Origin of the sequence: Lacrimispora sp., from assembly GCF_047605665.1 — a bacterium.
Classification (GTDB): Bacteria; Bacillota; Clostridia; order Lachnospirales; family Lachnospiraceae; genus Lacrimispora.
On sequence record NZ_JASGFH010000002.1, the window covers coordinates 57672 to 115342 of the forward strand.

Consider the following 57671-nt stretch of genomic DNA (forward strand, 5'->3'; position numbering starts at 1 on the left):
TTTTGGATGCGCCGGGAGCGCCTTTAAAGCAGGCTCTCATCGATGCGGGAATCGGTCAGGATGTGCTGGGCGGATATGAAAGCGGTATTTTACAGCCCTATTTTTCCATCATCGCAAAAAATGCGGATAAGGACCAGAAGGGCGAGTTCCTTGCGGTTGTAAAGGGCGTTTTAAGGAAGCTGGCGGATGAGGGAATCAACAAAAAGAGCCTGAAAGCGGGAATGAACTACTATGAATTCCGTTACAGGGAGGCTGATTACGGCTCCGCGCCAAAGGGCCTGATGTACGGGCTTCAGTGCATGGATAGCTGGCTTTACGGCGGCGGCCCCATGATGCATCTGGAATACCAGGAAACCTTTGACTATTTGAAAAAAGTGGTGGATGAAGAGTATTTTGAACAGTTGATCAGGGACTATCTGCTGGATAATCCTTTTGAAGCCGTTATCACCGTCAGCCCGCAGAAGAATCTGACGGCAAAGGTGGAAGAAGAGGTTTCAAAGAAACTGGCAGCTTATAAGAAATCCCTTTCCGAAGAAGAGATCAGGACTTTGGCAGAGCAGACCAGAGCCTTAAAGGAATACCAGGAAATCCCCTCTCCCCAGGAAGACATGGAGAAGATTCCCATGCTCCAGAGGGAAGATATCGGCAGGGAGCCGGAGGAAATCATATGGGAGAAAAAGGAAGCCCAGGGCATTCCCGTTCTCCATCACAATATGTTTACCTCAGGAATCGGATATCTGAAGGTTTTATTTGATATCTCTGCCCTTCCTATGGAAGACCTGCCTTACGCAGGATTTTTAAAGTCCCTGCTTGGCTACGTCAATACGGAGCATTTCACCTACAGTGATTTAACCAGCGAAATCCATTTAAACAGCGGAGGAGTCAGCTTCAGCGTCACTTCTTATCCTGATTTAAGGAATGAGGGCGGGTTTAAAGGCTATTTCCTGGCAAGCGCCAGAGTGCTGTATGACAAGGTGGACTTCGGCTTTTCTATCCTGGCTGAAATCCTGACCAGGTCCATTCTGGATGATGAAAAGCGGGTGGCTGAGGTGATCAGTGAGACCAGGTCCAGAGCCAGAATGAGGCTTGAAGGCTCCAGCCATTCAGCAGCAGTGACCAGAGCGGTTTCCTATTTTTCTCCCAGCTCTCATTTTAACGATATGACCGGAGGAATCGGATATTATGAATTCCTGGAAAAGCTGGAAACAGAGTATCCGGAAAACAAGAAGAAGATCATTTCCAGGCTGAAAGCCGTTATGGAAAAGCTTTTTACCACCAAAAACATGATGGTCAGCTACACGGCTGATGAGGCAGGGTATGAGCTGCTTCCTGGGGCCATAAAGAAGCTGACGGATGAACTTCCCGCAGGGGATGGAAAGCGGTATCCTTTTGAATTTTCACCGGAAAACCGCAATGAAGGCTTCTGCACCGCTTCCCAGGTCAACTATGTGGCCAGATGCGGCAGCTTTACAAAGAGCGGCTATAAGTATACAGGAGCTCTTAAAATCTTAAAAGTGATATTAAGCTACGATTATCTGTGGCTCAATATAAGGGTCAAGGGCGGCGCTTACGGCTGTATGAGCGGTTTTGGACGTTCTGGAGAAGGGTATTTTGCTTCTTACCGCGATCCTAATTTAAAAGAGACCAACCGGGTCTATGATCAGGTGGTGGATTACCTGGAAAGCTTCCAGGTGGAGGACCGGGACATGACCAAATATGTCATCGGTGCCATCAGCGATATGGATGTGCCCTACCCGCCGTCCACAAAGGGCAGCAGGGGCCTTTCCGCTTATTTGTCAGGCGTTGACCGGGATATGATGATCAAAGAGCGGGAAGAGGTGTTAAATGCCTCTCAGGAAGACATCCGGAAGCTGGCTCCACTGGTAAAAGCTGTTCTGAATACAGGAAGCTTCTGCGTGGTGGGCAATGAAGATAAGATAGGAGCAGAAAAGGAACTGTTTGGAGAGACCAAGAATCTGTTCCATTTATAACACGAAGGAGAACCTATATGGAAAACAAATATAAATCGGGCTTTGTTACCCTGATCGGACGCCCAAATGTGGGAAAGTCCACACTGATGAACTGTCTGATCGGCCAGAAGATCGCCATAACCTCTGATAAGCCTCAGACCACCAGAAACCGGATTCAGACTGTGTATACGGATGAAAGGGGGCAGATCATATTCTTAGACACCCCCGGAATCCACAAGGCCAAGAACAAGCTGGGCGAATATATGGTCAGCGTGGCGGAGCACACCTTAAAGGAAGTGGATGTGGTCTTGTGGCTGGTGGAGCCAACCACTTATATCGGAGCAGGGGAGCGGCATATTGCAGAGCAGCTCAGTCTCGTAAAGACGCCGATTATTCTGGTCATCAATAAAATTGACACAGTGAAGAACCAGGATGAGATATTGACCTTTATCGATACGTATAAGGACATCTGCCAGTTTGCAGAAATCGTGCCGGTTTCTGCCTTAAAGGCTAAAAATACAGAGCTGATGCTGGAGCTGATTTATAAGTATCTGCCTGAGGGTCCCCAGTATTACGATGAAGACACAGTAACGGACCAGCCCATGCGCCAGATTTCTGCAGAGCTGATCCGGGAAAAGGCCCTTCGTCTTTTAAATGATGAAATTCCCCATGGAATCGCGGTGACCGTAGAAAAGATGAAAGAACGGGAAAATGGGATCATAGATATAGAAGCAAACATTGTCTGTGAACGGGAATCCCATAAGGGAATCATCATTGGAAAAGGCGGAGCCATGTTAAAGAAGATCGGAACCTCGGCCCGGAGAGAAATTGAGGCTCTGATGGATGCGAAAGTGAACTTACAGCTTTGGGTCAAGGTGCGCAAGGAATGGCGCGACAGCGAGCTGTATATGAAAAATTATGGATATAATAAACACGACATCTAAAAGCGGTGATGGAAATTGAGGGAAGTTGAAAAGCTGACAGGAATGGTCTTAAGAGTCTCCCCGGTGGGGGAAACGGATAAGCGGCTTGTGATTCTCACCAGGGAGAGGGGGAAGATTACCGCCTTTGCCAGAGGTGCCAGAAGGCCCGGAAGCCTTCTCATGGGAGCCAGCCGCCCCTTTGTATTCGGCCAGTTTTCCTTATACGAAGGAAGGGATGCCTACACCCTTAAGTCGGCGGAGATCACCAATTACTTTGAAGAGCTGGCTTTGGACATGGAGGGAACCTGCTACGGTTCCTATTTCCTGGAGCTGGCTGATTATTATGCCAGGGAGAACATGGAGAGCACGGAGTTTTTAAAGCTTCTCTACCAGTCCATGCGGGCTTTATTGAAGCCTGCCTTGAAAAATGAGCTGGTCCAGAGAATTTTTGAACTGAAAGCCATGGTGCTGGGAGGGGAATATACGGAAATGCCTCCCCGCCCTGTCAGCGATTCCGCCAACTACACGTGGGAGTATGTGATTGCCTCCCCTGTGGAGCACCTTTACACCTTCACTCTGACAGAACCGGTGTTAAAGGAATTCGGAAGGTGTGTGGAAATCAATAAAAAACGCTTCGTTGACCGGCAATTCCACTCTCTTGAGATTTTAGAAGCCATGACCGGGAAACTATTGAAATGAAGGTGGGGATTTGATATACTATTCACGGAATCCGCAGGACTTCCTGGCTGTACTGCGGATTATTGAAACGATCATGGAGGGAAATGAATGAAAAAGAAAAAAGCGGTTCTCACAGCCCTCATTGCTGTCGGACTCCTGACCGGATGCCTGGGAAGGGGCGGAAACAGTGTCTTAAACAGCGAAAGCAGCAGAATCTTTGTGACATCGGAAGGGACTCTTCAGACCTCAACCATAGAATCCTACGATGAACAGGATTATTACAATGCAGAAGAGTTGAAACTTTACTTAGAAGAGGCGGCCGCAGCCTACAATGAGGCGGCGAGCCCAGGCGCAGTTACCCTGACTTCCTGTACTCTGGAAAAAGGAAAGGCCCAAATGGTTTTTACCTATGGCTCTGGAAGGGATCTGGTGGGATTTGTCTCGGAATATGAAGACAGGGAAAATCAGGTGGATTCCATTGACGTGACCTCCCTTGGCCTTATTTTAGGGGAGATTCAGTCGGAAGGGGTTGTGTTAGTAAAAGCATCTGACAACAAAGCGGCAGATGAAAAGACCCTGTTAAAAAGAAAAGAAGCCTATGCCATTGTGGTAGAAAGTCCGGCCCCTGTGACCATACAGACCCAGAAAAGGATCTTATTCGTTTCCGATCAGGCAGTTGTAAAGGACAGCCACACGATTGAGACAGCGCAGGGAAAAAATTACATCATATTTAAATAAAGAGAGGTTAAGATCATGGAAAAGACAATGGAAAAGATTGTAGGACTGGCAAAGTCAAGAGGATTTGTATATCCTGGCTCTGAAATTTACGGCGGCCTTGCAAATACCTGGGATTACGGCAATCTGGGTGTGGAATTAAAGAATAACGTAAAAAAAGCATGGTGGCAGAAATTCATTCAGGAGAGTCCTTACAATGTAGGCGTGGACTGCGCTATCCTGATGAATTCCCAGACCTGGGTGGCTTCCGGCCATTTAGGCGGCTTTTCTGATCCTCTGATGGACTGTAAGGCCTGCAAGGAGCGTTTCCGTGCAGATAAGCTGATTGAGGACTATTTATCCGAGAATAAGATAACCATTGAAGGTTCTGTAGACGCCTGGTCCCAGGAAGATATGAAGGCCTTTATTGACGAGAAAAATATATGCTGCCCAAGCTGCAAAAAGCATGACTTTACAGACATCCGCCAGTTCAATCTGATGTTTAAAACCTTCCAGGGCGTTACCGAAGATGCTAAAAACACCGTATACTTAAGACCTGAAACAGCACAGGGTATTTTTGTAAACTTCAAAAACGTTCAGAGAACCTCCCGCAAAAAGATTCCATTTGGAATCGGCCAGATCGGAAAATCCTTCCGTAACGAGATCACTCCTGGAAACTTCACCTTCCGTACCAGAGAATTTGAGCAGATGGAGCTGGAATTCTTCTGCGAGCCTGACACAGATTTGGAATGGTTTGCATTCTGGAAGGAATACTGCATCAACTGGTTGCAGACCCTTGGAATCAAGGCAGAAGAGATGCGCGTCAGAGACCATGATGCAGAGGAGCTTTCCTTCTACAGCAAGGCCACCACTGATATTGAATTCCTTTTCCCATTCGGATGGGGAGAACTTTGGGGAATTGCAGACAGAACCGACTATGACTTAACCCAGCATCAGAACACTTCCGGACAGGATCTGACCTATTTTGACGATGAAAAGAAGGAGCGTTACATTCCTTATGTCATCGAGCCATCTCTGGGAGCAGACCGTGTGACCCTTGCATTCCTCTGCGCTGCATACGACGAAGAGGAGATCGCAGAAGGAGATGTGAGAACTGTTCTTCGTTTCCATCCTGCCATCGCACCGGTCAAAATCGGCGTTTTTCCTCTTTCCAAGAAGCTGAATGAAGGGGCAGAAAAGGTATTCCAGGAGCTTTGCAAATACTACAACTGCGAATTTGACGACAGAGGCAACATCGGAAAGCGTTACAGAAGACAGGATGAGATCGGAACTCCGTTCTGCATCACCTATGACTTTGATTCAGAGGAAGATCATGCTGTTACCGTACGTGACCGTGACACCATGGAGCAGGAGAGAGTTGCGATTGCGGATTTAAGAAAGTATTTTGAAGATAAGTTCCGTTTCTAAAATATAAAAAGCATATGAAAAAGCGGTAAGGACAGAAGATCATTCTGCCTTTACCGCTTTTTTCTGCCTCTATCTCTGTCCCTTATCGTAAGGGATACCCTCGGCCTTTGGAGCCTGGGAGTTTTTGGAGGTGAAGATCAAGACGATCAGTGTGATGATATAGGGCACCATCTTGTAAAAATAGCTTGGAATGCCGATTGCACTTAAGAACGGGATTCCGGAATAGGCCGATGCCACGGCCTTCATCAGTCCGAAGAATAAAGATGCCAGCATGATATTTACCGGCTTCCACTGACCGAAGATCAGAACTGCCAGAGCCAGGAATCCGTATCCGGCCACGTCCGCATTGAAGTTGGTGGAGGTGGGAACCACAAAGACCAGTCCTCCCAGCCCGCCCAAAGCTCCTGAGATCATGACACCGGCATACTGCATGTGGTACACATTGATTCCGGCTGCATCGGCTGCCTGAGGGTGCTCCCCGCAGGCGCGAAGTCTCAACCCGAACCGGGTCTTATAAAGGACCACGGCTGAAATCAGAAAGATGGCAATGCCGATATAGGTGGTGATGTAAGCGTTCTGAAACAGGAGAGGCCCGAAAAACGGAAGTCTTCCCAGCACCGGAACGGAAACAATGCGGAATGTATTGCTGAAAGGCACCTGCTGTACACCCTGAATGACTCTGGCGATAAAAATGGCAAATGCGGGAGCAAACATATTTAAGGCCGTGCCGCTGATGACCTGATTGGACTTCATGTTAATGGAAGCGTAGGCATGGAACAGGGAAAACACCATGCCGGTTCCCATGGAAATCAGCACAGCTATAAGAAGCTGGGCCTGCCCTCTCATGGAAGGGCCTGTAAAGTAAATGAACAGGATTCCCGTAAAGGCGCCCATGGTCATAATGCCCTCCAGAGCGATGTTGACAATGCCGCTTCGTTCAGAGAACATGGCACCCAAGGCCACGATCATAAGAGGAATCATGAAATACATGGTCTGCTGAAAGATGAAGTAAACAACACTCATGACTTGTTTCCTCCTTTCTGTTTTTGAACCCTGGAGATAAAGGTTTTGACCATAAGGGCAAAAGCGCTGAAATAGATGATAACGGCAACGATGATATCGATGATTTCCGTTGAAAATTCAAACAACTGTAAGTAAAAGCCTCCGGCTGTCAAATATGCGATGAAGATTCCGGAAAACAGGATGCCGATAGGATTGCTTAGGCCTAACAGGGCCACGGAAATTCCGGTAAAGCCCTCTGATGCCAGCACATCCTTGACCTCAATGTGCTTTCCGGTTCCTGCCAGATACAAAAGCCCTCCTGCCAGACCTGCAATGGCTCCTGCGATCATCATGGACAGGATAATGCTCTTTTTCTCATTGATTCCTGCGTATTTACTGGCATCCCGGTTAAAACCGACGGCTCTTAACTCATAGCCGAAGGTGGTTTTATTGAGCAGCATCCAGATCACCAGGACAACCAGGATCGCAATGAGGATTCCGCCGTTGACGCTGGAGCCGGGAAATATTTTATCCAGACCCATCTTGGGAATGTTGGCTGTTGCGGCCACGTTGCGGGACTCATTTCGCAGGTTGTTAAACAGGGGCTTATAGCTTTTTACCACCCAGTTTACCAGATACATGCCGATGTAATTCATCATAATGGAGGCGATAACTTCGTTTACATTAAAGTAAGCCTTTAAAAGTCCGGGAACCAGACCCCAGAAAGCCCCCATGACAGCGCTTGCAACGAGAGCTGTGACCCAGTGAGCCGGGCCCAGGGAGGTCCAGAGAATGCCCACATAAACAGCGCCAAAGCCGCCCATAATGAACTGTCCCGGAGTTCCGATGTTAAAAAGCCCTGTCTTAAAGGCAAAGCCTACAGAAAGTCCTGTTAAGATAATGGGAGTGGCGTAGTAAAAAACCTGTCCCACGCCTTTGGCCCCATGGGTAAAGGCCCCTGTTAAAATGGTGATAAATCCGGGAATCGCCTGTCTGGAATTAGAGAGAAACAGGATGATGAGGCCTACGATCAGACCCAGCACAATGGCAAAAACGGAAGAGAGAATGCCTGTATAATCTCTTGTCTGTTTCATGATTGATTCCCTCCTTTCTTAGCTCCTGCCATATAAAGGCCAAGCTCCTGGACTGTAATGGCTTTTGGATCTAAATCTGCCACGATTTCCCCTTCAAACATGACCAGTATCCGGTCGCTTAAATTCATAACCTCGTCAAGCTCCAGAGACACCAGCAAAATGGCGGCTCCCGCATCCCTCTGCTTTACAAGCTGCTTGTGGATGTATTCGATGGCCCCCACGTCTAAGCCTCTGGTGGGCTGGACGGCCAGGAGGATGTCCGGGGCTTTGGAGATTTCCCGTGCCACGATGGCCTTTTGCTGATTGCCTCCCGACATGCTGCGGGTGACGGTGAAGGGACCTTCACTGCTTCTGATGTCATAATCCTGAATCAGTTTTTCTGCGTATTCGTAAATCCGGTCATTCTTTAAAAAACGGCTGCTTTGGAATTCCTTCTCAAAATACTGCTGAAGGACCAGATTATAGGCCAGATTGTAATCCAGCACGAGACCGTGTTTATGGCGGTCCTCCGGGATGTGGGACAGCCCGTGGGTGTTGCGGTAGCGGATGGGCTTTTTCGTCACATCCTCTCCGTTTATGGTGACACTGCCTGCGCTCATATCGGAGATTCCGGTGATGGCATGAACCAGCTCTGTCTGGCCGTTTCCGTCAATTCCGGCGATGCAGACGATCTCTCCCCGCCTCACCTGGAAAGAAGCGTTCTGGACCAGCTTCTTGGTGTGGCCTTCCTTTTTGGCCTCCACAGACAGACCTTTTACCTCCAGAACCACTTCCTTTGGCTCTGAGGGCTTCTTTTCAATGGTTAAGTTGACCTTGCGGCCTACCATCATTTCCGACATTTCCTGAGGCGTGGTCTCTGCCACATCAACGGTTCCTATATATTTCCCGCGGCGCAGGACAGAGCAGCGGTCCGCCACCGCCTTGATTTCATTGAGCTTGTGGGTGATGAACAGAATGGATTTTCCTTCTTTGACAAGGTCTCTCATAATCTGCATCAGCTCCTCGATTTCCTGGGGAGTTAAAACCGCAGTCGGTTCATCGAAAATCATGATTTCATTGTCACGGTAAAGCATTTTTAAAATCTCGGCTCTTTGCTGCATTCCCACAGTGATGTCCGATATGAGGGCATCAGGGTCTACCAGCAGTTTATACTTTTCGCTTAATTCCATCACTTTTTTGCGGGCTTCCTTCATCTGCAAAAATCCCCGCTTTGTAGTTTCCATGCCTAAAACGATGTTCTGGAGAACCGTAAAATTTTCCACCAGCTTAAAGTGCTGGTGAACCATACCAATACCAAGATCATTGGCATCCAAAGGGCCGGTGATCTTTTCTTCTTTGTTTCTGACCTTAATAACCCCTTTTTCCGGTTGGTACAGGCCGAATAAGACGCTCATGAGAGTGGATTTTCCGGCGCCGTTCTCCCCCAGAAGGGCGTGGATTTCCCCTTTTTTCAACTGGAGAGTGATGTCGTCATTGGCGATGATACCGGGAAATTCTTTTGTGATATGAAGCATCTCAATAATATAGTCCATAAAAACCCCCTTACTTTTGCCCGGTTTATAAATGTATCCTGCATTTTTCCTGGCTTTCATGAAAAAAGAGGAGATGCCGTAAGAGACCAGATTTGACTGGTGAATCAAACGGCATCTCCCTCCTGCTTATTTTTCTTATTCTACGAAGTTGATTTTTGTTTTTTCAAGCTTTAAGTCTACCGTAGGGTTGTTATTATCCTGGGAAGGCTGTACAAGCTCAATCTTGCCATCTTTTAACTGTGCATAAATCTTATCATAATCGTCCTGAGTGAAGGTGGTGAATCTGGAAGTTTCCATAGGAAGGCCGATTCCGTTGTTCTTGGCAGAGAAGATGCTGGTCTCGCCGCCTGGGAACTTGCCGTCATAGAAAGCCTTTACTCCGTCGTATACGGAAACAGAAAGCTGTTTCATAGCGGAGGTGATAACGGTTTCGGATTCAAAGCTCTGGTCAACGTCAACGCCGATGAACTTTTTGCCTTTTTCCTCTGCCGCTGCCATAACGGAGTTTCCTACAGCTCCGCCGCAGCCAAAGATCACTTCGGTTCCGTTCTGATACCAGGAAGCTGCCATGGACTGTGCCTCCGGTGTGGCCGCAAATGCGCCTGTGTAATTGTACATGATTTCGATGCCGTCAATGCCCATCTCTTTTGCTGCGAAGTCAGCGCCTTCTGCAAATCCGTATCCGAAACGGATAACAGCCGGAACAGCCATGCCGCCTAAGAAACCAAGCTTTGTGTTTCCGTCTTTAACGGCTGCGTAACCTGCCAGAAAGCCGGGTTCGTCTTCCTGGAAAAGAATCGGCATAACATTGGCTTCTGTTCTCTGCTCAGAGTAATCGCCGCTGTGGGGAACTCCATCTAAAAGAATGAAGTGAATGTCCTTATACTCATCCTGGGCAAGGAATATGGGCTCTTCAAACAAAAATCCGGGGCATACCACTAATTTTGCCCCGCCTTCTACTGCAAGGCCGATGGTCTCTAAGTAGGAGTCTGTGGTGCCTTCCTGAGGCTGGTAATACTTGTAGGAGATGCCTTTCTCCTCCGCATACTTTTTCAAACCTTCCCATGCGCCCTGGTTAAAGGATTTGTCATCGATGGTTCCCAAGTCGGTGACAAGGGCCAGCTCATAGCCGCCTGCGGAATCAGATTTGGCTTCTGTGGACTCTGCTGCTGTAGTTGCTGCCGCAGTGGTTTCCGCTGCAGAAGTTCCTGTGCCTCCGGTTCCGGAGCCTGAAGAACCGCATGCGCTTACGGATGCGGCCATAAGAACTGCCATAGCCAGTGCCAATGCTCTTTTTTTCATAATTTTCGTGTCCTCCTGTTATGAATTGATTATTTGGATACCTTTAATGTACCACAATTTCAAACAATAGACAATCTAAATCTGGTGATATATCACAAAAAATAATATGAAAATTCAGAGCAAATTATAAAAAATAGTCAATGGCTGTTTTTGTCATCAAGAGTGATTTTTGCAAATTTTCTGCACCCCCTTTTATAATAGAAGCTTATGAAAAAAAATAGGGATTATTTTCGCATATACGAACTATAATCGCATATAAGAAAATAACAGAATATGGAAGTGCTTTCAAAATAATTGTAAAGAAAAAAGAGGAGGTTTATACAAATAATTGCAAAAAAGGTCTTTACTAGAATTTGAATTATGCTATAATATTCGCAGGGCTTTTCCTCAGACAGAACGGCGGAAAAGCAGAACAATCAACACATTTTAGGAGGAAATTGACTTATGGCAAAAAAATGGGTTTATCTATTTACTGAGGGCAGTGCAGAAATGAAAAACCTGTTAGGTGGCAAGGGTGCAAATCTGGCAGAAATGACCAATTTAGGTCTCCCGGTTCCCCAGGGCTTTACCATAACCACTGAGGCTTGTACCCAGTATTACGAGGACGGCAAGGTAATTAACGATGAGATCATGGAACAGATCATGGAATATATCACCAAGATGGAGGACATTACCGGAATGAAATTCGGTGATAAGGAAAATCCTCTTCTGGTTTCCGTTCGTTCCGGTTCCAGAGCCTCCATGCCCGGTATGATGGACACCATCTTAAACCTCGGTCTGAATGAAGACGTTGTGGAAGTACTGGCTGCTAAGTCAGGCAACCCCCGTTGGGCCTGGGATTGTTACAGAAGATTTATCCAGATGTTCTCCGATGTCGTTATGGAAGTGGGCAAGAAGTATTTTGAAGAGCTCATTGACAAGATGAAAGAGGAAAAAGGCATTGAACAGGATGTTGATTTAACTGCAGAAGATTTAAAAGAGCTTGCAAACCAGTTCAAGGCTGAATACAAGAAAAAACTGGGCGAAGAGTTCCCAGCCGATCCCAAGGTTCAGTTAATGGAGTCTGTTAAGGCTGTTTTCCGTTCCTGGGACAACCCAAGAGCCAATGTATACCGCCGCGACAACGATATCCCTTACTCCTGGGGAACTGCTGTTAACGTGCAGATGATGGCATTCGGTAACATGGGCGACACTTCCGGTACAGGCGTTGCATTTACCCGTGATCCGGCAACCGGCGAGAAGCACCTTATGGGTGAGTTCCTGATCAATGCTCAGGGCGAGGACGTAGTTGCAGGTATCCGTACACCTCAGAAGATCGAACAGTTAAAAGAAGTTATGCCTGAAGTATATGAGCAGTTCATCGGTGTATGCCATACTCTGGAGAATCACTACAGAGATATGCAGGACATGGAGTTCACCATTCAGGATAAAAAGCTGTACATGCTTCAGACACGTAACGGAAAGAGAACCGCTAAAGCTGCTTTAACCATTGCCTGCGATTTAGTTGACGAAGGCATGATCACAGAAGAAAAAGCAGTTCGTATGATCGATCCGAGAAACTTAGATACACTGCTTCATCCTCAGTTTGATACAGAGGCTTTAAAGAAGACCGAGCCTGTTGGAAAAGCTCTGGCAGCTTCTCCAGGCGCTGCATGCGGCAAGATCGTATTTACTGCTGAAGATGCAAAGGCATGGCATGAAAAAGGCGAGAAGGTAGTTCTGGTTCGTCTTGAGACTTCTCCGGAAGATATCGAGGGAATGAAGGCTGCACAGGGTATCCTGACCGTAAGAGGCGGTATGACCTCTCATGCAGCAGTGGTTGCCCGCGGTATGGGAACATGCTGTGTATCCGGCTGCTCTGAAATCGCTATGGACGAAGAGAACAAGAAGTTCACTTTGGCTGGAAAAGAATATCACGAAGGTGACTGGTTATCCTTAGACGGTTCCACCGGAAAGATTTATGACGGCATTATTCCGACAGTGGATGCTGCTATCGTAGGCGAATTCGGAAGAATCATGGCATGGACTGACAAATACAGAAAACTGAAAGTAAGAACCAATGCGGATACTCCGGAAGATGCAAAGAAAGCAAGAGAACTGGGCGCAGAAGGAATCGGCCTTTGCCGTACCGAGCATATGTTCTTTGAAGGCGACAGAATCGATGCATTCCGCGAGATGATCTGCTCTGATACAGTAGAAGAGAGAGAGGCTGCTCTGGAGAAGATTCTTCCGGTACAGCAGGGAGACTTTGAGAAGCTTTACGAGGCTCTGGAAGGAAATCCTGTTACCATCCGTTTCCTGGATCCGCCTCTGCATGAGTTCGTTCCTACTGAGGAAGAGGACATCAAGAAGCTGGCTGACACACAGGGCAAGACTGTGGAGCAGATCAAGACCATCATTGATTCCTTACATGAATTCAACCCGATGATGGGACACAGAGGATGCCGTCTGGCGGTTACTTACCCAGAGATTGCAAAAATGCAGACAAAGGCAGTGATCCGTGCAGCTATCAACGTGCAGAAAGCACACGCAGACTGGAAGGTTTGCCCGGAAATCATGATCCCTCTGATCAGTGATGATAAGGAATTGAAGTTTGTAAAGAAGATCGTTGTTGAAACCGCTGACGCAGAGATCGCAGCAGCAGGAATTGAATTAAAGTACGAAGTAGGTACTATGATCGAGATTCCGAGAGCTTGTATCACAGCTGACGTGATTGCAAAGGATGCAGAATTCTTCTGCTTCGGAACCAATGACTTGACTCAGATGACTTATGGCTTCTCCCGTGACGATGCCGGCAAGTTCTTAAACGCTTACTATGACACCAAGATCTTTGAGAATGACCCATTTGCAAAACTGGATCAGGTTGGTGTGGGCAAGCTTATGGAAACAGCTATTCAGTTAGGCAAGAGCGTTCGTCCGGACATGCATGTGGGCATCTGCGGCGAGCACGGCGGAGATCCTTCTTCCGTAGAGTTCTGCCACAAGATCGGTCTGGATTATGTGTCCTGTTCTCCATTCCGTGTGCCGATTGCTAAACTGGCAGCAGCACAGGCAGCTTTGAACGAGAAATAATATATCATAAAATAAAAAGAGAGATATCCGATGGAAATGTGTCGGATATCTCTCTTTTTTGTCAAAGATTTTTAAGAGCACAACTCTTTGGCAATGCGGATAAACAACTGATCCGCCTTGGAAAGAAAGCTGTTCTTTAAGGAGGTGATACACCTGTCCCAGCTGGCATCGTATTTCCTGTCAATAGAACAGAATACCGGCTGTTTTTGAACCGTGGACCGGCTGCTGTACTGCCTTGGAATCAAGGTGATGCCAAGCCCTTGTGCTGCCAGAAGCTGCGCTGTTTCAAAGCTTTTTAAAGTCAGAGAAATATTGGGCTGATGAATACCGGCTCTGCCTAAAATGACGTCCGTTACCTGACGGATTCGCTGTTTGCTGTGAAGCATGAGAAGCGGCTCGTCTTTTAATAAAGCGATATCTAAAACCGGAAATTCATATCCGGCTTTTTTTATTGCACACTTTAACAGCGGATGGTCGGGTGACAGCGCAATTACAAACGGGTCCTGGGCGAGAAGCTCATAGTTGAGCTGAGGATGGTGCTGATCTTTTGGTGCATGCATGATGGTGAAATCAAGCCGTCCGTCAAGCAGCCCCTGTTCCAGCTCTGCTGAATTCGCTTCCGTTATGGTGAGATCGATATAAGGGCATATATCCCGGAACCTGGGAAGAATCGATGGCAGTATCAGCGTGCCCAGATAATCCGTAGTGCCCATATGAACCCGTCCCGTTTTTAAGTTATTAATATCGCTGATTTCAATCTCAAAGTCCTCATACATCTTTAGAATCTGTGAGGCCGTATGGTAATAACGCTCGCCGGCAAAGGTGAGGGTTAAACCGCCGGTGGTACGGTTAAATAAGGGGGTACCCAGGTTCTCTTCAATCCGCTGAATGGACTGGCTTAAGGATGGCTGAGAGATAAAAAGCTGCCGGGCAGCCTTTGATATACTTTTCGTGTCTGAAACTGTTTTTACATAAAGTAATTCTCTTCGTGTCATAAAATCCCTTTCTCCTTTGTGACAGGGGTATAGGCATAATCTTATAAGTCTTATTATGATCATAGTATTTGCCTATTACATAATCGTATTATACAATAGCAGCAGGTAAAAATAAAGACTTTTTCGAGGAGGAGTTTTCATGGTTACATTGTATAAAGGCGGCGCTTATCTCGTTAATGGCACGCACATCATTGCGGAAAATGATGCAGCTCAAGTCATGGCGATGACAGGAAAAGAGGTAAACCGGGAAGAGGCAAAGAAGGGAACGATTGCGTACTCGATTCTGGAGGCACACAACACCGCGGATGATATGGAGGCTTTAAAGATTCGCTTTGATGCGATGACCTCTCACGATATCACCTTTGTTGGAATTGTCCAGACGGCTAAGGCTTCCGGAATGGAACGTTTTCCGGTTCCGTATGTCCTGACAAACTGCCACAATTCCCTGTGCGCAGTGGGCGGAACCATTAATGAAGATGATCACGTATTTGGCCTGTCGGCATGTAAGAAATACGGCGGAATTTTCGTTCCTCCCCATATTGCGGTCATCCATCAGTACATGCGGGAAATGATGGCCGGATGCGGCAGGATGATTCTTGGCTCAGACAGCCATACCCGTTACGGCGCTTTAGGAACCATGGCCATTGGTGAAGGCGGAGGAGAATTAGTAAAGCAGCTGCTTTGTGACACCTATGATGTCCGTTATCCGGGCGTGGTTGCGGTATACTTAGACGGAAAACCGGGACCGGGTGTAGGCCCCCAGGATATCGCCCTGGCGGTCATTGGCGCTGTATTCCAGTGCGGTTACGTGAAGAACAAGGTGATGGAATTTGTGGGCCCCGGAATTTCTTCCATGACAACCGATTACAGGAACGGTATTGACGTTATGACCACAGAAACCACCTGCCTGTCCTCCATCTGGAAAACGGATGAGGATACGAGAGAATACCTGGCCCTTCATGGCAGAGCCGGAGATTATAAAGAACTAAGTCCAGCGGATGTGGCGTATTACGACGGTCTTGTATACGTGGATTTAAGTACTATTAAGCCGATGATCGCACTGCCGTTTCATCCCAGCAATGTATATGAGATCGATGAACTAAATGCAAATCTCGGCGATATCTTACGGAGCGTGGAAGTGGAAGCCGCAAAAATTAAGGGTGATTCTGCGGAACCGTTTTTATTGACGGATAAGATTGTAAATGGAGGGCTGAAGGTCACTCAGGGAATCATTGCCGGATGCGCCGGGGGTAATTATACCAATGTAATGGAAGCTGCCCATATGCTGAAAGGTAAGTCCTGCGGCGCAGAAGAGTTCTCCCTTTCAGTGTATCCTTCTTCCCAGCCGGTTTATATTGATCTGGTTAAAAAGGGAGCAATCGCAGATTTGATGGCTGCCGGGGCTGTTTTGAAAACTGCTTTTTGCGGACCCTGTTTTGGAGCCGGAGATACGCCGGCCAATAACGGTTTCAGCATCCGCCATACCACCAGGAACTTCCCAAACCGTGAAGGGTCAAAGCCGGGAGCTGGGCAGATGTCTGCGGTAGCCCTTATGGATGCCCGTTCCATTGCAGCCACTGCAGCTAACGGCGGAATCCTCACATCGGCGGAAGCTTTTGCAGATGAGTATGAAGTCCCGGCTTATGAGTTTGACGATGCCGTGTATAAGAACCGCGTTTACCAGGGATATCAGGCCGGAGATGAGCAGGCTGAGCTGGTTTATGGACCGAATATCAAGGACTGGCCGGAGATGAGTTCTCTGACAGATCATATTCTTCTGAAGGTTTGTTCCAAGATCATGGACCCTGTGACCACCACAGATGAGCTGATTCCTTCCGGTGAAACGTCTTCCTACCGCTCCAACCCGCTGGGGCTTGCAGAGTTTACGCTTTCCCGCAGAGACCCTCAGTACGTTGGAAACAGCAAGGCAGCGGATAAGCTTGAAAAGGCGAGAACCGCAGGAATTTCTCCTGCCGAGGCTGAACCGGAACTTAAGAATATATTTGATAAAATCAGAGCCATTCCCGGAAATGAAGAGATTGAGCCTTTAAAGACAGAGATTGGAAGCGTGATTTATGCTGTAAAACCAGGAGATGGGTCCGCCAGAGAACAGGCAGCCAGTTGCCAGCGGGTGCTGGGCGGCCTTGCCAATATATGTAAGGAATATGCTACCAAGCGCTACCGTTCCAATGTAATAAACTGGGGCATGATTCCGTTCCAGATGGCGCAAGATGCGGTATTTGAAGTGGGCGATTACATCTATGTACCAAAAATCCGGGCCGCTCTTGACGGAGATATGAAAGCGATTAAAGCATACGTAATCGGTGACCAGGTGAAAGAAATCACTCTTTCTATTGCAGATATGACTTGGGAAGAGAAGGAAATCGTTAAAGCAGGCTGCCTGATTAATTACAACCGAAACAGATAACCGTGTTATGCTTCCTCAGGTTGTCAAACCATTTTTAATCCGGAAAGGGGGGAAGGTGAGAATTTCTAAGCAGCGTAAGGGCTGTTCATTATATTATTGTATTTTGAAACAACTGAAAATCCATTTTTATTGGAAACGTTAAAAGGAGGGTTCCTAATGATTACTTTTATGGCTTATTTATTGATTGCCGTCTTCATGACTCTGATCATGACCAAAAAAATGACACCGTTTACCGCCTTACTGGTTATTCCTGCTTTATTTGCAGTGATTGGAAATCTCACCGGCCTCTGGAGCGGTGATATCGGTAAATTTGCGCTGGATGGGTTAAAAACCACCTCAACCACCGCCATCATGCTTCTCTTTGCTGTATTGTTCTTCACACTGATGATCGATGCCGGTCTGTTTGATCCCCTCTCCAATGCAATGATCCGCTTTGCAAAGGGCGATCCCCTTAAGGTCATGCTGGCTACCGTGATTTTATCTGCCGGTGTTTCTTTAAACGGCGACGGAACCACCACCATGATCATCGTGTGTTCCGCATTTGTTCCAATTTACAAAAAGCTGAAAATGAAGCTTCTAGATTTGGCCGTACTCACCATTCTTTCCCACTCCGTCCTTAACCTGCTGCCCTGGGGAGGTCCCACGGCCCGCGTGATCACGGTACTGGATTTGGATGAATCCGCTGTGCTGCGGGGACTGGTTCCCATGATGATCTTTGCCACTGTTTATATGATCATTGTATCCGTCATCATGGGATTGGGAGAGAGGAAACGTCTGGGCGTGGTTAATTTTACAGACGAACAGTTAAAGGAAATGACCACCATCGTGGACCCGGAGCTTCTGGCCATCCGCCGTCCGAAAAACCTCTGGATTAATTTTGTCCTCACCGCTGTAGCCATTGTCATGTTAATTCTGGGCACCCTTCCTTCTGCCATCATCTTTATGGGAGGCACAGCTCTCGGACTGCTGATCAACTATCCAAAGATTGCTGACCAGAGAGCCCGTATCGAGGCAAATGCTCCTGATGGCGCTCAGGTGAGTATGGTTGTCATGTCTGCCGGTGTTTTCATGGGTATTTTGGAAGGAACCGGTATGGGAGCTGCCATTGCCACCAGCATGACCACAATTATCCCGGAAAGCTGGGGAAGGTTCTGGTGCCTGATCATCGCATTTATTTCCGCTCCGGGAACTGTTTTCCTTTCCAATGATGCTTTTTACTTCGGCGTTCTGCCTCTTCTGGCTGAAACCGGAAAGGTGTACGGATTTACCCCTATCCAGATTGGTTTTGCTTCCCTTATGGGGCAGGCATTCCATCTTCTGAGCCCTCTCGTTCCTTTCATCTACGTCCTTCTCCGTCTGACTGATGTGGATATGGGCCAGTGGCAGAGAAAAAGTGCTCTTTGGGCGATTGGAATCTTCGTCATTTACATAGTGGTCGGAGGAATCTTCGGTTTGATGCCCTGGGTTCTGGCTTAAAAACAAAAAGGCTGACACAGCGTATTCCCGCTGTTTCAGCTTTTTTGTTTCCCTTTTCCCGCAGGATAAATTTATTTCAATATACGTGATAGATTGCCCCGAATTATCATACTATGAAGCATAAAGCATGTTCCTGAAAACAGATAAGGGTGCCTGAAAAAGGCTTCCCATGATCTGTTTTATTCAGATGCATGATAAATGTTTGTAAAAGGCAGGTGGGTAAATGGATTTGATATATTATGATTCGACGGGCAGAGTATTGTATGAAAAGACCATATATGAATATCTGACAAACACCTTTCGGGCTTTTGCTGATGCCATCATACCCCGTTCTCCGGAATTGGCACAGCAGTATGGCAGGGTGCAGTATTACGGGGCATTGGACCTGTATACCGGTGAATTCATTATTTTATCTCTTGACAGCCTGGTGATTCCTCTGGCACTGCCGGTGGCGGAAACCTTAAATATGGCTGCGGAACAGTTTCTCTACCGGGATGAGGAGAAGGCAGGAGAGGAACCGTCGGGTTCTGCCGCCTTTTTGAGCCTTTCTCCTATGGAACGGCTTCAAGTCATCAGCATGCTGTTTTATCCGGAGGGCATTGCTTACTTTCCTGCTCTGGAGCAGGCCAGCCAGAAAGAGATATTCCTTGTTATTTCTTCCCTGACCAGATTATCCATGATGGGATACTATTCCGAATGGGCAGGATACGGTTCCACCCGCATGAACCCGCCTAATCAAAGGCGGCTGGAGTATTACCCTGAAAGCTGGGCGCAGGTGGGATATCCGGGGCCTTCTGCGGGCTACCGCCTGGCAGGGGCGTACAGCTACACGTAAGAAGGTTTCATTTGCCTGACGGAAAGGAAAATAAAACGAGGATTGGAGAAAATCATGAGCAACGGATATGATGCAGATGTAATTATCATAGGTGCAGGCGGAGGCGGTGCTGTTGCGGCCAAGGAGCTGGGAGAAAGGGGACTTAAGGTGCTGGTGATGGAGGCCGGTCCCTGGTACGGCAATGAGCAGTGGCCGGAACCCAACCAGGAGCCGGGAGGGACAGGAAGCTCCAGCTATGGAGACCTGGATATTGATTTGTTAAAGAAAAGCTTTACGGACCTGGAAAATGACATGAATGATACCATCACCGGAAAATTCCGCTGGGGCCCTGCAAACAGGGACCGGAGTCCCTGGCAGAGGCTCCACCCGGAGGGAGGCTTTACCTGGCAGAATGCGGGCGTGGGAGGAACCACCCTTTCCTATTTTGCCAATTCCCCGCGGGCGTATCCCAGGGCTTTTGAACGGGATTGGCCTATTTCCTATGAAGAGCTGATTCCCTACTATGAAAAGGTGGAAAGCACTCTGCCCGTTCACCCGGCGACAGGAACCTCTAAGGAAGATTTATTTTATTACGGGTTGAAAAAGATGGGCTGGAATTACACCGATGCCGTGGATTTGACGGAGCCGGGCTACCGCCCTCAGCCCAATGCCATCCTGCGGGTCAACCCCCTTTTAAATGATCCTGATTTCGATTTGAAAAACAACAATTCCGTGGGCTGTACCTTAAGGGGCCACTGCGTAAACGGATGTAAGACAGGGCCCACTGTGGACAGCGTTGCCAAGCGGTCCACTCTGGTGAGCTATATCCCCCTCGCCCTTGCCACGGGAAATGTGGAGGTCAGGCCTAACACGTTTGTGACCCGGATTCATACGGAAGAGAACCGGGAAGAAGGGCTTTATGCGGACCGCATTACATGGAGAAATACCTGGACAGGTGAGATGGGAGAGATGAGGGCCAGGGTCATCGTCATGGCAGGGGGCTCCATAGAAACGCCGAGACTCTGGCTGAATTCCGGCCTGCCGGCAAATGAATGGGTGGGAAGAGGGCTGACCAATCATGCCATTGACTGCGTATCCGGCATCTTTTCTGAAGAAAGCCTGATGGATGCCATAGGAATGTCCGATGTAAAGCCATATGTAGGCCAGACGGCTGCCGCCAGATTCGATTATCCGGGCCTGGGCGCCATTGAACCTTTCGGAATCAGTCCCGGAATTTATTCCACCATAAACTATGGGCTCAGCCAGAAGGGCTATTATTTTCAAAACCATCCCGGTGCAGCAGATCCCTGGGATTTAGAGGGCATGGTGGTGGGAGAGCTTTTAAAAGAATTTATGAGGAATTATCAGAGGACCCTTTGCATCGGCATTTTTACGGATGACGACGTGAATCAGGAAAACGGCATCACTCTGGACCCGGTTTTAAAGGATGAAAACGGATTCCTTCCAATTGTTACATACCGCATGAGCGAGGGAGACAGGGAAAGAAGGGATAGTCTGGCCCGGATTGCGGCCCAGTCCATGAGGCGGGCAGGGGCAAAGATCATCACCCGTGCCAATTGGCCTGCCGATATTTATGCCCATATCATGAGCACCATGCGCATGGGATACGTGACGGATGCCAACTGTGAGACTTATCAGGTAAAACGCCTGTTCATTGCGGACAGCAGTGTTTTGTGCAATGGCTTAGGAGGCCCCAATCCCACTTTGACGGCCCAGGCCCTTGCAGTCAGAACCTCGGAAAAGATCGCGGAAAAATATTTCAGCCAGGAGGTGAACGGGAACAATTCATAGAATATGATTTCTAAAATCTGGCATACTACCCATAAAATCATACATTATTTTTGGAGGTAACTATGTCAGAAGCTGTTTTAGAAAAGACAGAGGGGCGCGTCAGCTACCACGATTCTGTAGAAGAAATGCTGGTCAGAATACGGGATGACGGCTTATCAAGCGTGTTTTCCAGATGGGATGAACAGGAGAAAATACGGTGTAAATTCTGCCTGCAGGGCTTAAGCTGCCAGTTGTGCACCAACGGCCCCTGCAGGATTAATGAGCAGAAGGGACCGGACAAGGGCGTCTGCGGAATCGGCCCTGACGCCATGGCAATGAGAAACCTTCTTATGCAGAATATTATGGGAGCGGCTACGTATGCTCATCACGCATATGAAGCTTTCCGCACGTTAAAGGAAACGGGAAAAGGGAACACGGTTTTTAAGATTACGGACGTTGAAAAGTTAAAGTGGATGTGTGAAAAGACTGGAATCGATACGAATCAGGATGTGAACCAGATGGCTGTCTGTCTGGCGGAACTTTTAGACAGGGAAATGAAAGTGAATCCCGATGACGAAAGTGTGATGGTAGAGGCCTTTTCACCGAAAAAGCGGAAAAAAGTCTGGAAGGATTTTAATATTTATCCTACCGGTGTGGAGCATGAGGTGCAAAACTGCATCGCAAGCTGCCTTACCAATGTGGATGGCGATTACGTTTCCCTGGCAACAAAAGCATTGCGCTTAGGTTTGTCCACCATTTATACGGCACAGATCGGCCTGGAAATGGTCCAGGACATTTTATTCGGAACTCCCATGCCTCATGAGGTGGATGTGGATCTGGGAATTATGGACCCTGATTATGTGAATATTGCATTTAACGGCCATCAGCCCTGGATCGGTGTGGCTACCCTGCAAAAGGCCAAACTGGAAAAATATCAGGAAATGGCCAGGGCAGCAGGAGCAAAGGGAATCCATATCGTAGGTTCCATCGAAACAGGGCAGGAAATGCTGCAGCGTTTTGAAGTGGATGATGTGTTCATAGGCCTTATGGGAAACTGGCTGTCCATTGAGCCGTTTTTAGCTACAGGAACCGTGGATGCATTTGTTATGGAGGAAAACTGTTCTCCGCCGGATATTAACGTATATGCGGAAAAATATCAGGTTGCCCTGGTCAGCGTCAGCACCATTATCGGCGTTCCGGGGACGGAACACAAGATGCCTTATTATCCTAAAAAGGCAGATGAGATGGCTGAGACGTGCATCAAGGTTGGTATTGAGAACTTTAAGAAGAGACATAAGCAGATCAAACCAATGGTTCCGAAATACAAGCAGAAAGCCATCGCCGGATTTTCCACGGAAGCAGTGTTAAATGCCATTGGAAATGATTTAAATAACCTGGTAGATGTGATCGCAAAAGGCCAGTTAAAGGGAATTGTGGCCCTGGCCAACTGTTCCACTTTAAGAAACGGCCCCCAGGACTGGAATACGGTCAATCTGACGAAAGAGCTGATTAAGAGGGACATCCTCGTGGTGGCTGGAGGCTGCGGAAATCACGGCCTGGAGGTTGCGGGAATGTGCAATCTGGATGCCATTGAGCAGGCAGGAGAAGGCTTAAAAGGCGTGTGCAAGGCTTTGGGAATCCCTCCGGTGCTGAGTTTTGGAACGTGTACGGATACGGGACGGGTTTCCATGCTTGTGACGGCTCTGGCTGACCATCTGGATGCGGATATCTCTGATCTTCCTATTGCAGTGACAGCGCCGGAATGGATGGAGCAGAAGGCGACCATAGACGGTCTGTTTGCAATCGCTTATGGGGCCTATACTCACCTTTCTCCAACTCCCTTTGTGACAGGAGCACCAAGGCTTGTCAAGCTGCTGACAGAGGATGTGGAAGGGCTGACAGGAGGCAAGGTGGCCCTGGGAGACGATCCGGTGCAGGTAGCGAAGGACATTGAAGACCATATCATGAAGAAGAGAAGGAAAATGGGGCTTTAATAATTATTTCATATGGATTTAAGAGCATGATTCTTTGCAGAAATACAGGGAATCGTGCTTTTTTTCTTCGGATGGCATGAGGAAAATTATGGAATGGGAAAAAGTGGATATACTTCTTTATATATTTCAATTATATTTTGAAGCATGGAGGCAGTATATGAGAATCCCAAAACATATAGGAATCATACCCGATGGAAACAGGCGCTGGGCAGTGGAAAAGGGTATGGGAAAAGAGGAGGGGTATGACAGCGGCATATCCCCCGGAATGGCCCTTTACCATCTTTGCAGGGAAATGGGGATCAATGAAATGACATTTTACGGCTTTACCGTGGACAACACGAAGCGCCCCTCTGTCCAGAGGGAGGCATTTTCAAATGCATGCGTCAAGGCTGTCGATGAGCTGGCAAAAGAGGATGCGGAACTGCTGGTCCTTGGAAAGACCACCTCTGCCATGTTTCCGGAAGAGTTAAAACCGTATACCAGCAGGAGCCGGTTCGGGGCAGGAGGGATGAAGATCAATTTTCTGGTGAATTACAGTTGGGAATGGGATTTGGGGCTTCACGACGGGGAAATCGGGCCTGCATTAAAGACTGCTGACGTTTCCAGAATTGATCTGGTGATCCGGTGGGGAGGCCGCAGAAGGCTTTCCGGCTTTTTGCCGGTGCAGTCCGTTTATTCTGATATGTATGTCATTGAAGATTACTGGCCTGATTTTAAGCCCCAGCATGTGTATGATGCAATTGAGTGGTATTCCAGGCAGGATGTGACCTTGGGAGGGTGAGCAGAGGGGATTTTATAATCCCTCTGCTCTAAATATGTGATGCTCCCTGTACTCACTGGGAGTGAGGTTTAAGCTGGCGGTCAGAGATGATGTTATGCACGGATGGCCACGGTGAGGCCGCTGGCGGCATCTGATAATGGAATACAGATCATTTATTTAGAAGTGCTTAATTAATTAGATAAATAAATTAAATATTTATTGAATTAAAAGAGAAATTAATGCTTTTGCAGAAAAGCAATTATTATCAACTATTGTTGAAGAATTCACAACTGAAATTGTTTAAAATGCACAAAAAAGTTATGAAAATATAGAACTATTACCACTTCCCATTGTTTTTGAAAACAGATATAATTAATTAAATAATTAAATGAATGCATCGATGAATATCGAAGGTATGAATTTTGATTAACACTAATGTATTTAGGAGGATTATTATGAGAAAGTTACTTCACAAAAGTGTAGCTAAAGTTGTGAGTCTGGGATTAGTTATGGCCCTTTCTTTGTCAGGATGCGGCGGAGGTTCTTCTGCCGGCACAGCAGAGAGCGCAAAGGAAACGACAGCTTCTGCCAAACTGGCCAGCGATGGAATTCTGGATGTAGGATATTCACAGACACCGGATACCTTAACTGTTTTCCGTGCCAATACCAATCGTGATGCACCATACTGGCCATCCGTTACCGAGCAGTTGGCAATTTTCAGTGTTGATAATAAGTTAGAGCCATGGGTAGCCAAAAGCTGGTCTACGGGGGATAACGGTTTTACCTATGAAGTGGAGATCAACCAGGGCGTGACGGATTCCGAGGGAAATCAAATTACTGCGGCTGATATTGTATGGTTTATGAATAAGTCAAAAGAGATGGCATTAAAGCCTATTTGGGGAAAGCTTGAAAGTGTAGAACAGACTGGAGATTACACATTTAAGGTAAAGCTTGTAAGCAATATTGTCGGAACCTTTGAGACTTTTCTGACAGATACATATGTAGTGAGCCAGAAGGCATTTGAAGCAAGCTCCGATGAGTTTGGTACAAGCCTGGTCAGCACCTCGCCTTACAAAATTACAGAATTTACAGCAAACTCCATTATGAAGATGGAACTCAGAGATGATTACTGGCAGGATTATTCCAATATGCCGGAATCAGTTCGGCCAAATGTTCCGGTGGTTTGCTGGCACGCCATTCCAGAGGCTTCCCAGCTTGGCATTGCGGTGGAAACAGGCACCATAGATATGGCAATTCGGATTGATAACTCAACAGGCGCTCAATTCAAGGATAATCCGTCATACACTATGGAACTGGCTGATGGCCCCCAGGGCTGGACCATATTCTTCTCCGGAGCAGATACAAGCCCTATGGCTGAAAACGTAAAACTCCGTCAGGCTGTCAGCTATGCAATTGATGCCCAGGGGTTGGTCACCGGCCTTTGTGCAGGCTATGGTACCCCCATGTACGATGCCCACAGCCCGCTTCATATCGGAGCCAATGAAAAATGGAAAAGTGAAGAATATTACACCTATGATGTGGAAAAAGCAAAACAGTTAGTGGCAGAGTCAGGATATGATGGACGTACTCTTACAATTCTCTGTGGAACCGCAAGCTTTTCATCCCGATTGGCACAGATGGTACAGAATTATCTTTTGGCCGCCGGTTTAAAAGTGGAACTGAATCTGGTGGACCCGGCTCAAATGACAGCAATCCGTTTGGATGGAACAAAATATGATATGTTCATAAATACCATAGGCGGAGTATATCTTTCCGATGCGTGGGCAATCCGCTATGATCCGGCAGCCTATTCAACAGGAGACGGAACCAGCCGCCACGATTATGATCTGGCAGAGCTTCTTTATAAGACATGGACACCAGATGGATGGACAGAGGAAAATATTGATGAGGTTCATGTTTATTTAAGGGACAATGCCATTGCTTACGGTATGGTAAATCCTCAGAACATGATAATCTGGAGAAATGACATTGGCCTTCAGAAAGAAGTGAAGGAAAAAAATGGATATATTGCACCGGCTTCCTCAACCTATGAGGCATTCCCTATGAAGTAACAGGCGACACAGGAGGAGATAAATGCTTAAGTATGTTATCAACAGAATCATTTGGATGGTGCCTATTGTACTGGGAGTTACAATCCTGATTTTTACAATGATGACGTTCTGTCCAGGAAATCCGGCAGAAATTATATTGGGTTCCACTGCCACAGAGGCAGATCTTATGGCGAAGACAGAGGAATTGGGCTTAAACAGCCCATTCCTGGTTCGTCTGGGCACTTATATGGCAGATGTGTTTGTCCGCCATGATCTGGGTGCGTCCTGGATTACAAAAATTGATATTGTATCAACCATTATGGAGAGACTTCCCCGAACCCTGGTTTTAACACTGATTACACTTTTGATTTCTTTTGGTATCGGGATTCCTCTTGGCATTATGGCGGCTACCCATCAGAACCGCTGGCAGGATTCTGCATCTATGTTTCTTGCCCTGTGCGGTGTGGCTATTCCAAATTTCTGGCTGGCTCTGATGCTGGTGCTGGCATTTTCGGTGAACTTGGGCTGGCTTCCTCCTATGGGTATTGACCAGGGGCTGAAATCCTATATTCTTCCGGCAATTTCCGGGTGTATGGGAGCATTGGCTACCTGTGCCCGGCAGACAAGATCTTCCATGCTGGATGTGATCCGGGCAGACTACATAACAACGGCCCGCTCCAAGGGGGTAACGGAACGCATGGTTATATTGAAGCATGCACTGAAAAATGCGTTGATTCCTATTATTACCATGTTTGGAACAACCTTTGGAGCCCTTCTGGGCGGTATGATGATTATTGAAACCGTTTTTTCTATTCCGGGAATGGGAACTTATATCATTGGTGCAGTAAATAACAGGGATTATCCGATTGTTCAGGGCGGTACTATTTTCCTGGCAATCTCCTTCAGTCTTTGTATGCTGGCAGTGGATCTCCTCTATGCAGCTGTAGATCCGCGGATTAAAGCACAGTATGCATCAAATAAAAAGAAGAAAAAAGCAGCTAAGGAGGACGGGCAGAATGGATAATGCGCAGGCAGTCAGAGCCAAAAAAAACAGCGAACTGATGCGCATTCTGCGTCAGCTGTCTAAAAACCGACTGGCAGTAGTAGGATTGATCATTATTGTGATTGAAGTCATTGTTGCCATTCTTGCACCCTACATCATTCCCTATGATTATACAACTATGGATATGGCCTCTGCTTTTGCAACGCCATCACTGAAGCATTTATTTGGATGCGATGATATGGGACGGGATATTTTCAGCCGTGTCCTTTACGGTGCAAGATTTTCCATTTCCATGGGTGTTCTTTCTATTGCCATAGCGACTGTGGTTGGATGTACTGTGGGTGCAATCGCAGGCTTCTACGGAGGCTGGATCGATAATTTGTTAATGCGTTTTCTGGATATCATACAGGCGGTTCCGGGACTTTTGATGAATATTGTCATTGCTGCTATTCTTGGACCTGGATTTATCAATACGATTATTGCCATGGCCTTTGGCTATGTTCCGGGCATGGCTAGAATGCTGCGGGCTCAGATGCTGAAGGAACGGGGAAATGAGTACATAGAAGCAGCCCATTCCATCAACTGCAGCGAGTTCCGGATCATTGTGAGCCATTTGATTCCCAACTGTATGTCCCCTATTATTGTACAGGCAACCATGGGTGTGGCTCAGGCAATCACGCTGGCAGCCGGTTTAAGCTTTATTGGATTGGGCATTCAGCCTCCGACTCCGGAGTGGGGAGCTATGCTTTCCGGTGCACGCCAGTTTATCCGCCAGGCGCCCCATTTGATTTTTTTCCCCGGTCTTGCAATTGCAATCACTGTACTTGCCCTGAATCTGATGGGTGACGGACTTCGTGATGCATTGGACCCCAAATTGAAGAATTAAAGGAGGAGCGAATATGAATAAGGAAACAAAGTTCCTCTCAGTGAAAGACCTGGTTGTAGAGTTCGCTTCTGATGGTGAGATTGTACATGCGGTAAACGGCGTTTCTATGGAACTGGAACGAGGGGAAACTCTGGGTCTTGTAGGTGAAACAGGAGCGGGAAAAACAACAATTGCAAAAGCGATTTTAAGAATTCTTCCGGACGTAGGATGTAAAATCCGGGGAGGAGAGGTTTGTCTGGAAGGCGAGGATCTTTTGAAGCTGCATGAAAATGACATGCGAAAGATCCGCGGGAATAAGATTTCCATGATTTTTCAGGACCCTATGACGGCTTTAAATCCTGTACAGCGCATAGGCGAACAGATTGCTGAGGTTGTAAAGCTTCATAATGATGAACATGTCAATCCGGAGAAGCGTGCCAAGGAGATGCTGGAGATTGTAGGAATCCCGGCTGAACGATATTATGAATATCCTCATCAGTTTTCCGGAGGCATGAAGCAGAGAGTGGTCATAGCCATAGCTTTGGCCTGTAATCCGGATCTTCTCCTGGCAGATGAGCCGACAACAGCTCTTGATGTTACGATTCAGGCTCAGGTACTGGATCTGATCGGAGATTTAAGAAAGAAATATAATACCTCTATGCTGTTGATCACTCATGACCTGGGTGTTGTAGCCCAGGTGTGTGACAGTGTTGCAGTGATCTATGCAGGTAATATTATTGAATACGGAACAAAGGAACAGATTTTTGACCATCCATCCCATCCTTATACGAAGGGACTCTTTGGTGCAATTCCGGATATGAACGAAGATGAGGAGTGGCTTCATCCCATTGAAGGGCTTCCTCCGGATCCCACTAATCTTCCTCCGGGATGTGCTTTTGTACCGCGCTGCAATCATGCCGGTGAGGTCTGTTTGAAGGGGCCCATAGGGATTGCAAAAACAGCAGACGGCCACGATTGCCGTTGCTGCCGTTTGGACGAAATTGCAAGGGAGGAGGAATAGGATGGAACCGGTAATTCAAGTAGAACATTTAAAAAAATATTTCTCTACTCCACGTGGAATGCTGCATGCCGTAGATGATGTAAGCTTTACTATTGAAAAAGGAAAAACCCTTGGTGTGGTAGGGGAGTCCGGATGCGGAAAGTCAACTCTTGGACGTACCATTATCCATCTCCATGAAGCCACAGATGGAAAGATAAGCCTGGAAGGCCAGGATGTCACCAAATTAAGCGGAAAAACGCTGAGAGAGGCCAGAGAAAAAATGCAGATCATTTTTCAGGATCCTTATTCCTCTCTGGACCCAAGGAAGACAATCCGAAGCACGATTACAGAACCGCTGAAGGTGTCTGGCAAGATGTCAAAGACAGAGATCGAGAGAAAGGCAGATGATCTCATGGAGCTGGTTGGAATTGACCAGCGTCTGAGATTGGCCTATCCTCATGAGCTGGACGGAGGACGCCGCCAGCGTGTGGGAATAGCCCGTGCACTGGCGTTGGACCCTAAGTTCATTGTCTGCGATGAACCGGTATCTGCTCTGGACGTTTCCATTCAGGCACAGGTGCTGAATCTTCTTAAGCTCTTACAGGAAAGTAAGGGATTGACCTATATGTTTGTCACTCATGATATGTCAGTTGTAAAACATATTTCCGATGATATTTGTGTTATGTATCTTGGCCAGGTAGTAGAAAAATGTGGATCAAAGGAACTATTTCGCAACCCCATGCATCCTTACACAAAGGCACTGCTTTCTGCAATTCCCTCGACTAATATTCATAAACCTATGAAAAGAGAAATTCTTCATGGAGAAATTACATCTCCCATCAATCCGAAGCCTGGCTGCCGTTTTGCAGCACGCTGCAAGTTTGCAAAGGAAGTCTGCAGCCAGCCTCAGGTTCAGGAGGAAGTATCTACAGGTCATTTTGTGTCCTGCTGTCGGATTAAGGAATTAGGCTAAATATCAAAAAGAGAGGCAAATTCATATTGGGATTTGTCTCTGTTTTTAAGGAGGATGCTATGAATGAACTTAAATTAGAAATCATTGATCAAGCCGGATGGCTTGCACAGGAAGAAATCCGGGTGATGAAAGATAAATATGCCCTTCTCCTTGATGCGGTAAAAAAAGGAGAAGAGCAGTACAAGGATAGTCTGGGCTGGCTCGATGTGGACCGTTGGGCCGGAGAAGACTGGATCTTGAAGTATGAAGAGCTTGCAAAGGCAGTTCAAAAGGATGGCGATGTTTTAGTTGTCATCGGAATCGGCGGATCCAATCAGTCGGCAAGAGCTGTGGTAGACGCAATTGGTTCAAAAAATCATGTAAAGATCGTATATGCCGGAAACAGTATTTCAGCGGACAGTATTTGTAATGTACTGGAAGAGATAAAAGGAAAAAGTGTATACATAAATGTAATTGCAAAGAATTTTGAAACCTTGGAACCGGGCATCGGATTCCGGGCACTTCGGGCATTTCTGAAGGATCAATATGGGGCTGAATACTCAAAAAGAGTGATCTGTACCGGAACATGCGGTACAAAGTTCGAAGAAATAGCCAGGGAAAAGGGATATTATTTCCTGCCCTTTCCCGAGGATGTGGGAGGGCGGTATACCAGCCTGACACCCATCGGACTCTTCCCGCTGGCAGCAGCAGGACTGGATATCCGTGCTATGGTGGAAGGTGCCAGGCACATAAGCCGGAGGCTTCAAAAGGAAGATGCGGCTGAGAACATAGCACTTGAATATGCAGTTGTGCGGAATATGCTGTATGAAAAAGGACTGAAGCTGGAGATGCTCTCCTGTTTTGAGCCAAGAATGTTTCGTTTTGCAAAATGGTGGATGCAGTTGTTTGGTGAAAGTGAAGGAAAGGACAATAAGGCATTGTATCCCGTATTTGGAACCTTTTCGGAAGACCTTCATTCCATTGGCCAGTATATCCAGGATGGAGATACGATCATGTTTGAAACCTTCCTTAAGGTTGAGGACACCGGAGCTTCCTATGTGATTTACGGCGATGATGTAGAGGATGGGTTTTCTGTTCTGGATGGAATGGATTTTGATGAGATCAACCGGGTTGCATTTGAGGCTACTGTGGCAGCCCACAGTGAGAAATTTCCCTGTCTCATACTTTCTATACCGGCCATTGATGAGGAAACCTTTGGACAGCTTTATTATTTTTATCAGTTCATGTGCTATCTTTCTGCAAAGATTCTGGGCGTAGACCCATTTAATCAGCCGGGAGTGGAAGCATACAAAAACTACATGTTCAAAAGTTTAGGAAAATGTGTTGAGGATTAGACTGGGATTCCAAAGGAGGAACTATGGTTAGAGATATTCTGTTATATATGTCTGATCAGCACTCATATAATTTGCAGGGCTATGCAGGCAATCCGGTTGTCCGCACGCCTACGCTGGATAAACTGGCAAAGCAGGCAACGGTCATGACTAATGCCATGACTTCCTGTCCGTTATGTGTTCCGGCCAGGGCTTCCATGATTTCCGGACTTCTTCCCAGCAATAATGGAGTGCTGTTCAATTTTAATTCTATCAGCTCAGACCAGGCTACTTTTCTGCACAGCCTGACTGTATCCGGCTATGATACGGTGCTCTGCGGACGGATGCATTTTGTAGGACCGGATCAGAGACATGGCTATGCAAAACGTATTGCGGGCGACAGAACTCCGGTATTTCATAATGGGGTGCCGAATCAGGGAATGAAAGGAGGAACCCAGATCAGGGGCTTCGATGAAAACAGCTCTGTATATTATATGGGCGGAGGCGATTCACCGGTCCTTGCTTATGACCGCTATGTGACAGCCAGAGCATTGGAGTATCTGGCTGGGAATTATGAAAAACCGCAGTTTATCACGGTAGGTGCATATGGGCCCCATTTCCCCTATGTGGCACCGAAGGGGCTGTATGATTATTATTATGATAAGGTTTCCTTAGAGGGAGCAGAGAAGATTGCGGGTGAGCATCCGGTACTGGACGGTAAGCTTTGTGAGACGGACCCTGATGTGGTAAGAGCGGCGAGAGCGGCATACTACGGACTGGTGGAGACTACGGATTATCATATAGAGACGGTTTACAAGGCCTTCCGGGAATACGTGGAGAGGAACGGACACGAAGGAATCTTTATCTATGTTTCAGACCATGGAGATATGAACGGTGACCGGGGTTATTATGGAAAACAGGTGTTTTATGATCCTTCGGTACACATTCCTTTCCTGATTGAGGGAGACGGAATTCCCAAGGGAAAGGTGATTGATACTCCGGTCAGCATTATGGACATGGGGCCTACCATCTGTGAACTGGCGGGAGCAGAAATTCTTCCGGGTGACGGAAAGAGTCTTGTGCCTGTCATAGCAGGTGAAGCAGTGGATGAGGAACGCATGGTTGTAAGTGAACAATACATGTATCTGCCAAATGGGGATACCTGCCTGGGGCGTATGGTGCGGTACCGGAACTGGAAATTCACCACCTATTCCGGGTTTGAAGGAAAGGACCAGCTTTTCGACTGTAAAGCCGATCCTCATGAACGCTGTAACGTTATCGGAAAGTATCCGGAGATTGCAGGACGTTTGAAGGCAAAAACTGAGGAATATAAGGATTATGATACGATTATGATTCATGAAAACTGGCTGATGAATCAGCTTAGAATCCTCACAAAATGCAATTATGATGATCAGGAGGAAAGATGGCCCTGTCCGGAAATCCCTATGGTGGAGAATCCGGTTCAAAGAAAGGCACCTTTCGAACCGACTCCTTGGGCAGCAGCCATGAGAAAAAAGCTGCAATAGGATATGAGAACATAAAAATAGAGGTGGCCATGATTTGGCGTTCACCTCTATTTTATTGCTGTTTTATATGGTTACTGTGTCAGAAATCCGGGCGGAGAGATAGATGCCCAAAACAATTTCCAGGGTTTTCTTTGCATCCTCAGGACTCCAGGGCATTGGCTCTCCATGAATGAGAGCCTCATAGCAGCTTCTGATCTGCTTTTCGTGGAAAACACCCCAGTAACTTTCGCCGCCTGCAGTGCTGGAGTCAAGGCTGGGAAGAATGGACTCCCTTTCTCCGTTTTCCCAGGAGATGTCCATCTGATCTGCGGTCAGAAGGGCAGTTCCGTTTTCACAATGAATCTCTATGCGTATGGGGCTGTTTTTGGTGTAATAGTTGCAGGCAAAAAAGCTGTATACGGCACCGTTTTCCAGGGTAATGGCTGCATCTGCCACATCTTCCACCTCAATGGTTTCGAGGACTCTGCGGGCAATGTGCCCCTGAACCTTGACAGCGTCCATGTTGGTCATATACCGGACCAGGTCAATGGAATGGATTGCCTGGTCGATAATCACACCGCCGCCCTCGGTCTGCCAGCTTCCCTTCCAGTCACATTCATAATAACTGGGGGGACGATGCCATGCCAGTATAGAAAATGCGCCTTTCACGGCTCCAAGAGTTCCATCCTGAATCAGGGAACGCACCCGTTCCACACCGTCGATATAGCGGTTCTGGAAGATGACACCCAACTGTTTTTGGCTTCTTTTACTGGCGTCAATCATCTGATCAGCGTCCTTTAAAGAGATTCCGATGGGTTTTTCCGTCAGCACGTTGACACCTGATTCCAGGGCTGCCACCGCATATTCGCAGTGGAGATGGTGGGGCAGAAGGATGTGAAGGATGTCGGGGCGATGTTCCCTGAGCAGGTTTTTAAAGCTTATTAAGTCTACCGTATCAGAGGCAGCGCAGCCGGGGAAGTTTTCCGCAAATTTCTCTGCACGGTCAAGGTGCTTGTCCATAGCCAGCACCACTTCCACAGTTTCTGAGCCGATGTTTTGCAGTGCAGGAACATAGGCAGAGGTAATTCTTCCGCAGCCAATAACGGATGCACGAAGTTTAGACATACGATCATCTCCCTTCTGTCTGGAGCATGTCACGGATTCCATGAAGATAGCTGAGAGCCTTTTGGTAGCTGGACTGATCAAAGTTTCCAAGTTCGTACTCCACAATTGCCCAATCATTTTCATCAAGATTCTGGTTCAACTGTCTCATGAGACGGGGATAGTCCATATCTCCGGTGCCAAGGTCAACGTATCCGGCATGAACCTCATTGAAATTTAAGGCCATGGGGTTATCTGATTTCTTGTAGTCTCTTAAATGAACATAATGGAATCTGCCGGGATACTGTTTTAAAAGTTCTGCCGGATCAAAGCCGGATACAGCAGCCCAGCCGGTATCCAGGGCAAAATGAACTTCGGGAGCGTAGTCCGCAAGGGCAAACCAGATCAGGCCGTCATCGGCAAATTCCCAACTGTGGTTGTGGTAATTGACACGGACACCGTATTCTTTGTAGATATCCCCGGCAATGGCATTGAAGTTTTCAGCCATGATCCGGACATTTTCAGGATCGTGAAGGTCCTTGTGGGGAACACCTTGGGCCAGGGTGCAGGTTTTAAGCTGCTCCATGTCCGGAACTCCGCCGGTGACAATGATATTTTTATTGGGAAGCACAGAAACAAACCGGGCAACTTTTTCCATGGCAGTCCGGGCTGTGCCAGGATCATGGAGAAGATCTAAAAGCTTTACATTGTTGGCGTGCATTCCAGCCAGAGCTACATGGTATTTATCCAATACAGCGGTCAGCTTTTCCCGGTCCTCGACTCCGAAAAAACGCTCCCCCAGTTCACAGCCTTCGGCGCCGGAATCTGCCAGCCGTTTGATTACGGCTTCTGTATCCGATGCAATTTCAGCTCCGTAAAGGACACAATGAGCACCTAATTTCATAATTGATTTCCCCCTTGATTTTCGTTTATGTGTACAATTTCCTGACGGTCAGCGGAATCCTGGGCATACTGGATGAGAGTCTGGATATATTTCCCCCGTTCAAAGGTGAGAAGTGTGTCACTTCCTTTTTGAATGGCATCCAGGAACTGGCGGATTTCGTAGTAGAAGTTAATGGCAAAGGGAACCCGGGGAGCGTTTTTGTCTCCGCCGTAGCATGACTCCGGAACAGGAACCACTTCCGGCTGTTTGGAATAGCCGCCGTTTTTATCCTTTAGCTGGAGTGTCAGTTCAAATGGCCGGTTTCCGTGGAAGGTCATTTTTCCGCCTTCTCCCACAATTTCCAGCATAAAGGTTGCACCTACCCGGCTTGCTGTAAAATTATAAAGGGTTCCTCCGGTAGTGCGGCAGATCCAGCAGGCCACATCATCATTGTTCACAGTTCCCATTTCGCCGGGCTTTCCTATGATCTCTCTTTCCTTAATGCATGTGTCCTGCATTGCGGTGATGTCGCAGATGGGGCCACAGATATCGCGGAGGAGATAGTCGCAGATGTCCATCATATGGCTGCCAAAGTCGGCTAAAGCACCTGGACCGGAAAGCTCCTTCTGCATGCGCCATTCCAATTTGACTTCCGGGTCGGCAATGCGGTCACCGCCCTGTTCTTCCCGGACAAAGAAAATCCGTCCCATGACTCCCTCATCGAGAAGCTGTTTCATGTATACAAACCCTGGAATATCCCGGTAGCACAGGCCGATCATGGCAACCTTTCCGGTTTCCTTTGCATACTTTAATGCCTCGTCGCAATCTTCTGGGACAGGAGCAAACGGTTTTTCACACAGAACGTGTTTTCCTGCTTTTAAGGCAGTCACAGACAATTCCACGTGGGTTGAATTTGGTGTACATATGCTGACCGCATCGCAGAGGGAAAAGAGCTCTTCAAGACTGCTGCAGGCTTTTGCATCCTTCATTTCCAGCTTTTCGATGTAACCCTGGGCACGTCCTTCTGCAATATCATAGACTGCCGTAATGACTGCATCCTCACAGCACTGATATGCCTTAATGTGATTCTGCGCAATGCCGATGGTGCTTCCGCTTCCGATAATACCGATTCTAACCATGTTAATACCTCCGCCTTTTTATTGTTTATATGTAACTGTTCAGGACGGGGATTTTCTTGCATGACACTGATTTTAACCCCATTATTCCTCCGTACTGGACTGTTAAGTTTATATTATAGAATGAGGTTTTCCAGATACGCTTTCCCCTCAATTAATCCGTTTTCTACAGCATCAAGACTTCCTTCATAAGCTGCATCCTCATGCTCTAAGCTGATGGTCCCGTCGTAGCCGTTTTCTTTCAGCAGGCCGATGAGTTTTTTCCAGTCCAGTTCGCCTCTTCCGGGAATGCGGTAGCTCCACCAGCTGAAATCTGTTAAGATGCCGGTGCGCGCCAGTTGTTCCCGGTCAATGGCAGCGTCTTTTGCATGAACGTGAAAAATCCGGTCCTTAAATTCACTGACCGGTGCATAAGGGTCTATCATCTCCCAGACAAGGTGACTGGGGTCATAGGCAAGCCCTGCCATATCACTTCCCAGGCGGTCAAAAATCTGGGTCCACATCACAGGGGAGATGGCAATATTGCCCATGAGAGGACAATTTTCAAAGCAGAGTTTCACATTGTTTTTTTCTGCCAGTTCCACCATGGGACCCAATACATCCACCACCTGGTCAAGACTCCGGACAGGGATGCGCCGGATCATGTTTCCCCTGTCTTTTACGGAAGGGTCACGGTCATAAATGCCTTCCTCAATACTCTTGTTAATCCCCGTAGAAGTCACCACCTTTGGAATTCCAAGGGCACTGGCAAATTCAATCCGTTTTTTCAATTCGGCCAGATGTGTTCTGGCTTCTTCTTTATCTGTGCTCAGATAATTGCGGCAGTAGATCAGTGTTGAAATGGATATTCTGCCGTCAGACAGGACTTTTTCATAGGAATTCCGGTCCAGGGGGAGCATGGGACCGCATTCCAAGTCAGTAAATCCATGTGCTGCCCCCCAGTCGGCCACTTCCTCCAGAGTTTGAAACTGATTCTCGAAACTCCGCCTTGCCTGTTCCACAAGTGCATTTGTAATGAATCCGATTTTCATATTATGTTAATCTCCTGTTATGATATAGTGTGAAACATGAAAAATATATTTAATAAATTAAATTGATTAAGAAATTCCTATTGTCATTATATAGAAGAACAGGCATAAAATCAACATATATTAGTAACTTTAATATTTTTTTTACAAATTTAAAAAAATATGATATGATGGATTTATAAAATATAATTTATATAATTAATAAATAGAAGATGAAAATTCAAGGGGGAAACAGTATGCCTGTATTACAGGGGAAAAATCTAATGAAAATAAAGCAGCAGAATATGGAGTCTATTAAAAGGGTGCTTTATCAGAGTGCACCTATTTCCAGAGCTGAGATAGCGGAACGGCTGGAATTGACTCCGCCTACGATCACCAATATTGTGCTGGAGATGATTCAGCAGGGAGTCGTACAAGAGCTGAAGGGAGATCAGAAAAAGCAGACAGTAAAGGGAGTTGGCCGGAAGCCCATTAACATTGATCTGGTTGCAGAATCAAAGCTGGCTCTGGGAATTTCACTGGGAAGAGATGTGACTCATTACTGTATTACAAATCTCAGAGGAGAAGCCCATATTCTTGAAAAGACGGATGTGGTGTCTGATGATTATGAGACCATGCTGGAACAGATGAAGAACCTTCTGCATACGGTCAGGAGCAGATATCCTGCGGAATGGGAAAAGCTGCTTGGAATCGGAGTTTCGACTCCGGGAATTGTGGATTCGGAAAGAGGTATCCTGAACAATCTGGAGACAGAAAGGGTTAGCTGGAACGGACGTTTTCTGGCAGATGAGATCAGTCGGATGTCAGGACTGCCTGCTATGCTGGAGAATAACGTGCAGGCCAGGGCAGCCATTATATCTCTGTTCCGGCCGGAGCTTTTAGATGGTGATACCACCTTTGCACTCTGCCATGTTGCATGGGGAATTGCATGCCCCATCATTCTGCGTAATCACTCCCTGATGGGCAATGATTTTGCAACAGGTGAGATTGGAAAGATGATTTTAGATCCTAACGGTGTGAAAGTTCCTCATTGCGGAAAGCCAGGAAGCTTAGAGTCAACCTCCAGTCTCCGGGGCATTTTAGAGCTGTGCAGACAGGCCATGGCAGAAGGTACCTGTGAAGAACTGCTTAAAATCTGTCAGGATCCGGAAAAACTGGAGCTTGAGGATATTCTGGCGGCTCAGAACAGGGGAGACAGAGCGGTCTGCAAAATTATGGACAATGCAATGAAATTCCTCGGAATTGCACTGGCTAATATGGTGGGAGTCATCAATCCCCATCGGATTTTCCTTGGGGGAGGTGTTTTCCGGAACTATCAGAACTTTGAGGTGGCCCAGTCTTCCCTTATGAACCATGCATTCCGGGCCAGTGATGAGAAGCTGGAAGTTTCCTTTATAGACCTGGGAGAGTATGGCGGAGCAGTGGGGGCAGCGGCAAAATGCATTGAACGGTTTTTTATCAAAGGGTAAATGAGGTAAGGTGTTATGACGAGTAAATTTCGGATCCACACGTTTAAATATCTGATAGCAGCCGGGACATCAGCGGTATCTCTGGGAATGGCGGTTCTGATGTTTTATCTTCACGAGTGGCGCGGAGTGGTCATGTTCCTGTTGGTGGCCTGTCTGTTTGCCTGGATAGCGGTACTGTATGGGGCTGTAATCACCATTGACAGAGATGAAATCCGAATGAGTTTTTGGGGAATACCCATAAGAAAGAACACCTGGAATGAAATCAAAGAGGTTGGGGTGGTAGGAACAAATATTTTCAGGGCAGAAAAGGGAAAGTACACCGGCAGCCGTTACATTTATTTTTCCACGGAACCAATGGATGAGAATGAGCGGTTCCGGCTGGCCATGAAGTGGCCGCCCGGAAAAATGATATATCTGCTTTACACCAGAGAGAGGGTGGACCGGATCCAGGCCATTTGGGACAATGAGATATCTTCTTATCATGCGGGAGATATATTTTTTTAGTCAGGAGGATACATAAAGAGATGCGCAATGAAAAAAGACCCAATATAATTATCTTTAACCCGGATCAGATGCGTGCAGATGCATTGGCACATTTGGGAAATCCTGCTTCTTCAACACCGTTTCTGGATGAGTTCTCCAGTACTGATGCGGTGTCATTTCGAAATGCTTACTGCCAGAATCCGGTCTGCGTACCCAGTAGATGCAGCTTTTTTACCGGACTCTACCCTCATGTATCCGGACACCGGACCATGCAGTATCTGCTTCATGAAGAGGATTCAACACTGTTTTCCGAATTAAAGGAGGCAGGGTATTATGTGTGGATGAATGACAGAAACGATCTGCTTGCCGGACAGGCCTCCGGACTGGAACATCTGCACAGCGATGAAATCTTTTTTGCCACCGGTCAGTCAGAGGGCGCCGGTCCTGTTAATAAGGACTTCCGGGGAAAGCCTGGGGATAAAAATTATTATTCCCATTATGAAGGCCGGCTGGAAACAGATAAGGATGGCAGGTATATTTCTGATGATGATCTTTCGGTAAATGCAGCCATTGAGAGGCTGAAAAATCCGGTGGATGACAGACCCATCTGTATGTTTCTCGGATTGATGTATCCCCATACTCCTTATGGGGTGGAAGAACCCTACTTTTCCATGATAGATTCCCATAAACTTCCCCCCAGGGCATCAAAGGGCAAGGGGAAGGCATTGATGCAGGAACGGCTGAGAGGACTTATGGGAATGCAGGATTACACAGAAGAGGACTACGATCAAATACGGACCTGCTACCTTGGTATGTGCAGAAAGGTAGATGATCAGTTCCGAAGGCTCTGTGAGGCTTTAAAGGAGATTGGGGAATATGATAATTCTGCCATCTTTTTCTTCAGTGACCACGGGGATTATACAGGCGATTATGATCTTGTGGAAAAGGCACAGAATACCTTTGAAGACTGTCTGACAAGGGTTCCGTTTCTCATTAAGCCTCCCAAAGGTTTTAAAACAGATCCTGGAATTACAGATTCTTTTGCTGAACTGGTTGACTTTTATGCTACGGCCATGGATTTTGCCGGTGTTGTTCCCGGGCGGGACCAGTTTGGTAAAAGTCTGGCTCAGGTTCTGGCTGACAGAAACGCAGTGATAAGAACAGAGGTTTTCTGCGAAGGAGGCCGTATGCCCTATGAATACCAGTGTGATGAGTACCATGCGGCATCAGGACTCAATGGGGAGATTCCGGAAGGAAGCATGTACTGGCCCCGTCAGACGGCCCAGAAAGATGATCAGGCACATGCAAAGGGGACCATGATCCGGATGGGGGATTATAAGTATGTACACCGCTTTGGGGGAAAACATGAATTTTATGATTTGAACAAGGACCCGCAGGAAGAAATAAACCGGTATGAAGATCCGGATTATCAGGATATTATTGTGCAGATGCGGCTGCGGATGTTAGACTGGTACCAGGAAACCTGCGATGTAGTTCCTAGGTCTTATGACAGAAGAATGTCAGCAGAAGCTATGTGGAAGCGTTTTAAAAAGAAGTGTCCGCCAGAGGCAGAGGAATCCATAAAAGCCATGATCCAGGAGGGTGCAGGCCCGGCCAAGATACAGGCGGCGTTGACAAAATGGGAATCTATCCATACATAACAGGTGATTTAACCGTTCATATTCAAAGGTATAATATGAATGTGAACGGTCTCTCCAAAAAAATCAAGAGCCGGTAACCGCAATTTTTGTCTTGCGTGTTATCGGCTCTTCGTCTGGCTCTCTGATAACCGTTGTATTCAGTTGCTTTACATGGATTAGAGGTTCTTGTTTGCATTTCAGGCATAACAGAGGAACGTTTTTAGTTCTGTATCTTCCCGGATTTTTGTATGGGTTTTATTTCTGCAGATTATTCTCACTTTTTGTTTTACTTGCTGCGAAAGAGTGTTTCCGCAGACGAATAAAAAAGATAAATGCAAGTACAGAAACAAGCGCAGATGTAATCGGTGTATTCAACCATATTCCATCTAATTTTAGAGACCACATAATAGGCAATAATGCAATCGGGACAATAAGAGCATTTGAAACAGAAAGTATGGTTGCAGGGAGCGGGATTTCCAAAGCGACCAAAAAATTTTGTACGGCAAACCCAAACCATCTTGTTAAATATGTCAAACTGTATAACTGCAAAGCATAAGCAGACATTACAAGCAATTCTTTTTCATTTTCCTGCATAAACATTGATGCAATCATTTCGGGGAAAACAAGCATAAGCACTGTTCCGCCGATAGAAATAACTGCACAGGCTATAACACAATATTTTATAAGACCTTTTACTCTGCCGATATTTCCTGCACCCCAATTATATCCAATAGCGGGCTGCATACCGTCGCAAGTTCCATACAGCAACTGTTGAAGCGTATCTCCGACATATACCAATATGCCATAAACACTAACCGCTATTGAGCCTCCAATATTTAGAAGAACAATATTCATCAGGATAGAGGTCAATCGTCCGGCAATATTACTCAAAAAATTCGGACTTCCTCCAGATATAATTTTGCGTATCAACCGAAGGGTAAAGCGCGGTTTACGAAACTGCAAGGTCAGTTTTTTTCTCACAAACGGATAAAGTGCAATAATGGTACAAATAAACATTCCGCTGCTAACGGCAAAGGCAGAACCGCTGATCCCCATATTGAGTACGGAAAGGCAAAGATATTCCAATCCTAAAATCAGCACCGACATAACGATATTGAGAGCCATACTGCTCTTGATTTTTCCGCATATACGCAGAAAGTTATCGACAGCAAAAATCATTGTTGTGAATGGAGAAGCAATTGCATACACTCGCATATACTGAACTGCCATAGTTCCTAATTCTTCATCGGCACCCATTAACTGCATAAGAAGCGGTGCAGAAAAAAACAGAATGGCACCTGTGATAACCCCGATAATAAATATCATCAAGCAAGCACAGGTGAAGTAATTGTTTGCCTCTTCATTTTCCTTTTTGCCGAGAGATATCGAAATATTAACTGACGAACCTACACCTATCAAGTCCGCCAGTGAAAAATTGATAAGCACAAAGGGGAACGCTAAATTGAGGGCAGCAAAAGCGGTTTCCCCCAACAAGTTACCGACAAAAATCCCGTCAAATAATCCCCACAATGACGAAGCAATCATACTGATCGCACCGGGAATAGCAATCATAAAAAACAGTTTTAGGGGCGTTTCCTTTGCGTATAAATCAGAACTGTTCATGTTTGATATGCTCCTTTTTGTTCTGAAGTATTTCGTGAAATTCCTGGTATAAACGATTACCGAATTCCTCTAATGCAGAAACAAATTCAGGCGGGTAATTTTCCAAAGTCCCAATAATTGCTTTCTCCTCTGCCGAATAAATATCCTTCAAAAATCTATCCGCATATTTTCTGCCGCTTTCCGTCAAAACAATAGCTTTTTCTTTTGTGTGCTGCTCTGAACAGAACATAATATATCCCTCGGCAAGCATAGTCTTGACGATAGAGTTAATGGTTGTTCGCGGGATTATCCATTCGTCACTTATTTCCTTTTGTGAATGGGGTTTCCCGTCAGTAAGTGCATATAAAAATGCGAGAGTGTTTTCGTTAATACCGTAATTTTTTCCGAGAAGATAATACACACCGTCTATCTTATTGGTTGCAAGCATGATACGTCTGACGGTTTCATAATTCTTATCCATAAATTAGCCTCCTAATTTCAATACGAAATCGTATCAAGTATCATAATCCTATTTCGTATCAAAGTCAACAGACTTCATAGAAAAGCTGCAAATTATTTTGAAAACGGATGGGCAGAAATATTCCGTCTGTTTATGTAGTTTTCTCTGCCGCCAATAATTGCAGAAAACGTTTGAGCAAAAAGTTAATGCCTTATTCCTCCATATAAGGTATAATACCAAATGGAGGGATTTTTTCATGTATGGATTAATGATTATCGTATTTGCAGTCAGCCTGCTTTCTTCTGCTGTTGGAGCCATTTGCGGCATTGGAGGAGGCGTGATTATAAAACCGGTTTTAGATGCAATGGGGATTATGAGTGTATCGGCCATCAGTTTCCTTTCAGGCTGTACAGTTCTTTCTATGTCAGTGGTTTCGGTATTTAAGAATATTAAGTCGGGAAATACCAGCCTGGATATTAAAATGTCTTCTTTGCTGGCTCTTGGTGCGGTAGCCGGAGGAGTGACAGGGAAGATCGGCTTTCAGATGCTGAAGGATTATGCAGGCAATGAGACACTGATCGGGATGGTACAGGCAGCGGTTTTGCTGGTCATAACAGCATCAACCCTGATTTATACTCTGCTGAAATCAAGAATTAAGACAAAGCAGTATAAGAGCAGAGGAGTGCTGGTTTCCGTAGGATTGGTCCTGGGCATTATGTCCAGCTTTCTGGGAATAGGCGGAGGTCCTATGAACCTGATCGCTCTGGAATATTTCTTTTCCATGAGGACAAAAGAAGCTGCATTTAATTCCCTTTACATCATTATGTTTTCACAGATTGCCAGCTTGATTCAGGTTTCTCTTACAGGAACCATGCCGGAAGTGAACATGATATATGCCCTGCTCATGGTAGGAGGCGGTATATTAGGTGGAAACATTGGAAGCATCATCAACAAGAGGATTGATGAAAAAGCTGTAACCAAATTATTTATTGGTTTGTTAGTGATAATCATAGGGATCAATATTTATAATATTGTAAAATTCTCGGCAATTTGACTTAAGGGAAATTGCATATTCTGCTTATTCTTTGTATATCCAAAAGGCACATGTATACTAAAGTGCCTTTTTTTATTTCTGTTAAATTTCCTTATATATATTTGAAGAAAAGGTATGAAAAAAGTTCAACCTTATTAATTCAGATTAAAATGTTAAAATAGCCTTATCACAAAGAGAACGAGGAGATAAAGTTATGAATAATAGGAAAAGGACCGAGAAGATTCCTAAAATAGCCTGGCTGTTGATATCTTTTATGTCGGCAATGATTTTATGGTATCTCTTGTCATTGAATCCAAAGACCGCAAGAAGTTTTCCTAATATAATTCTTACGTTTCAGTCCCTGGAAACCATGATTTCACGAGGGGTGTTCTGGACAGATATGGGAAGCAGTCTGATTTCAGTAATGGCCGGCTTTGCAATTGGATTTGTATTGTCCCTGCCTGTTGCTGTTTTAATGGCCTGGTATGCGCCTATCAGAAATATAATTGAGCCATGGATCCAGTTTGTCCGCAATATTCCGCCGCTGGCATATGTGCCGCTGGTTGTTATATCAGCGGGAGTAGGACGAAAACCGCAGATTATTGTCATTACAATTGCCACATTCCTTATTATGACAATTACAATTTACCAAGGTGTGATCAATGTAGATGAAACATTAATAAAAGCAGCCAGGGTGCTGGGGGCCAGTGATAAACATATTTTCTTTAAGGTAATAGCTCCCGCCACATTGCCGTTTATTATAACAGCAATCAGGCTGGGAAGCTCAACTGCATTGACCACATTGATTGCGGCAGAATCTACAGGTGCTGTATCGGGCCTGGGAATGAGGATTCGTTCGCTGAATAACAGTTTTGAATCTGCCCCTATGCTTTTATATATTATAACCATTGGCATTATTGGAATGTTGATAGAACGGTTAGTCAAGTTTCTAGAAAGGAGGTTTACCGGATGGCAGGAGAAGAGGGAAGTGTAAAAGTTAAAATTGACAATGTCAGGAAGGTTTTTAACACCAGAAACGGGGAAATGATTGCTTTAAACGGTGTCAGCCTTGATATTAGAGAAAATGAATTTATTTCTGTCGTGGGACCTTCCGGATGCGGAAAGTCGACATTGCTGAATATTATAGCAGGATTATCAGAACCAACTTCCGGCCGTGTTTTGTGCGATGGAAAAGAGATACACGGAACAGGAACGGAACGAGGAGTTGTATTCCAGCAGTACGCCTTATTTCCGTGGCTGACTGTCAAGAAGAATGTTATGTTTGGGCTGAAAATAAAAGGAATCAAAGGGAAAGAAGCAGAAGATATTGCCATGAAGTATATAAAGATGGTACAACTGGAAGATTTTGCGAACCACTATCCCAAGGAACTCTCCGGCGGCATGAAACAAAGAGTTGCCATTGCAAGAGCGTATGCGGTAAATCCCTCTATCCTTTTAATGGATGAGCCTTTTGGGGCATTGGATGCCCAGACAAGAACACAGCTTCAGCAGGAACTTCTTGAGACCTGGGAAAAGGAAAAAAAGACATGTTTCTTTATTACCCATGATGTAGACGAGGCCATCATCCTGGGAGGAAAGGTGATCATCATGAGTGCAAGACCCGGTTGTATTAAGGAAATTGTGGATGTCGATATTCCCTATCCCCGTAATCAGGAAGTAAAGATGGCACCAAAATTTCTGGAATTAAAAAATTATATTTGGAGTCAGGTGTATCAGGAATATCTGGAGGTAAGAAAGTAAGTAAGTAAGTAAGGATACCTTAAAGAAATATTAAAATAAGGCATTGAAAAATGGGGTTGTAAAGAGCTTATAGAAATAAAATACTGCAAAATAATATTAAGGAGGAAAGATTGACATGAGGAAAAAAGTATTGGGGTTACTTCTGGTAACATCATTGGCAGCAGGTGCGTTGATTGGATGCGCAAGTAAGAAGGAGACCACCCCTGAGGTGACTTCGGCAGAGGTTTCACAAACAAAGGAGGAAGGGGCAGCAGCGGAAAAAGAAGTTCAGGAATCAGCACCAGTCCAGAAGCCGGTCACAGTCTCTGTTGCATATATGCCTAATTATGGAAGTCTTTGGGCAATTGAAAATGCCATAGAACAAGGCTATTTGGAAGAAGAGGGGATTACAGTTAAGTTAACAGAATTTCAAGATGGGCCAACAATTATTGCTGCTATGGAATCGGGAAGCATTGATATCGGTTATATTGGACAGGGAGCCCATAAGCTTTGTATTGAAGGACAGGCGACAATTTTTGCCTTATCCCATATTTCTAATGGTGATGCCCTGATCGGCGGAGAAGGAATTCTTTCTGTCGAAGACCTGGCAGGAAAAAAAGTGGCATATTCATCCGGAAGCTCCAGTGAGGATATCCTTCTTAATTCACTGAAAAAAGCGGGCATGACTATGGACGACATTAAAGCGGTGGATATGGACGCCTCTGCAATTGTGACTGCAATGTTATCCGGCGGTGTTGATGCATGTGCCACATGGTCACCTAACAGCCTGAAAATTTTGGAAGAAATGCCAAAGGCGACAAAGTTAACAGATAATCTTACATTTTCCGATAAGACAGTATCATTGGCAAGCTGGATCGCAATGCCTGGTTATGCAAAAGAAAACAGAGATGTATTAGTAAGGTTTACACGTGCACTGTTCAAAGCAATGGATTATGCGGCAAATGATCACTATGAGGAAACTTCTGAATTAATTGCAAAGCAGACAGCGCAGGATGTAAAAACAGTGTTTGAGCAGCGCGGCGATGCAGAATGGCTGACAGGAAAAGTAGTTGCCGGGGGAGCCGCCAATGGTGAAGTGGAAAAGTATTATGAATTACAGAAAGCCAATTTTGTTGAATCAGGAGCTGTAGGAAAAAATCCGGCTGTTTCGGACTATGTTATGTTAGATGTTATGACTGAAGCCGGAGAATATTAAGATCTGGAAGTTTTCGATAAAAGACGGTAGTTATGAGGGGGTAGGGTTGCTAAAAGGCAGCTCTATTCCTACTATAAAAAACCTGTTGATGAAACCATGAAAGCTATGAAGCAAAGGAGAGAACATGTATCATAATTACTATTATTATAACAAGGAAGAGCTGTTGAAAAATCCAAAGATTCCTCTTATTGTCAGAGAAAATAATGAAGCTGTATTTAAGGCAATGGCCGAAGAAATGCTGGCAGAGATCAAAGAAAATAATATGAGGGGAGAGAAGACCGTATTTATATGCCCTGTAGGACCAGTGGGACAGTATCCGTATTTTATAGAGCTGGTTAATAAAGAGAAGGTCAGTTTAAAGAACGTATGGTTTATTAATATGGATGAATATTTAACGGATGACAGACAGTGGATTCCAAAGGAGCACCGGCTCAGTTTCCGCGGTTTTATGGACCGTATGGTGTATTCTAAAATAAGCGAGGAACTGGTGATGCCGGAATCCCAGCGCATTTTTCCGGATCCGGGTAATATTGCCCATATACCAGAATTAATTGAGGCTTTGGGCGGCGTGGATATATGCTTTGGGGGAATTGGTATCAATGGTCATGTGGCATTTAATGAAGCTTCTGATGAATTAAGTCCTGAAGAATTTTTAAAACTGGAAACGAGAGTACTTGAAATTGCAAAAGAAACAAGAGCAGTCAATTCCATTGGTGATTTAAATGGAGCTTTGGCTGACATGCCTCAATACTGTATTACGGTTGGATTCCGTGAGATTTCAAAGGCAAGAAAAATTCGGCTGGGATGTTTTAGAGACTGGCATAGAGCTGTTGTAAGACATGCCGCTTATGGGGAAAGAAGTGCGCATTTTCCGGTAAGTCTGTTACAGGACCATGAGAATATTAATATCCAGCTTACGGAATTTGTAGCGAGCCTTCCGGAATAAGGAGAAGCTTATGTTTGATTACTATTTAAAAAACGGAAAAGTTTATATCAATCATGCCTTTGAAGAAATGACAGTCGGAGTTTATAATGGGAAAATAAGATTGCTTTCGGCAGATGATAAGCTTCCCGAAGAAGCCGATATAATTGATGCTTCGGGTAAAAAGGTGGTACCGGGTTTTATTGACATACACTCTCATGGAGCGGCAGGGGTGGATGTTAATGAGGCAGCAGCAGAAGGTTTGGAAACAATATGCAAAGCTGTGGCGCGGTGCGGAACAACTTCCTGGCTGGCTTCTGTACTTACGGATACGGAGGAACAAACGAAACGATGCATTGATGAATTTAAAAAGCATAGGAATATGGAACATAAAGGAGCTGACTTATTAGGAATTCATCTGGAAGGACCATTTTTGTGCAGCATGTATAAGGGGGCCATGCCGGAACATTTGCTGCAGATGCCCAATATGCCTCTGTTGAGAGAATATCAGAAACGCGCCGGGGGATATATTAAATACATTACCATATCACCGGAAGTAGAAGGTATTGTGGATGATATTCCTGAGATGACAGAGCTTGGAATGGCAGTGGCCATAGGACATTCCGGTGCAGATTATGACACCAGTTGGAGGGCCATTCACAATGGCGTGTCTGCATGTACCCACACCTTCAATGCAATGAAACTGATGCACCAGCATTTTCCGGGCATTATGGGAGCTGTACTGGAATCGGATATTTATTGCGAAGCAATTTGTGATGGAAGACATTTACATCCGGGAGTTGTACGTTTATTGATTAAGACCAAGGGGCTGGATAAGGTCATTGCCATTACGGATTCCATCATGGCAGCAGGACTGTCTGACGGACAGTACCGGTTAGGGGTAAATCATGTCATTGTTAAAGATGGGGATGCCAGACTGGAAGACGGAACCCGTGCCGGAAGTACATTAACACAGAATGTTGCTTTAAAAAATTTACTTGCTTTTACAGGAAGGCCGTTGGAGGAGGTACTCCCTCTTTTGACTGAAAATCCGGCAAAACTGGTAGATGTATACGATAAAAAGGGATCTTTGGAAGATGGTAAAGATGCAGATATTGTTGTTCTGGATGAAAAAAATGACGTATTTGAAGTGTTTGTTCAGGGAAGAAAAATCCAAAGGTAATATATATTCTCCTGCCGGTGTGGTAAAATGAAGAAATCATAAATCATGGAAAGTGAGGAATCTGGAAGTGTTAATTATACTTGCGGTCGGTCTTGTGATAGCCTCCATGTTAATTTTATTTTTGAAGAAAAGTAAGGAATCCATGTATCTTTTTGGATTGTGTTTAAGTCTGATGCTGGAAATTTGCGGAGTTATGCTGTTCATAGCAAAGAAAGGCGGTATTTCGCCGGAAATAATAAGCCTGTTTTATTTCTCCAGGAGAATAAAAAATGAAATACAATATTTCCTTATCACATTAAACCAGATGGGATACCTGATTGCATTGGGTAGAACGCTGTTTCCTTATTTTTTAATAAAGCTTGCCATGAATTATTCCATGATTCCTGTTATTAGAAGAAAGCAGTGGATAACCAGGGGGGGGTCTGTATTGCCTGTCATAACTCTGATTCTTTATTATCCCGGAATGTATCGGTTTATTACATCGGACAGCCCCCTGGTTCAGATCATCCTTGTGAATGGGACATTGTTCTGGATGACATCATATCTACTCATAGCTGCTTTTCTTCTGGTTTATGAATTCAAATCGATTACCATGAAGTTCTGTAAAAAGCAATTCAGCCAAATTATGATATGTCTGTTTGCCCTGTCCGGAATATATTATCTGTACTATAGACAGGATCCGGGACAAGTGTATCGTTTTTACTGGTATACATATTCCTGGAGTAAGGGAATCGGGTACATGCAGGTGAATCCCTCTCTGTTTAGCTATCTGACCTTGGTGATTATCAGTGTGATCTGCTGTATTCTTGGCTTTTACAGTTTGTTTCGTTTCACCAGAAGAACTTACATGGATAATAAAGAAGATGTGGTGATGGAGCGTAAATTCGATTCTGTAAAAGTTGGAGTATCTGTGTTTGTACACAGTATGAAGAATCAGTTGTTATCAAACAGGGTGGTATTTAAACGTATCGACCAGTTATATGGACAGCCTGAGGTAGATGTACAGAGGTTAAGAGAATATATAACCACATTGGAAGAGGTCAATACTCTGATGCTGGGCAGGATGGAAGAATTGTACCGGTGTGCAAAGTCAAATGCAATTTATATGGTACCTGTCAGCGTGAAAGAAATTATGGAACATACCCTAACACTTTTTCGTGAAAAATATCCGGATGCCTGCGTGCATATTGATGCCGGGGCTGAAACGGTAATCCTGGCTGATAAGATTCATTTATGTGAGGCTTTATATAATTTACTGATTAATGCACAGGAAGCTGTATTAAGCTCGGAAAGGAAGGAAGATGGAGAAGTAGCACTATTATGTCATAATGAGAGATTATATACGGTTATTGAAATAAGAGATAATGGATGCGGTATGGATAAAAGTCATACAAAAAAAATATTCGAGCCTTTTTACTCCAGTAAAAATTCCAATTATAACTGGGGAATGGGATTGTATTATGTAAGAGAGATTGTAAAAAGCCATTTTGGTTCCTTAAGAGTGGAGAGCAGAAAGGGAAAAGGAAGCAGCTTTTACATCTTATTGCCTAAGTACCAGTAATTAATTTGCCTCATACAGTACGATGCAAAAATAAAATGTAAAAGGGGAGGGAAATGTTTTGAGCGGAAAAATAAAAATTTTGATTGCTGAGGACTTTTCGTTATTGCGCGAAGACATGAGTGAACTCATCAACACCCAGCCTGATATGGAAGTTGTGGGAGAAGCCTCCAGTGCAAAAGAAATCATCTATCTGGCAGAAAACATCAGTTATGATCTTATTTTAATGGATATTGAAATGGAAGCAATGAACGCGGGGATCATTGCCACACAAAAAATCAGAAAAAATAATCCGGAAGCAAATATTATTTTTCTGACAGCACATGAAACAAAGGAAATCATCGTGGCTGCAATGGGGACGGGGGCCTCTGATTATCTGATAAAGGGATGTGAAAGTCAGGAAATGCTTTATCATATACGCCGTTCATATGAAGGCCGTCCGGTTATGCAGGAAAACATTCATGAAACAATCCTGCAGGAGTTTGTAAGGCTTCAAAAAAGTGAAAGAAGTCTCCTGTTTTTCATTAACAGTGTTTCGAAATTAACTCCAACGGAGAGAGAGCTGATAAGGCTGTTGTTACAGGGGTGTAAGGTGAATCAAATTGCTGGGATTCGAAATGTGGAGGACAGCACAATAAAGACACAGGTGAAAGGGCTTTTAAATAAGTTTGGCTGTACCCGTACCAAAGAAGTCATTCAGATAATACATGAGCTGAACATAGAATATTTGTTTTTATCTGAATGATAACCGTAGATGCTGAATTTATATTGTGAAGTATTAAACGCCTTCTTTTCCTTTAAATCATCCCACTGAAATTCAGAATGAGGATTTCTTTCCGCAAGAAAGTTTCCTGCCCTTTGGGACGCTGGCCAACAGAAATTAAGCCCCCTTTTACATAAGACATTACCTTGAAGGCGTCGCGCAGCTATCCCGCTTTGCCAAATAGCATGGAAAATTTATTTTAATGGGAATCGTATGCCCGCCGTTGATCCGGTCTATGATAGTTTTCGCAGCATACTGGCCCATTTCTTCTATTGGAATGTGAACAGTGGTCAGCATGGGGGATAAATACTGAGCTGTATCAATATCGTCGATTCCTATAACGGAAATATCTCGTGGTATTTTTAAACCGCAGTCCCTGATGGCACGCATAGCTCCGATGGCAGTCATATCATTGCCGCAGAATATGGCAGTCAAACCGGGCTGCTGCTCCAAAAGCTTTTTCGCTCCGCTATAGCCGCTGCTGGAAGTCAGCCCCGCAGATAAGACGTAGTTTTTATCGTAAGGCAGCCCGTGTGTCTCCAGTGCAGCCTTATATCCCAGATAGCGGTTTTCTGAAGCGGTTTCTCCTAAATATCCGATATGCTTATGTCCCAGGCTGATCAGATGGTCCATGGCACACAAACTGGCCTGGTAACCGCTGCACAAAATTTGGTCAAAATTTGCGTCAATTTCATTCAATCCGGTGTATACCACATGGTTAAAATGGGTTCTTAAGAATTTTAATGTGGCCTTATCGCACCTTCCCAGGATAACGACCCCGCTCACGTCATTATTTAAAATCAACCGGCATGTTTCCGGCTTTGTGATATCGATAGAGGTAAAGGAAAGCTTCATGATGTAATCGTGTTTATATGCCTCCACCTCAACGCTTCTGGCGATTGTGGAAAAAAAGGGATCATTGGGGTCGGGAGTCCGGGCAAACAGGCATGAGAGGGAGCGTGACTTTGCTTTTTTTACATCAGTTCCCTGCTTTAAATTTTTAGCGGACATGTTGGGCATGTATCCGGTCCGCCTTACAATGCTCCAGATCCGTTCCCGGACCTCTTTGCTGGCCGCTTTTGAGTTGGTATCGTTGATGACCCTTGAGACAGTTGATATGGAAACACCGGCCTCTTGGGCAATGTCTTTTAATGTCATTGAAATTCCCCCTGTTTGTATGAAATTATTAAAATCAACAGCTTTTATATAGATGTTTCACTGCTTCTTTTTTGTGAGTTTGATACTTTGCTTATTAATTATATCACACATTTCTGTTTGTGCAAACGTTTGAGTAAAAAAACCTTGAATGTTGTTGGGCAAAATGCTAAGATTTTATTATCAAATAGTGCAAGAAATATACCAATCAGGAGGAGAAATGAAAAATGCCATTAATTCCGTTAAAACCGCTGATAGACGCAAGTGACAAATATCATTACGGACAGGGAGCTTTTAATGTCAATGCGGTGGCACAGGCCAAAGCAGTCATTGAAGTCCATGAAATGTTCCGTTCCCCGGCAATTCTCCAGGGAGCCGATCTGGCCAATGGATTTATGGGAGGCTGTACGGATTTTGCCAAGGCAACCCTGGAAGACAAAAAAAGAGGTGCGAAGCTGATCGGTGATGCAGTCAGAAAGTATGGAGAACATGCATCGATTCCTATTGTACTGCATTTGGACCACGGAAGGGATTTTGACTCCTGCAAAGCAGCTATTGACGGAGGATATACTTCTGTCATGATCGACGGCTCTTCCCTGGATTTTGATCGGAACGTGGAGCTTACAAGGGAAGTGGTGAAATATGCCCATGCAAGAGGGGTGAGCGTAGAAGGAGAACTGGGGGTTCTGGCTGGAGTAGAAGATCACGTGTTTTCTAAGGAATCCACCTATACCAATCCCTTAAAAGCAGTTGAATTCTTTAAGAAAACACAGGTTGATGCCCTGGCGATCTCATACGGAACCATGCACGGTGCGTCAAAGGGAGCCAATGTCAGATTGAGAAAAGAGATTCCTCTGGCAATCCGTGAATGCATGAGGCACGAGGGCATTGAAGGCGGTCTTGTATCACACGGCTCTTCTACAGTGCCGGAATACATTGTCAATGAAATCAACGGTTTAGGCGGTCAAATTGGCAATGCCAATGGAATTGCCATTGAACAGCTTTTAGAGGCCATCCAGTGCGGAATTAATAAGATCAATGTGGATTCTGATATCCGGCTTGCTGTTACCAGGAATTTCAGAGAATTATTCCATAGAGAAGAAAGCCTGAAAACGAGCTCTTCTGTGGGAGCCATATACAGGCTGCTGGAGGAGAAAAAGGAAGCATTTGATCCCAGAGTATTTGTCACTCCCATTATGGATACGGTCATGTATGGAAATATTCCTGACGGGGATGTGGAAAAAGTCGTGACTGCCATGGAAAAAGGGGTGAAGGAAGTGGTTGGAACCCTGATTGTCCAGTTCGGGTCTTACGGGAAAGCGTCCCTTGTAGAATGCAAAAGTCTTGAGGAAATGAAGGAGTTATATAAATAACATGAAAAAGAATGTGTTGGTAGTACATGGCGGAGGGCCTACTCCTGTCATGAATGCATCGCTGTACGGCGTGGTCCAGGAAGCAAAGAGACATGGCGATATCGGTGCAGTATACGGAGCCATGGGAGGCATGGAAGGGATCTTAAAAGAAGACCTTGTTGACCTTATGGCCATTGACGAAAATGAATTGAAAAAACTGCTTTCCACTCCCGGCTCTGCTATCGGCTCTTCCAGATTTCCGCTGACAGAAGAACAGTATGAAGAAATGGCAAAGATCATTGGAAAGTACGGAATCAGCTACCTTCTTCCCAACGGGGGAAATGGAACCATGGATACCTGCGGACGGATCAACAGGGCGTGTGTGGCCCTTGGAAATACAGATGTGAAAGTGGTTGGGATTCCTAAAACAATTGACAATGATATCGCCATTACGGACCACACTCCCGGCTTTGGAAGTGCGGCAAGATATATGGCGGGAACTGTAAAGGAAATTGCAGAAGATGTAAGATCCCTGCCCATTCATGTGTGCGTCATCGAAGCCCTTGGAAGAAATTCCGGCTGGATCACAGCGTCTTCCGTTCTGGCAAGAGAAAAGGCAGGCGATGCCCCTCATCTCATTTACACACCGGAGAGGCCTTTCTGCCAGGAAGAATTTCTGGAAGATGTGAAAAAGCTGTATGATGAATTGGGCGGAGTTGTGGTAGTTGTCAGTGAAGGTTTAAAAGGAAAAGACGGAAACCCTATTGTAGAGCCTATTTTCAAAACAGAACGGGCCATATACTACGGTGATGTCAGCACACATCTTGCAAATCTGGTTGTGAAAGAACTTGGTATTAAAGCCAGAAGCGAGAAACCGGGACTGGCGGGCCGATCTTCCATTGCGTGGCAGTCAGAAGTTGACCGGGACGAGGCTATGGAAACCGGTGAAATGGCTCTCAGGCTGGCGATTCTGGGCAAAAGCGGAATCATGGTTGGAATTGAGAGGGTGGAAACACAGGATCAGTCTTATGAAACCAGATTTATTGAGATTCCCATTGATCAGGTTATGATGTATGAAAAAACTCTTCCAGTTGAATACATCAATGGGAGAGGCAATGACGTGACAGAAGCATTTTCAAAGTGGTGCAGGCCCCTTGTGGGAGAAAAGCTGCAAAGCTTTATCAATATCAAAGACATTAGGCGGGAGAAACAGATATGAAAAATATTTATGTTAACCTTAAACGGTTTGATGTTCCCAAAACCCTTGGCGGTGTCAATGGCATTGCGGATATCCAGGATTGGGGAAGTTATATTTTAAAAAATATAAAAGGCGGCATTAAAAAATATGAGGGTAAAGCAGAATTCACTTTTTTCATGCCGGAAATGCACCTTCTTGGTGCCCTTAAGGAACTTGCAGGCGAAAAACAACCGGAAATAGGCTGCCAGGGAGTATGCAGAACGGATGTGAAAAAGGATGGGAACTTCGGAGCTCTGACCACCTCTCTTCCGGCTGCAGCAGCTAAAACAGCGGGCTGTACCCAGGTGCTGATCGGGCATTGTGAAGAGAGGATGCAGCTTGCCCAGGTGTTGGCTGAAGCAGGAGTGACTGATTCCACAGCGGTGAACCGGCTTTTGAATAAAGAGGTTCAGGCGGCTATTGGACAGGGCATGAAGGTATTGTACTGCATCGGAGAAAAAGAAAATGAATTGGAAAACTGGCAGGAGGTGTTAGGAGAGCAGATAAACATCGGACTTTGTGATGTGGATACTTCTCAGGTTGTCATTGCCTATGAGCCCATCTGGTCAATCGGACCGGGGAAAACACCTGCCGGAAAAGAATATATCGAAAAAATTGCAGGATTTGTAAAAGAAAAGGTTTCCGGTATACAGGTGGTTTACGGAGGCGGACTTAAGAAAGAAAATGCAGAGATGCTCGCTTCTGTCTCCAGCATTGACGGCGGCTTGATTGCCCTGACCAGGTTTCAGGGAGAGATCGGATTTTATCCGGAAGAGTATCTGGAAATTGTAGACTTATATTTAGGCGGGGAGGGAAAATCATGAAATTAGAATTTGAATACGGACATGGCACTCTTGCAGCAGAGCTGCCTGATAATACGGATGTTTTTATCCCTGGAGAGACGGTAAAAGACCCTGATTATATTCCGGAAGACAAGCTGATGGAAGCTTATGAGGAAAGTCTGGCTCATCCAATCGGAATGCCCACGCTGACAGAGCTTGCCCACAAGGGAAGCACAGTGACTTTTGTTATTCCGGACAGAGTAAAAGGCGGAGAGCAGGAGACCAGTCATAGAAAAGTCAGCATCAAGTGCATGTTAAAGGAATTATATGCAGCAGGAGTGGAGAAAAAGGATGTTATGTTCATCATTTCCAATGGCCTGCATCCCAGAAGCAAAGAGTCTGATGCGAAAGCTATTTTTGGAAAAGAATTGTTTGATGAATTCTGGCATACAGGCCAGATCATCAGCCATGACAGCGAAGACCAGGAGAATATGATAGACTTGGGCTTTACAGACAGAGGTGATCCTGTTGTAATGAACAAGTTTGTATTTGACAGTGATATTCCCATCCTCATTGGCCATGTGCAGGGCAATCCCTATGGAGGATACTCCGGCGGTTATAAACACAGCGCCACGGGAATTACCAACTGGAAAAGCATAGCCAGCCATCATGTTCCTTCTGTTATGCACAGAAAGGATTTCACTCCAGTCAATGCGGGAAGTCTGATGAGAAATAAATTTGATGAAATCAGCATGCATATGGAAAAAACCATGGGACACCCCTTCTTCTGCTGTGACGCGGTTCTGGATACCAATTCCAGGCAGATTGCTATTTTCTCCGGTTACGCAAAGGAAATGATGGCAGAGAGCTGGAAGGTTGCGGATAAAAGGACTTATGTCCATTGGGCGGAGAAGAAATACGATGTGGTTGTGTTCGGTATGCCCCAGAAGTTCCACTATGGAGATGGAATGGGAACCAATCCGATCATGATGATGCAGGCTTTAAGCGCCCAGGTTCTCCGTTATAAGAGAGTGCTGAGTGATAAATGCGTCATCATATGCGCTTCCACCTGCAACGGTTATTTCCACGATGAGCTGTGGCCCTATCTCAGGGAATTGTATGACTTATTCCAGCACGATCACATGAATACACTGCCGGATATGAACCGGCTTGGAGAGTACTTTGCCACCAATGAGGAGTATATCCGCAAATACCGGTTTACCAATGCATTTCATCCCTTTCACGGCTTTTCCATGATGTCATGCGCCCATATTGCGGAGATGAACACCAGCGCCATTTACATTGTAGGTGCGGAAGAACCGGGATATGCAAGAGGGATGGGACTTAAGACAAGGGAAACCTTTGAAGAGGCGCTGGAAGATGCCAAGAAGAAATATGTGGGAGAAAACCCCAATATCCTTGCCCTTCCGATGACATTTAAAAAATCAGCCATTCATATGTGTATGAAGGACCCTTCTAAAAATAACATGGATGCATATGGTCATCATCCCTGTATGGGATAATGGAATAGAAAGTTGACATAAAGAGGCCAGCACCAATAAACCAGATACAGCTTACTGGATTATTGGTGCTGGCTTTATTGAAAGATAAGCTCAAAATTCTGTTTCCTTAAAACCTGTGTCATAAATCGGGATACAGTTTCCCTTTTCTCACATTAAATTTTCTTATTTTTTTAAGTATGCTTCGGCCTCGTCTCTTGTCAGCTTGAATTTATCCTGTATTTTTTCCAATATAATCAAGTCAGATATTCCGACTTCCCTGAACGAATCAATCAGGTTAAGTATTCCTTGTTCCCGTCCAATTTCCAGTCCTTCTTCTCTGCCCAATTCTCTAAATTGTTCCATTACTTCACACATAGTATCATGGCCTCCTTCCTCGCACTTCAAAAAATGTACCCGTTTTGACAGCATACCCTGGCTGGAATCTTCAGGATCTGCTTCTTTAAAATACTTCATCATCCGGGCGGTTTCTGTGCCATCGTCGATTGCTGCATTCACATATAATATAGTTACTCCGTCTTCATAAACGGTATCCGTACCTTCAAAAAATTTCTTAACAGAATAGGTCGTCCTCCCTGCCTTCCATAAGTCTGTCTCACTTATATAGATAATATGGACATCCGGCAGTTCATCATAATCTTTCCCTTTTTGCAAAAATTCACTGTCTATCATGGAATGATAAAACCTTGTCCGTCTCCCGTGATCCAGGGTGCTTCTTTTTTGTATCT

The 57671-nt window shown here is 45.6% G+C and carries 48 protein-coding genes (2 of these 48 cut by a window edge); 34 read left to right on the plus strand and 14 right to left on the minus strand.

The window, feature by feature from the left end; genetic code table 11:
* From QM657_RS01665 to QM657_RS01685, 5 genes are all read left to right on the plus strand, one after another.
* On the plus strand, positions 1-1991 hold the 3' portion of the coding sequence (locus QM657_RS01665; RefSeq protein ID WP_415064787.1) for an insulinase family protein. 934 nt of this gene lie to the left of the window's left edge; 1991 of the gene's 2925 nt are visible here — the last part of the coding sequence; its start codon lies off the left edge, out of view; it ends in the stop codon at positions 1989-1991.
* Between the two features lie 17 nt (positions 1992-2008).
* On the plus strand, positions 2009-2914 hold the full coding sequence (gene era / locus QM657_RS01670; RefSeq protein WP_415064788.1) for a GTPase Era: 906 nt from the start codon (positions 2009-2011) through the stop codon (positions 2912-2914).
* Positions 2915-2929: 15 nt separating this feature from the next.
* The gene (recO, locus tag QM657_RS01675; protein WP_415064789.1) at positions 2930-3592 is read left to right on the plus strand and encodes a DNA repair protein RecO; all 663 of its coding nucleotides are present in this window, start codon (positions 2930-2932) and stop codon (positions 3590-3592) included.
* Between the two features lie 87 nt (positions 3593-3679).
* A complete protein-coding gene (locus tag QM657_RS01680; protein ID WP_415064790.1) occupies positions 3680-4309 on the plus strand; it encodes a hypothetical protein in 630 nt (209 codons plus the stop codon).
* 15 nt (positions 4310-4324) lie between these two features.
* Entirely contained in the window at positions 4325-5713 is a 1389-nt protein-coding gene (locus QM657_RS01685; protein WP_415064791.1) for a glycine--tRNA ligase, read from the plus strand.
* 69 nt (positions 5714-5782) lie between these two features.
* Here QM657_RS01685 and QM657_RS01690 read toward each other — a convergent pair whose 3' ends face one another.
* The 4 genes from QM657_RS01690 to QM657_RS01705 all read right to left on the minus strand — a co-directional run bounded on the left by QM657_RS01690 (position 5783) and on the right by QM657_RS01705 (position 10643).
* The gene (locus tag QM657_RS01690) at positions 5783-6736 is read right to left on the minus strand and encodes an ABC transporter permease (protein ID WP_415064792.1); all 954 of its coding nucleotides are present in this window, start codon (positions 6734-6736) and stop codon (positions 5783-5785) included.
* A complete protein-coding gene (locus tag QM657_RS01695) occupies positions 6733-7809 on the minus strand; it encodes an ABC transporter permease (protein WP_415064793.1) in 1077 nt (358 codons plus the stop codon). The genes QM657_RS01690 and QM657_RS01695 overlap by 4 nt, the downstream gene beginning before the upstream one ends.
* Positions 7806-9341 carry an ABC transporter ATP-binding protein gene (locus QM657_RS01700; protein ID WP_415064794.1) on the minus strand — a complete coding sequence of 512 codons (1536 nt, stop codon included), beginning with the start codon at positions 9339-9341 and terminating at the stop codon, positions 7806-7808. The genes QM657_RS01695 and QM657_RS01700 overlap by 4 nt, the downstream gene beginning before the upstream one ends.
* Before the next feature lie 135 nt (positions 9342-9476).
* Positions 9477-10643 (minus strand): BMP family lipoprotein, encoded by a 1167-nt coding sequence (locus tag QM657_RS01705; RefSeq protein ID WP_415064795.1) that lies wholly within the window; start codon positions 10641-10643, stop codon positions 9477-9479.
* A 444-nt stretch (positions 10644-11087) separates the two neighbouring features.
* Here QM657_RS01705 and ppdK point away from each other — a divergent pair, with 444 nt between their 5' ends.
* Positions 11088-13715, plus strand: coding sequence for a pyruvate, phosphate dikinase (gene ppdK, locus QM657_RS01710; RefSeq protein ID WP_415064796.1), 2628 nt, complete (start codon positions 11088-11090; stop codon positions 13713-13715).
* Positions 13716-13786: 71 nt separating this feature from the next.
* Here ppdK and QM657_RS01715 read toward each other — a convergent pair whose 3' ends face one another.
* A complete protein-coding gene (locus QM657_RS01715) occupies positions 13787-14710 on the minus strand; it encodes a LysR family transcriptional regulator (protein WP_415064797.1) in 924 nt (307 codons plus the stop codon).
* A 139-nt stretch (positions 14711-14849) separates the two neighbouring features.
* On the opposite strand from QM657_RS01715, the gene QM657_RS01720 reads away from it, so the two are divergent.
* The 13 genes from QM657_RS01720 to QM657_RS01780 all read left to right on the plus strand — a co-directional run bounded on the left by QM657_RS01720 (position 14850) and on the right by QM657_RS01780 (position 32701).
* Positions 14850-17138, plus strand: a complete 2289-nt coding sequence (locus QM657_RS01720) for a hydratase (RefSeq protein WP_415064798.1) — start codon at positions 14850-14852, stop codon at positions 17136-17138.
* A gap of 156 nt (positions 17139-17294) precedes the next feature.
* Positions 17295-18614, plus strand: coding sequence for a CitMHS family transporter (locus QM657_RS01725; RefSeq protein ID WP_415064799.1), 1320 nt, complete (start codon positions 17295-17297; stop codon positions 18612-18614).
* A gap of 223 nt (positions 18615-18837) precedes the next feature.
* On the plus strand, positions 18838-19449 hold the full coding sequence (locus QM657_RS01730) for a hypothetical protein (protein WP_415064800.1): 612 nt from the start codon (positions 18838-18840) through the stop codon (positions 19447-19449).
* A gap of 54 nt (positions 19450-19503) precedes the next feature.
* Entirely contained in the window at positions 19504-21240 is a 1737-nt protein-coding gene (locus QM657_RS01735; protein ID WP_415064801.1) for a GMC family oxidoreductase N-terminal domain-containing protein, read from the plus strand.
* A gap of 62 nt (positions 21241-21302) precedes the next feature.
* Positions 21303-23213, plus strand: coding sequence for an anaerobic carbon-monoxide dehydrogenase catalytic subunit (gene cooS / locus QM657_RS01740; protein ID WP_415064802.1), 1911 nt, complete (start codon positions 21303-21305; stop codon positions 23211-23213).
* 157 nt (positions 23214-23370) lie between these two features.
* Positions 23371-23994 (plus strand): undecaprenyl diphosphate synthase family protein, encoded by a 624-nt coding sequence (locus tag QM657_RS01745; RefSeq protein WP_415064803.1) that lies wholly within the window; start codon positions 23371-23373, stop codon positions 23992-23994.
* A 434-nt stretch (positions 23995-24428) separates the two neighbouring features.
* Complete coding sequence (locus QM657_RS01750) at positions 24429-26045, plus strand: ABC transporter substrate-binding protein (RefSeq protein WP_415064804.1); 1617 nt, start codon at positions 24429-24431, stop codon at positions 26043-26045.
* A gap of 22 nt (positions 26046-26067) precedes the next feature.
* On the plus strand, positions 26068-27048 hold the full coding sequence (locus QM657_RS01755; RefSeq protein ID WP_333650165.1) for an ABC transporter permease: 981 nt from the start codon (positions 26068-26070) through the stop codon (positions 27046-27048).
* Positions 27041-27913 (plus strand): ABC transporter permease, encoded by an 873-nt coding sequence (locus QM657_RS01760; protein WP_333650163.1) that lies wholly within the window; start codon positions 27041-27043, stop codon positions 27911-27913. The genes QM657_RS01755 and QM657_RS01760 overlap by 8 nt, the downstream gene beginning before the upstream one ends.
* Positions 27914-27926: 13 nt before the next feature.
* Positions 27927-28913 carry an ABC transporter ATP-binding protein gene (locus QM657_RS01765; RefSeq protein WP_415064805.1) on the plus strand — a complete coding sequence of 329 codons (987 nt, stop codon included), beginning with the start codon at positions 27927-27929 and terminating at the stop codon, positions 28911-28913.
* 1 nt (position 28914) lies between these two features.
* Positions 28915-29865 (plus strand): ABC transporter ATP-binding protein, encoded by a 951-nt coding sequence (locus tag QM657_RS01770; protein WP_415064806.1) that lies wholly within the window; start codon positions 28915-28917, stop codon positions 29863-29865.
* A 59-nt stretch (positions 29866-29924) separates the two neighbouring features.
* Positions 29925-31199, plus strand: a complete 1275-nt coding sequence (locus QM657_RS01775; RefSeq protein WP_415064807.1) for a glucose-6-phosphate isomerase — start codon at positions 29925-29927, stop codon at positions 31197-31199.
* A gap of 23 nt (positions 31200-31222) precedes the next feature.
* Complete coding sequence (locus tag QM657_RS01780) at positions 31223-32701, plus strand: sulfatase-like hydrolase/transferase (RefSeq protein WP_415064808.1); 1479 nt, start codon at positions 31223-31225, stop codon at positions 32699-32701.
* A 63-nt stretch (positions 32702-32764) separates the two neighbouring features.
* Here the strand turns inward: QM657_RS01780 and QM657_RS01785 are convergent, their stop codons facing one another.
* The 4 genes from QM657_RS01785 to QM657_RS01800 all read right to left on the minus strand — a co-directional run bounded on the left by QM657_RS01785 (position 32765) and on the right by QM657_RS01800 (position 36831).
* Positions 32765-33805, minus strand: a complete 1041-nt coding sequence (locus QM657_RS01785; RefSeq protein ID WP_415064809.1) for a Gfo/Idh/MocA family protein — start codon at positions 33803-33805, stop codon at positions 32765-32767.
* Positions 33806-33809: 4 nt separating this feature from the next.
* Positions 33810-34685, minus strand: coding sequence for a sugar phosphate isomerase/epimerase family protein (locus QM657_RS01790; protein WP_415064810.1), 876 nt, complete (start codon positions 34683-34685; stop codon positions 33810-33812).
* On the minus strand, positions 34682-35803 hold the full coding sequence (locus QM657_RS01795) for a Gfo/Idh/MocA family protein (protein ID WP_415064811.1): 1122 nt from the start codon (positions 35801-35803) through the stop codon (positions 34682-34684). The genes QM657_RS01790 and QM657_RS01795 overlap by 4 nt, the downstream gene beginning before the upstream one ends.
* A 113-nt stretch (positions 35804-35916) precedes the next feature.
* Complete coding sequence (locus QM657_RS01800; RefSeq protein ID WP_415064812.1) at positions 35917-36831, minus strand: sugar phosphate isomerase/epimerase family protein; 915 nt, start codon at positions 36829-36831, stop codon at positions 35917-35919.
* Between the two features lie 260 nt (positions 36832-37091).
* Here QM657_RS01800 and QM657_RS01805 point away from each other — a divergent pair, with 260 nt between their 5' ends.
* Genes QM657_RS01805 through QM657_RS01815 form a run of 3 tightly spaced genes read left to right on the plus strand, consistent with a single transcriptional unit; the run spans position 37092 to position 40441 of the window.
* Positions 37092-38297, plus strand: a complete 1206-nt coding sequence (locus QM657_RS01805) for an ROK family transcriptional regulator (protein ID WP_415064813.1) — start codon at positions 37092-37094, stop codon at positions 38295-38297.
* A 15-nt stretch (positions 38298-38312) separates the two neighbouring features.
* Positions 38313-38801, plus strand: coding sequence for a hypothetical protein (locus tag QM657_RS01810; RefSeq protein ID WP_333650143.1), 489 nt, complete (start codon positions 38313-38315; stop codon positions 38799-38801).
* 20 nt (positions 38802-38821) lie between these two features.
* Positions 38822-40441, plus strand: a complete 1620-nt coding sequence (locus QM657_RS01815) for a sulfatase-like hydrolase/transferase (RefSeq protein WP_415064814.1) — start codon at positions 38822-38824, stop codon at positions 40439-40441.
* A 63-nt stretch (positions 40442-40504) separates the two neighbouring features.
* Here QM657_RS01815 and QM657_RS01820 read toward each other — a convergent pair whose 3' ends face one another.
* The 3 genes from QM657_RS01820 to QM657_RS01830 are packed head-to-tail and all read right to left on the minus strand — an operon-like array spanning position 40505 to position 42503.
* On the minus strand, positions 40505-40630 hold the full coding sequence (locus tag QM657_RS01820; protein ID WP_415064969.1) for a cysteine-rich KTR domain-containing protein: 126 nt from the start codon (positions 40628-40630) through the stop codon (positions 40505-40507).
* Between the two features lie 45 nt (positions 40631-40675).
* A complete protein-coding gene (locus QM657_RS01825; RefSeq protein WP_415064815.1) occupies positions 40676-42043 on the minus strand; it encodes an MATE family efflux transporter in 1368 nt (455 codons plus the stop codon).
* Positions 42030-42503: a MarR family transcriptional regulator gene (locus tag QM657_RS01830; RefSeq protein WP_415064816.1), complete on the minus strand. Its 474-nt coding sequence runs from the start codon at positions 42501-42503 to the stop codon at positions 42030-42032. The genes QM657_RS01825 and QM657_RS01830 overlap by 14 nt, the downstream gene beginning before the upstream one ends.
* A 235-nt stretch (positions 42504-42738) precedes the next feature.
* Here QM657_RS01830 and QM657_RS01835 point away from each other — a divergent pair, with 235 nt between their 5' ends.
* The 8 genes from QM657_RS01835 to QM657_RS01870 all read left to right on the plus strand — a co-directional run bounded on the left by QM657_RS01835 (position 42739) and on the right by QM657_RS01870 (position 50879).
* Positions 42739-43536, plus strand: a complete 798-nt coding sequence (locus QM657_RS01835) for a TSUP family transporter (protein ID WP_415064817.1) — start codon at positions 42739-42741, stop codon at positions 43534-43536.
* Between the two features lie 193 nt (positions 43537-43729).
* Positions 43730-44509 carry an ABC transporter permease gene (locus tag QM657_RS01840; RefSeq protein ID WP_415064818.1) on the plus strand — a complete coding sequence of 260 codons (780 nt, stop codon included), beginning with the start codon at positions 43730-43732 and terminating at the stop codon, positions 44507-44509.
* A complete protein-coding gene (locus QM657_RS01845; protein ID WP_415064819.1) occupies positions 44485-45276 on the plus strand; it encodes an ABC transporter ATP-binding protein in 792 nt (263 codons plus the stop codon). The genes QM657_RS01840 and QM657_RS01845 overlap by 25 nt, the downstream gene beginning before the upstream one ends.
* Before the next feature lie 115 nt (positions 45277-45391).
* Entirely contained in the window at positions 45392-46471 is a 1080-nt protein-coding gene (locus tag QM657_RS01850; RefSeq protein ID WP_415064820.1) for an ABC transporter substrate-binding protein, read from the plus strand.
* A 124-nt stretch (positions 46472-46595) separates the two neighbouring features.
* The gene (locus QM657_RS01855) at positions 46596-47417 is read left to right on the plus strand and encodes a glucosamine-6-phosphate isomerase (RefSeq protein WP_415064821.1); all 822 of its coding nucleotides are present in this window, start codon (positions 46596-46598) and stop codon (positions 47415-47417) included.
* A gap of 10 nt (positions 47418-47427) precedes the next feature.
* Positions 47428-48576 carry an N-acetylglucosamine-6-phosphate deacetylase gene (gene nagA, locus QM657_RS01860; RefSeq protein ID WP_415064822.1) on the plus strand — a complete coding sequence of 383 codons (1149 nt, stop codon included), beginning with the start codon at positions 47428-47430 and terminating at the stop codon, positions 48574-48576.
* Positions 48577-48697: 121 nt separating this feature from the next.
* Positions 48698-50137: an ATP-binding protein gene (locus QM657_RS01865; RefSeq protein ID WP_415064823.1), complete on the plus strand. Its 1440-nt coding sequence runs from the start codon at positions 48698-48700 to the stop codon at positions 50135-50137.
* A gap of 58 nt (positions 50138-50195) precedes the next feature.
* Positions 50196-50879 carry a response regulator gene (locus QM657_RS01870; RefSeq protein WP_415064824.1) on the plus strand — a complete coding sequence of 228 codons (684 nt, stop codon included), beginning with the start codon at positions 50196-50198 and terminating at the stop codon, positions 50877-50879.
* A gap of 159 nt (positions 50880-51038) precedes the next feature.
* Here the strand turns inward: QM657_RS01870 and QM657_RS01875 are convergent, their stop codons facing one another.
* Entirely contained in the window at positions 51039-52055 is a 1017-nt protein-coding gene (locus QM657_RS01875) for a LacI family DNA-binding transcriptional regulator (RefSeq protein WP_415064825.1), read from the minus strand.
* 224 nt (positions 52056-52279) lie between these two features.
* On the opposite strand from QM657_RS01875, the gene QM657_RS01880 reads away from it, so the two are divergent.
* The 4 genes from QM657_RS01880 to QM657_RS01895 are packed head-to-tail and all read left to right on the plus strand — an operon-like array spanning position 52280 to position 56946.
* Positions 52280-53425 (plus strand): class II fructose-bisphosphate aldolase, encoded by a 1146-nt coding sequence (locus QM657_RS01880; RefSeq protein WP_415064826.1) that lies wholly within the window; start codon positions 52280-52282, stop codon positions 53423-53425.
* A gap of 1 nt (position 53426) precedes the next feature.
* Positions 53427-54623, plus strand: coding sequence for a diphosphate--fructose-6-phosphate 1-phosphotransferase (locus QM657_RS01885; protein WP_415064827.1), 1197 nt, complete (start codon positions 53427-53429; stop codon positions 54621-54623).
* Positions 54620-55465, plus strand: a complete 846-nt coding sequence (locus QM657_RS01890; RefSeq protein WP_415064828.1) for a triose-phosphate isomerase — start codon at positions 54620-54622, stop codon at positions 55463-55465. The genes QM657_RS01885 and QM657_RS01890 overlap by 4 nt, the downstream gene beginning before the upstream one ends.
* Positions 55462-56946 (plus strand): lactate racemase domain-containing protein, encoded by a 1485-nt coding sequence (locus QM657_RS01895; protein ID WP_415064829.1) that lies wholly within the window; start codon positions 55462-55464, stop codon positions 56944-56946. The genes QM657_RS01890 and QM657_RS01895 overlap by 4 nt, the downstream gene beginning before the upstream one ends.
* A gap of 162 nt (positions 56947-57108) precedes the next feature.
* On the opposite strand, the gene QM657_RS01900 is transcribed toward QM657_RS01895, so the two are convergent.
* Positions 57109-57671 carry the 3' portion of a PD-(D/E)XK nuclease family transposase gene (locus QM657_RS01900; RefSeq protein WP_415064830.1) on the minus strand. The gene runs 262 nt beyond the window's last position, so only the last 563 of its 825 coding nucleotides appear in the window; the start codon falls outside the window, past its right edge — the gene reads right to left on this strand; its stop codon occupies positions 57109-57111.

Coding starts and splice junctions, on each gene's coding strand:
- QM657_RS01840 (WP_415064818.1), top strand. CDS start 43,730: ATGAATAATAGGAAAAGGACCGAGAAGATTCCTAAAATAGCCTGGCTG.
- QM657_RS01680 (WP_415064790.1), top strand. CDS start 3,680: ATGAAAAAGAAAAAAGCGGTTCTCACAGCCCTCATTGCTGTCGGACTC.
- QM657_RS01785 (WP_415064809.1), bottom strand. CDS start 33,805: ATGTCTAAACTTCGTGCATCCGTTATTGGCTGCGGAAGAATTACCTCT.
- QM657_RS01815 (WP_415064814.1), top strand. CDS start 38,822: ATGCGCAATGAAAAAAGACCCAATATAATTATCTTTAACCCGGATCAG.
- QM657_RS01765 (WP_415064805.1), top strand. CDS start 27,927: ATGAATAAGGAAACAAAGTTCCTCTCAGTGAAAGACCTGGTTGTAGAG.
- QM657_RS01685 (WP_415064791.1), top strand. CDS start 4,325: ATGGAAAAGACAATGGAAAAGATTGTAGGACTGGCAAAGTCAAGAGGA.
- QM657_RS01880 (WP_415064826.1), top strand. CDS start 52,280: ATGCCATTAATTCCGTTAAAACCGCTGATAGACGCAAGTGACAAATAT.
- QM657_RS01805 (WP_415064813.1), top strand. CDS start 37,092: ATGAAAATAAAGCAGCAGAATATGGAGTCTATTAAAAGGGTGCTTTAT.
- QM657_RS01800 (WP_415064812.1), bottom strand. CDS start 36,831: ATGAAAATCGGATTCATTACAAATGCACTTGTGGAACAGGCAAGGCGG.
- QM657_RS01890 (WP_415064828.1), top strand. CDS start 54,620: ATGAAAAATATTTATGTTAACCTTAAACGGTTTGATGTTCCCAAAACC.
- QM657_RS01705 (WP_415064795.1), bottom strand. CDS start 10,643: ATGAAAAAAAGAGCATTGGCACTGGCTATGGCAGTTCTTATGGCCGCA.
- QM657_RS01760 (WP_333650163.1), top strand. CDS start 27,041: ATGGATAATGCGCAGGCAGTCAGAGCCAAAAAAAACAGCGAACTGATG.
- QM657_RS01755 (WP_333650165.1), top strand. CDS start 26,068: ATGCTTAAGTATGTTATCAACAGAATCATTTGGATGGTGCCTATTGTA.
- QM657_RS01875 (WP_415064825.1), bottom strand. CDS start 52,055: ATGACATTAAAAGACATTGCCCAAGAGGCCGGTGTTTCCATATCAACT.
- cooS (WP_415064802.1), top strand. CDS start 21,303: ATGTCAGAAGCTGTTTTAGAAAAGACAGAGGGGCGCGTCAGCTACCAC.
- QM657_RS01725 (WP_415064799.1), top strand. CDS start 17,295: ATGATTACTTTTATGGCTTATTTATTGATTGCCGTCTTCATGACTCTG.
- QM657_RS01750 (WP_415064804.1), top strand. CDS start 24,429: ATGAGAAAGTTACTTCACAAAAGTGTAGCTAAAGTTGTGAGTCTGGGA.
- QM657_RS01885 (WP_415064827.1), top strand. CDS start 53,427: ATGAAAAAGAATGTGTTGGTAGTACATGGCGGAGGGCCTACTCCTGTC.
- QM657_RS01830 (WP_415064816.1), bottom strand. CDS start 42,503: ATGGATAAGAATTATGAAACCGTCAGACGTATCATGCTTGCAACCAAT.
- ppdK (WP_415064796.1), top strand. CDS start 11,088: ATGGCAAAAAAATGGGTTTATCTATTTACTGAGGGCAGTGCAGAAATG.
- QM657_RS01745 (WP_415064803.1), top strand. CDS start 23,371: ATGAGAATCCCAAAACATATAGGAATCATACCCGATGGAAACAGGCGC.
- QM657_RS01895 (WP_415064829.1), top strand. CDS start 55,462: ATGAAATTAGAATTTGAATACGGACATGGCACTCTTGCAGCAGAGCTG.
- QM657_RS01845 (WP_415064819.1), top strand. CDS start 44,485: ATGGCAGGAGAAGAGGGAAGTGTAAAAGTTAAAATTGACAATGTCAGG.
- QM657_RS01775 (WP_415064807.1), top strand. CDS start 29,925: ATGAATGAACTTAAATTAGAAATCATTGATCAAGCCGGATGGCTTGCA.
- QM657_RS01850 (WP_415064820.1), top strand. CDS start 45,392: ATGAGGAAAAAAGTATTGGGGTTACTTCTGGTAACATCATTGGCAGCA.
- QM657_RS01825 (WP_415064815.1), bottom strand. CDS start 42,043: ATGAACAGTTCTGATTTATACGCAAAGGAAACGCCCCTAAAACTGTTT.
- QM657_RS01735 (WP_415064801.1), top strand. CDS start 19,504: ATGAGCAACGGATATGATGCAGATGTAATTATCATAGGTGCAGGCGGA.
- QM657_RS01790 (WP_415064810.1), bottom strand. CDS start 34,685: ATGAAATTAGGTGCTCATTGTGTCCTTTACGGAGCTGAAATTGCATCG.
- QM657_RS01720 (WP_415064798.1), top strand. CDS start 14,850: ATGGTTACATTGTATAAAGGCGGCGCTTATCTCGTTAATGGCACGCAC.
- era (WP_415064788.1), top strand. CDS start 2,009: ATGGAAAACAAATATAAATCGGGCTTTGTTACCCTGATCGGACGCCCA.
- QM657_RS01690 (WP_415064792.1), bottom strand. CDS start 6,736: ATGAGTGTTGTTTACTTCATCTTTCAGCAGACCATGTATTTCATGATT.
- QM657_RS01770 (WP_415064806.1), top strand. CDS start 28,915: ATGGAACCGGTAATTCAAGTAGAACATTTAAAAAAATATTTCTCTACT.
- QM657_RS01715 (WP_415064797.1), bottom strand. CDS start 14,710: ATGACACGAAGAGAATTACTTTATGTAAAAACAGTTTCAGACACGAAA.
- QM657_RS01730 (WP_415064800.1), top strand. CDS start 18,838: ATGGATTTGATATATTATGATTCGACGGGCAGAGTATTGTATGAAAAG.
- QM657_RS01795 (WP_415064811.1), bottom strand. CDS start 35,803: ATGGTTAGAATCGGTATTATCGGAAGCGGAAGCACCATCGGCATTGCG.
- QM657_RS01695 (WP_415064793.1), bottom strand. CDS start 7,809: ATGAAACAGACAAGAGATTATACAGGCATTCTCTCTTCCGTTTTTGCC.
- QM657_RS01855 (WP_415064821.1), top strand. CDS start 46,596: ATGTATCATAATTACTATTATTATAACAAGGAAGAGCTGTTGAAAAAT.
- QM657_RS01835 (WP_415064817.1), top strand. CDS start 42,739: ATGTATGGATTAATGATTATCGTATTTGCAGTCAGCCTGCTTTCTTCT.
- nagA (WP_415064822.1), top strand. CDS start 47,428: ATGTTTGATTACTATTTAAAAAACGGAAAAGTTTATATCAATCATGCC.
- QM657_RS01780 (WP_415064808.1), top strand. CDS start 31,223: ATGGTTAGAGATATTCTGTTATATATGTCTGATCAGCACTCATATAAT.
- QM657_RS01700 (WP_415064794.1), bottom strand. CDS start 9,341: ATGGACTATATTATTGAGATGCTTCATATCACAAAAGAATTTCCCGGT.
- QM657_RS01810 (WP_333650143.1), top strand. CDS start 38,313: ATGACGAGTAAATTTCGGATCCACACGTTTAAATATCTGATAGCAGCC.